The sequence below is a fragment of the Rhodococcus daqingensis genome (genome assembly GCF_042665615.1).
Classification (GTDB): domain Bacteria; phylum Actinomycetota; class Actinomycetes; order Mycobacteriales; family Mycobacteriaceae; genus Rhodococcus_G; species Rhodococcus_G daqingensis.
The window spans coordinates 1-55033 of sequence record NZ_JBHTCS010000030.1 but is presented as its reverse complement, the minus strand read 5'-3'; the positions used below and the strand labels follow the sequence as shown (position 1 = coordinate 55033).

Genomic DNA, 55033 nt, shown 5'->3' with positions numbered 1-55033 from the left:
CTTCGCCGCCGCCTTCGCGGACTTCTTAAACTCGCGGACCTCGCCGAGGGTGCGGTCGTCGACGACGTCCGCGATGGATCTGCGCGAACCGTCGTCGCCATATGCTCCCGCGGCCTCTCGCCAACCCGCCGGCTCGACGCCGATCTGCTTGCCCAGCAACGCGAGGAAGATCCGGGCCTTCTGATCGCCGTACCCGGGCAGCGCCTTGAGGCGCCTCAACACCTCGCGGCCGTCGGGGTCGCCCTCGGTCCAGATCGCCTCGGTCCGGCCGTCGTAGTGCTCGACGAGGTAGATACACAGGTCCTGGATTCGCTTGCCCATCGACCCGGGGAACCGGTGCACGGCGGGCGGCGTGGCGCAGAGCGCGAGAAACGCGTCCGGATCCATCTCCGCGATCTTGTGCACGTCCAGGCCGGCCAGCCGCTCGTCGAGCTTCTTCGGGCCGGCGAAGGCGACCTCCATGGGGATCTGCTGATCGAGCAGCATCCCGATCAGCAGGGCGAGGGGATCCGCGGCGAGCAGCGCGTCCGCGTCCGCGTCGCCGGCGAGGTGCAGCGTGAGTGCCATGGCCCGATCCTGCCATTTCCGGCGACGAACTTTCGACAGTCCGGGCGCCCGGGAACAATCGCGCGACGCCGCCCGTTGAGTTCGGTACACCGTACGGAAGCGAGGGATCCTTGACTGCCACCCCGACCGAGACCGAGTTCGACCGCCAGCTCGGCGCGCTCACCGAGGCCGGCTACCCCGGCCTGACCGGACTGTCCGATGCCGACTTCGCGGCCGCCATGGAACCGCTCCGCGCCGCGGTGCTCGCCCACCCGGAGAGCGCCGCCGACCACGGCGAGGACCACATCCCGTTCGTCCTGGTCGTGGCGCGCACCGAGCTGGGCGCCTCCATCGACGCACACGAGGCCATGGCGCACACCGCCCTCGGCACCCAACAGGGGTTCGCGGACTTCGAGCCCGCCGAGCTCGCCGGGTTCCGGCCGATCGAATCGATCGAGGTACCGGACGGGATCGGCTACGCGCTACTGAACGTCGACACCGGAAGCGAATACCTGAACGTGACCCCCGCGTCCGCGCTGGCGTCGCTGACCACGATCGGACGCACCGGTCTCACCGTGGAGGAGGGCATCGCCCTGCTCACGGTCCGACCGGACATGCTCCGCAAGAACAAGTGCTTCTCGCTGCTCTCGTCGCGATGCGGCGACAAGCGGGTGCCCGCGCTGTGGATCAGCCGGCGCCGACCGAAGCTGGGCTGGTGCTGGAACGGCAACCCGCACACCTGGCTGGGTTCGGCCTCCGCGCAGGAGCGCGTCGGGGGGTAGCGGGGCTCAGGCGTCGCCGAGCGCCTTCTCGGTGGCGGCCAGCAGCACGCAGGTCGCCACCCCGTCCATCGCCTTCGCCAGGTCGTCGGTGGACGGGAAGCTCGGCGCGAGCCGGATGTTCCTGTCCTCCGGGTCGGTGCCGTACGGGAAGGCCGAGCCGGCAGCGGTCAACGCGATGCCCGCCTCCTTCGCCAGGCCGATGACCCGCTTTGCGGTGCCCTCGACCACGTCGAGGCTGATGAAGTAGCCGCCCTTGGGCTCGGTCCAGGACGCCACCTTCGACGCGCCCAGCCGATCCTCGAGGATCTGCAGAACCAGCGCGAACTTCGGCGCGAGGATCTCGCGGTGCTTGGCCATGTGCGCGCGCACCCCGTCGGCGTCCTTGAAGAACTTCAGGTGCCGCAGCTGGTTGACCTTGTCCGGCCCGATGCTCTTCTTGCCCAGATGCTGTTGGTACCAGGCCAGGTTCTGGGTCGAGCCGCCGACGAAGCTGACACCCGCGCCGGCGAAGGTGATCTTCGAGGTCGACGCGAACACGAACGGACGGTTCGGGTGCCCGGCCTCGGCCGCCATGCCCAGCACGTCCAGCGGGGCCTCGAACTCCTCGACCAGGGGATGCACCGCGTAGGCGTTGTCCCAGAACAGCCGGAAGTCGGGGGCCGCGGTCGGCATCGAGGCCAGCGCCCGCACGACCTCCTCCGAGAAGACCGCACCGGTCGGGTTGGCGTAGGTGGGCACCGCCCACAGCCCCTTGATCTGCGGATCCTCGGCGACCAGCCGGGCGATCAGGTGCACGTCCGGGCCGTCGTGCCGCATCGGGACGGGGATCATCTCGATCCCGTACGACTCGGTGATCGCGAAGTGCCGGTCGTAGCCGGGGCTCGGGCACAGGAACTTGATCTTCGGCTCCTGCGACCACGGCCGGGGTGAATCGGGGGTGCCGTGCAGCAGCGAGAACACGATGACGTCGTGCATGATCTCGAGGCTCGCGTTGTTGCCCGCCAGCAGGTTCTCGGTCGGGATGCCCAGCAGTTCGCCGAAGACGGCGCGCAGCTCCGGCAGCCCGGTGAGACCGCCGTAGTTGCGGCAGTCGAGCCCGTTGCCGTCGCGATACTCGGAGCCGGGCAGCGACAGCAGCTCCTGCGACAGGTCCAGCTGCTCGGGCGACGGCTTCCCGCGGGTCAGGTCGAGGGTGAGCTTCTCGGTCTTGAGCTGCGCGTACTTCTCAGACTGACGCTCGTGCTCCGAACGGAGTTCCTCATGGCTCATCAACCCAATTTGGGTTTGGGTAGGCATGCCGAAAGACCTTTCACCGGCGCGGTTGCAGGAGGTGCGCGAAAATAAAGGGGACCCCGCGCACCCGGCAGAGCCCATTGACCCTTGCTGCCTTCCGGCCCTGGGGGAGTTCACAGGATGCGCGCCGCGCGGGATCCGTCCACGAGTGTAGCCATGCCCGGCCGGGCGACGGAAAGGCGGCCGGGATTTCGCCCGGTTCGGGGGCCGTTTTCATTCCTGGGCGGGTGTGCCGGTATGCTCGCCCACGGAGGATTCGCCTAGTGGCCTATGGCGCTCGCCTGGAACGCGGGTTGGGTTAACGCCCTCAGGGGTTCAAATCCCCTATCCTCCGCCACACGATGGCCCCCGATCTCCGGATCGGGGGCCATCGTTGTATCCGGGGGCTGTGGATGTCGCGAATCTTCAAGACGATGTCGGCGCCGGGACGCACGATGGAGCCATGACCACCACGACCAACAACGCGGACCTCTACCGTCGGCTCGCCGCCGAACTGACCCGCCGCGTCGAATCCGTGCCGGCCGACCGCTGGGACAACGCCTCCCCCTGCGACGGCTGGACCGCCCGCGACGTGCTCCGGCACGTCGTCGAGACCCAGTCCTTCCCGGTCAACGCCGCGGGCATGACGCTTCCGCCGGTCCCCGACCTCGACGTCGATCCCCTCGGCGCGTGGACGCAGACCCGCGACGCCGTGCAGGAGATCCTCGAAAACCCCGCCCGCGCCGACCTCGAGTACGACGGACAGATGGGCCGGGCCAAGGTCTCGGACACCTTCGGCTCCTTCTACACCTTCGACCTGGTGCTGCACGGCTGGGACATCGCGAAGGCGACCGGCGGCGACACCACCATCGCGCCGACGGACCTCGCCATGGTCGCCGGCTTCGCCGAGCGGATGGGCGAGGCCCTGCACAGCCCCGGCGTCTGCGGTCCCGTGGTCGACGTTCCCGCCGACACCGACGAGCAGACGCGGGTCCTCGGACTGGTCGGCCGCCGGGCCTGAACCCGGGCCACCCGCTGTGATGGTCGACACTCTGTGAAGGAGCCCGCTCGGTGGGACCCCGCCTGACCACGACGATCGACCCGGCCGTGAGCACTCGTCGGGCGGCGGCCCTTCACTCGCGCTGCGCGGCGGCGGACCCTTCATTACTGTCCGCCGTGCGTCGGCCGTCGACGCACAATCGACTCGGGAGGAACCACCATGGCAGACACCGGCAGCTCCGCACTCAACACCGGCGCCGCGACCGCCGTCGACATCGACGTCATCCTCGGCACCACGATCAAGGCCGTGGTCGACACGCTGAACAACGTGACCATCAGCTGAAACTCACCCACTCAAGATCGGCCCCGCCCAACAGTTTTCGGGCGGGGCTCTTTCATTCCCTCAGTACCGAAGCTTGAACTCTTTGCATCTCAAGAGTTTTCGACGTCCAGTGATGTTCCGCACATATCCCGTCGCGATCCGATTCGGCCGATATCGACCCACACTCCGGGCCTTCGGGCCGTCCCGGCACCCATTTCCACGTGATCTGTTCACCTTCCGGAAGGGTTGCCGCACAAGTTGTTTCCCGTCACGTCGGGCCGTGTTAACCGAACGGAAACCCTCTGATTCCAACGGGTGCGCGCACGCAGAACCTCCGATACAGTCCGCGATGCAGATCGAACGAAACAGACTTCCTGGAGGAATCTCATGGCCAACATCACCCCCATCGCAGCCGCAGGCGCCGACACCGGCAGCAGCGGAGTCGACGTCTTCTCCGAGGTCCTCACCGGCGCGGGCGGCATCTTCGGCAGCCTGGTCGGCGCCTTCAGCAGCTGAGCCCCCTCGGCTGCGCTGCGTCGGCCCCCGTCCCCCTCGGACGGGGGCCGATGTCGCACCTGACCACTCCAGGTCGAGCCGGCGTTCGCGACGTCCAGTTGAGACGACTTCCCCTGGACGCTGCCACGGGTACACACTCGACACGGAGCGGAGGAGCACGAGCAATGTATTCACCGGGCAGCGCGGGATTCGCGGTCAGTGTGCTGGCCGCGGCGGCTCTGTCGGCCGGATGCGCCACTGACGACGTCACCACAGAAGAGTTCACCTCCCCGTCGATACCCACGACGACGCCGGCAGAAGCCGCACCGATCGCGCAGCCGTGCGACCCCGAAGCGCTGACACAAGACCTGACAATGGACGCATTTCTCGCCGCCGCGACCGCCACCGTCGATCACTGCGCGGACGGTTGGGCGGTCATCAGGTGGGATTCACCCGGCGACAACCAACGCATCGTCCGCAACCTCGACGGCCAGTGGACGACCTACGTGCTCTTCCCCCACGAGGTCTGCTGGGCGCAGGCCGCCGCCGACGGTGTCCCCGCCGCCCTGACGAAATACTTCCAGAGCGAGTGCGCGCCGCCTCGATAAGCTGGCGCCATGCATCAGTCGGTCCAGCACGGTGCAGGTTCGAGCGACCTGCAAGCAGTCGCAAGCGGTGCAGGTTCGAGCGACCTGCAAGCAGTCGCAAGCGGTGCCGGACGGTTCGCCCCGAGCCCGTCCGGCGACCTGCACGTCGGCAATCTCCGAACCGCGATGCTGGCCTGGCTGTTCGCCCGCTCGACCGGCAGGCGATTCCTGCTGCGGGTCGAGGACCTCGACCGGGTGCGGGCCGGCGCCGAGACGCGACAGCTCGACGACCTCGCGGCCCTGGGGCTGGACTGGGACGGTCCGATCGCCCGGCAGTCGGACCGACTGGCGCTGTACGACGCCGCCATCGACGACCTCACGGCCGCCGGGCGCACCTACGAATGCTTCTGCACCAGAAGAGAAATCCAGCAGGCCGCCTCGGCACCGCACGGACCCGACGGACACTATCCCGGCACCTGCCGTGACCTGAGCGCCGCCGAGATCGCGGCCAAACACGATTCCGGACGGCCACCCGCAATCCGGCTGCGCGCGGAGATCGCCGAGTTCACCATCGAGGACGCGCTGCACGGCCGCTACACCGGAGCCATCGACGACGTGGTGCTGCGACGCGGCGACGGTATCGCGGCATACAACCTGGCCGTGGTGGTCGACGACGCGGAGCAGCGCATCGACCAGGTCGTCCGCGGGGACGACCTGCTCTCCTCCGCCCCGCGGCAGGCCTACCTCGCCTCGCTGCTGTCGCTGGCCGCGCCGAGCTACGCACACGTTCCGCTGGCACTGAATGCGGACGGAAAGCGACTGGCCAAACGCGACGGCGCCGTCACGCTGGCGGACCAACGAGCACTGGGGCGCACCGCCGACGAGGTGCGTGGAATTCTGGCCGCCTCGCTCGGGCTGGCGGAGATCGGCGACAAGCCCGGACTCGACGAGTTACTCCAGGGATTCGATCCAGTCGCACTGCCGCGAACCGCCTGGACATTCGCCGATCATTAGTCGATGTTTGCGCAATCGAAACGTATTGGGCGATCGGCAGGGTACCAAGCAACGGGGATCGCACGTAGGGTCACTAAGCACTGTTGAATGACCAGCACGCTGAATGGCCGCAATCAGACGTATCCGAGGGGAACACATGACCACCGGTGGATTTGATCCGAACCAGAACCAGCCCGGCGAACCGTCCTACCCGACTCCGCCACAATTCAACGACCAGAGCGCAGCGGGCGCCTTCCCTGGCGGCACCGAACCCGGAAGTCTCGGCATCCGTTTCGGGGCGCGGCTCATCGACTACATCCTCGTCGGAATCGTCACCTGGATTCTGCTGATCGCATTCGGCGCAACCGACAACATCACCGTGAGCGGCCTGATCTCAGGCATATTGACGTTCGCCTATTTCGTTGCCTTCGACATCAGGGGCTGGACCCCGGGCAAGAAGATGCTCGGCCTGAGCGTGCGTGGTCCGGGCGGCGGTAACCCGACGCCGCAGCAGGCCTCGATCCGCGAGGCGTTCAACCTGCTCAACATCATCCCGTTCATCGGCGGGCTCCTCAGCCTGATCGCCGTCATCGTGATCGCGGTGACCATCAATTCGAGCCCCACCAAGCAGGGCAAGCACGACGAACTGGCGGGCGGAACCCAGGTCGTCCGGGGCTGATCGATCACCGCGGTGCGATCGGGTCCGATTCCCGATCGCACCGCCGTTTCACCCGAACCGACACGGATTCGGACGCACAACAATTCGACCGCACAACAGAAGGACGACTGTGAGCGAAAACCCACCGCCCGGCCAGCCCGGCAACGAGGGCACCCCGGACAACCCGATTCCGCCGCAGAATCCACCGGCCGGCGGCTACCCGCCGCCGCCGCCCGGATACCCCCAGCAGGGTGCCCCGCAGCCCGGAGCCGTCCCGCCCGGCGGCACGCCACCGCCGCCCGGCGGCTACCCGCCCCCGCCCGGATACCCGCAGCAGGGGGCACCTCAGCCCGGCGGCTACCCGCCCCCGCCCGGATACCCGCAGCAGGGGGCACCTCAGCCCGGCGGCTACCCACCTCCGCCCGGATACCAGCAGGGCGGCACCCCGAACATGCCCGGCGGATACCCGCCGCCCCCGGGATACGGCGCGGGCGGGGGCTATCCCCCGCCGCCCGGATACGGCGCCGACGCGTTCTCCGCCCCCGGCTTCGGTGGCCCCGGCGGCACCCCGCAGCTCACGGTCGGCGACGCGCTCGGCTACGCCTGGAACAAGTTCAAGGGCAATGCCGGGATCTGGATCGGCATCGTGCTGATCGCCGCCGTCATCCAGGTGGGACTCAGCCTGATCTTCGGCACCGGCAACTCGACCGACTTCTCCGACGCCTTCTCGCCATGGAGCATCCTCGGCACCATCGTCACCACCGTCGTGGGTTACCTCATCCAGGCGGCCATGATCCGGGGGGCCCTGCACGAGGTGGACGGCAACAAGCCGGCGATCGGCTCGTTCTTCCAGTTCAACAACGTCGGCGCGATCATCCTCGCCAGCATCATCGTCGGTGTCCTCTCGGCGATCGGCTTCGTGCTGCTGATCATCCCGGGCCTGATCATCGTGTTCCTGACCTGGTGGACGCTGCAGTTCGTGATCGACCAGAACCAGGACGCGATCACCGCGATCAAGTCGAGCTTCGGCGCCATCTCGCAGAACGTCGGCCCGCTGCTGCTCCTCGCGTTGGCCCTCGTCGGCATCAACATCGTGGGCGCGCTGCTGTGCGGCCTCGGCCTGCTGGTGACCATCCCGCTGACCGTCATCGCCTCCACGTACGCCTACCGCGTGGTGGTCAGGGGACCGATCGCCCCCTGATCCGGACATCCGGACAAACCAGGCACCCGCCGCAGGGCGCGAACTCCTCCCACCAGGGTCGAGGTCGCGCCCTGCGGCGTTGTGGTGCTTGGATGGCGTCGTGACAGTGTCAGAACACGCCGAGAAGAACCCCGAGCACGCGACCTTCGCGCACGTCAGTCGCGGCTACTACCCCACCATCGTGGCGCTCTTCACCGCCGTGCTGCTGATCTCGAATATCTGCGCCACCAAGGGGGTGGCCTTCTTCGCCGGCACCGAACTCGCGATCGGGCCGCTGCAGATCCTGCCGATCATCACCGACGGCGGGTTCTTCCTCTTCCCGATGGCCTACATCCTCGGCGACGTGCTCAGCGAGGTGTACGGGTTCAAGGCCACCCGCCGGGCCATCTACCTGGGATTCGGCGCGATGATCCTGGCGTCCGCCTGCTTCTGGCTGCTGCTCCGGCTGCCGTCCGCGGAGTTCTACACAAACCAGGCCGCGCTGGAGGCCGTGGTCGGGGTGTACCCCCGACTGCTGCTGGCCGGCCTGGCCGGATATCTCGTCGGTCAGCTGCTGAACTCGCTGGTGATGGTGACCATCAAGGAGCGCACCAAGGAGAAGCACCTGTGGGCGCGGCTGATCGGGTCGACCGTGGTCGGTGAGTTCGCCGACACCCTGATCTTCTGCGCCATCGCCGCAGGCGCGATCGGGATCAGCACCTGGGACGACTTCTTCAACTACCTGATCGTCGGCTTCCTCTGGAAGACCCTGATCGAGGTGCTGGTCATGCCCATCACCTATCGCGGCATCGCCTACGTCAAGAAGCGGGAACCGACGTACGTGATCGCGAGCTGACGGCTATACGCGGCTGGTCGCGTAGAACCGTCCCAGCGTCTGCTCCTTCAGATCGTCGAAATAGCCGCCGTCGATGCTCTCCCGGATCCGGTCCACCAACCGGATGGTGAATCGTTCGTTGTGAATGGTCGCGAGGGTCGACGACAGCATTTCTTTCGATTTGAACAGGTGGTGCAGATACGCCCGCGAATAGTTCTTGCAGGTGTAACAGTCACACTCGTCGTCGATCGGGTTGTAGTCGCGCCGGAAACGGCTCGTGTTGATGTTGAACCGGCCGGTGGTCGTGTAAATCGCGGCATTTCGCGCCACCCGGGACGGATTCACGCAATCGAACGTGTCGGCCCCGTTCTCGATGGCAACGAACAGGTCGTCCGGCTCGCTGATGCCCAGCAGGTGCCGCGGCTTGTGCTCGGGCAGCTCCTCGTTGCACCACCGCACGATGGTCCCGAGGTTCTGCTTCTCCAGTGCTCCGCCGATCCCGTAACCGTCGAAGCCGCGGCCGGTCTCGCCGACGATCGACTCCAGCCCCCGGCAGGCCTGCCTGCGCAGGTCCTCGTACTGCGCGCCCTGCACCACCCCGAACAGGGCCTGGTAGGGCCGGTGCGTCCGCTCGGCGGTGAGCCGCTCGTGTTCCGCGATGCACCGCACCGCCCAGGCCTGGGTGCGCTCGACGGACTCCTCCTGGTAGGCGCGGGTGTTGAACAGCGTGGTCAGCTCGTCGAAGGCGAAGATGATGTCCGCCCCGAGCTGGTGCTGGATGCCCATCGAGATCTCCGGAGTGAACCGGTGCCGGGAGCCGTCACGGTGCGACTTGAAGGTCACCCCGTCGTCGTCCACGTGCGCGAGGCGCTCCTTGCCGACGGCGATCACGTCGTCGGACTGGACCCCGACGGAATCCATCGAGAGCACCTTCTTGAAGCCGACGCCCAGCGACATCACCTGGAATCCGCCGCTGTCGGTGAACGTCGGACCCGGCCAGTTCATGAACCGGCCCAGACCGCCCGCCTCGTCCACGATGTCCGGCCCCGGCTGCAGGTACAGGTGGTACGCGTTCGCCAGGACCGCCTGCGTGCCAAGGTCTTTCATCGTCTCCGGCAGCACCGCCTTGACGGTGGCGTTGGTGCCGACCGCGATGAACGCCGGCGTCTGGATCTCGCCGTGCGGGGTGTGGATGGTGCCCGTACGGCCCAAGCGGCCCGGCAGCCGGGTGCCGAGGGTAAAGAAGGGTTGGCTCACCGTGTCATCCAATCAGCCCGTTCACACGGCCGCCTCGGCCGGTCCGACGAACTGGCTGTTGTAGAGCTCGAAGTACGCCCCGCGCCGGGAGAGCAGCTCCTCGTGGGTGCCCTGCTCGACGATGCGACCCTCCTCCATCACCACGATCAGGTGGGCGTCGCGGATGGTCGAGAGCCGGTGCGCGATGACGAAGCTGGTCCGGTCGCTGCGCAGCGCCGCGGTGGCGTGCTGGACGAGCAGTTCGGTGCGGGTGTCCACCGAACTGGTGGCCTCGTCGAGGATCAGGATCGACGGCTGCGACAGGAAGGCCCGCGCGATCGTGATGAGCTGCTTCTCCCCCGCGCTGACGTTGCCGCCCTCCTCGTCGATGACGGTGTCGTACCCGTCCGGCAGCGAGTGCACGAACCGGTCCACGTAGCTCATCCGCGCCGCCTCGCGGATCTGCGCCTCGGTCGCCTCGGGGTGGCCGTAGGCGATGTTCTCGCGGATGGTGCCGCCGAACAACCAGGTGTCCTGCAGGACCATCCCGATCCGGGACCGCAGGTCGTCACGCGTCATGCTGGTGATGTCCATGCCGTCCAAGGTGATTCGGCCCGAGTCCACCTCGTAGAACCGCATGATCAGGTTCACCAGGGTGGTCTTGCCCGCCCCGGTCGGGCCGACGATCGCCACCATGTGCCCCGGCTCGGCGGTCAGCGACAGATCCTCGATGAGCGGCTGCTCCTCCTTGTACCGGAAGGACACCCGCTCGAACTCGACGTGACCGCGCCGGAACCACGGCGTATCCGGGCGCACCGGATCCGGCGACTGCTCCTCCTCGTCGAGCAGCGCGAACACCCGCTCGGCGGAGGCGACACCGGACTGCATCAGGTTGGTCATGGCGCCGATCTGGGTGAGCGGCTGGGTGAACTGACGCGAGTACTGGATGAAGGCCTGCACGTCGCCCAGGCTCATCGACCCGGACGCGACCTTCATGCCGCCGACCACCGCGACGGCCACGTAGTTGAGGTTGCCGAGGAAGTTGATCGCCGGCATCACCAGGCCCGAGATGAACTGGGCCTTGAAGCCGGACTGGTAGAGCTGCTCGTTCTTCTCGTCGAAGGCGGCCCCGACCTCGCGCTGGCGGCCGAAGGCGGTCACCAGCTCGTGCCCGGTGAAGGCCTCCTCGATCTGAGCGTTCAGCGCGCCCGTGGTGGTCCACTGCGCCACGAAGTGCTTCTGCGACCGCTTCGCGATCAGCGTGGTCGCCAGCACCGACAGCGGCACGGTGGCCACCGCGACCAGGGCCAGCAGCGGCGAGATCCACAGCATCATGGCCAGGATGCCGACCACCGAGAGCACGGACGTCAGCAGCTGACTGATCGTCTGCTGGACGGTCTGCGCGATGTTGTCGATGTCGTTGGTGACGCGGCTGAGCAGATCGCCACGGGCGTGGGTGTCGAAATAGCGCAACGGCAGCCGGTGGATCTTCTCCTCCACGTCCGCGCGCAGCCGCATGATCGTGCGCTGGACCACGATGTTGAGCACGTAGCCCTGCACCCAGCTGAACAGCGAGGCCGCCAGATAGATCAGCAGCACGACGGCGAGCACGCGGCCCAGGTCACCGAAGTCGATCCCGGTACCGGGCACCACATCCATCGAGGACACCATGTCCGCGAAGGTGTCCTGGCCCTGCGCGCGCAGCCCCTCGACGGCCTGGTCCTTGGTGAGGCCTTCGGGCAGCTGCCTGCCGACGACGCCGTCGAAGATGATGTTGGTGGCGTGGCCGAGGATCTTCGGGGCGACCACGCTGAGCACCACGCTCATCGCGGCGAGGGCGAGCACCAGTGCGACCGCCAACTTGTCCGGGGCCAGGCGCGCCAGCAGACGCCTCGCGGACGGCCAGAAGTCCATCGGCTTCTTCGACGGCGGGCCCGCGGCGGCGGCCATCGGGCCGCGCATCGCGCTCACGACGCCGCCTGCGCGGCGAGCTGGGAGGCGACGATCTCCGCGTACGTCTGGCAGCGGTCGACCAGTTCGCCGTGCGTGCCGATCCCGACGATGGCGCCGTCCTCGAGCACGATGATCTGGTCGGCGTCGACGATCGTCGAGACGCGCTGCGCGACGATGATCACGCAGGCGTCGCGGGTGACCGGGGCCAGCGCGGCCCGCAGCCGGGCGTCGGTGCTCAGGTCCAGGGCGGAGAACGAGTCGTCGAACAGATAGATCTCCGGCTCCCGGACCAGGGCCCGCGCGATCGCCAACCGCTGCCGCTGACCACCCGAGACGGTGGTGCCGCCCTGCGCGACGGGGGACTCGAGGCCCCCGGGCATGGCGCGGACGAAATCGGCGGCCTGCGCGATCTCCAGACATCGCCACAGTTCGGCGTCGGTCGCGTCCGGCCTGCCGTACCGGAGGTTGCTGGCCACCGTCCCCGAGAACAGGTACGGCTTCTGCGGCACGAGGCCGATCGAGGCGCGCAGCCGGTCGGGGTCGATGGCCCGCACGTCGGCCGCCCCGACGCGCACCTCGCCGCCGGTGACGTCGATCAGCCGGGGGATCAGGTTGAGCAGGGTGGACTTGCCGGATCCGGTGCCGCCGATGATGGCGGTGGTCATGCCGGGTTCGGCCAGGAAGCTGACGTTCCGCAGCACCGGCGCCTCGGCACCGGGGAAGGCGAACGTCGCCCCGCGCATCTCGACGATGCCGCGCTCGCGCCAGCTCGCGAGCGGCTTCGGCGAGGCCTGCACCGAGGGCTCGGTGTCGAGGACCTCGGTGAGCCGCTCGGCGCACACCGACGCGCGCGGCAGGATCACGGCGATGACGGTCACCATCATCACCGCCATCAGGATCTGCATGATGTAGGAGAGCACCGCGGTGAGCGAGCCGATCTGCATGGTGCCCTGGTCGATGAGGTGGCCGCCGAGCCAGAGCACCGCGACGCTGGTGACGTTCGCGATGAGCATCACCATCGGGAGCATCAGCGCCATCAGCTTGCCGACCCGCAGCGCGGTGCCCGCCAGGTCCTCGTTGGCCGCGCCGAATCGCCGCATCTCGTGGGATTCGCGGACGAAGGCCCGCACCACCCGGATGCCGGTGATCTGCTCGCGCAGGACCCGGTTGATGGCGTCGATCCGCGACTGCATCAGCCGGAACTGCGGCACCATCTTCGAGATCACCAGGTACATCGCCAGCCCCAGCAGCGGGACCGCGACCGCGAGCACCCAGGCCAGGCCCTGCGACTGGCGGATCGACATCACGATGCCGCCGATGCCCATGATCGGCGCCGCGACCAGGATGGTGCAGCTGATCACCACCACCATCTGGATCTGCTGGACGTCGTTCGTGCTGCGGGTGATCAGCGAGGGCGCCCCGAAGGACCCGACCTCGCGGGCGGAGAACCGACCGACCTGGTGCACCACCGCGCCGCGCAGGTCGCGGCCCAAACCCATCGCTGCGCGGGCGCCGAAGTACACCGCGCCGATGCTGCACGCGACCTGCAGGCAGGTGATGAGCAGCATGGTTCCGCCGGTGGAGAGCACCACGCCGGTATCGCCCTTGGCGACGCCGTCGTCGATGATCTCGGCGTTCAGGCTGGGCAGATACAGCGAGGTCAGGGTCGAGATCAACTGGAGCGCAACGACACCCGCCAGGTCACCCCCGTATGGGCGCAGGTAGGTGCGCAGCAGTGAGTACAACATAGGCTTCGAGGCTACCAATCGGTCGCCGCGCCCCGGCTGGTTACACCCGGCGAACCCGCAGCTCAGCGCCTCTGCCAGGCCTCTGGGTCGGCGGTGAGCCCGTCGATGAATCCGGGCAGCGTGCCACCGGCGATGTCGGCGATGCTGACGCCCTCGAGGACCGCCCGCAGGTTCACCCGCACCGCGATCCACACATCGAGCAACGGTGCGGCGGGCCCGGCGTAGCGCACCTCCTCGGGGCGCTGGCCGCGAACCGAGGCCAGCGGGCCCTCCACCGCGCGGATCACGTCGGCGACGGTGATCTCGGTGGCCGGCCGGGCCAGCCAATACCCTCCGTCCGGCCCGCGCCTGCTGTGCACCATTCCGGCCCGGCGCAGGTCGGCGAGGACCGCCTCGAGGAACTTGTGCGGGATCGACTGCGCGGTCGCGAGGTACTCCGCCTTGGCGGGCGCCTCGCCCGCCGCGGCCAGCTCGACCAGGGTGCGCACGGCATAGTCCACCTTCGCGGTGATGTGCACTGCTGCCCCCTCGCCTGACCGGTCCGTCCGGCGCTTGATTCCTACCATCGCGGTATGAAACCGGGCAAGCGCGGTTGACAGGGGGCGCCGGCCGGCTCTACAGGCGCAGCACGCCCATCGCCGCGTCGAGCAGCACCCGCCCGAGTTCCTCGTCGTCGGCGTCGGGCACCGCCGCGTTCGCCGACAACGCCGTGTTGAGCACCTCCAGCGCCGCGACCGCGCGGATCGTGGACTCCGCGGGGGCGTCCGGGCCCGCCAGCCAGATGTTGATCCGCCGGTTGATCTCGATCAGCTCGGGCAGGATCGGGCCGAGGGTGGCGCTCATCGCGGAGGCGTCCCGGACGAACAGCGACCCCTCCGCGCGGTGGTTGAGCAGCCCGATCAGGTAGCGGCGCAACACCTCCCGGATGCCGTCCGGGGTGTGCGGCGCCTGATCGAGCGCGTCCGCGACGTCACGCATGACGAACAGGATCGGGGTCACGATGGCCAGGAGCAGGTCGGCCTTGGACGCATAGTGGTAGTAGAGCGAGGCCTTGGTGATGCCGACCTCGTCGGCGATCTCCCGCAGGCTGGTCTGCTCGACGCCCTTGGCTATGAACTGCCGGAGTGCGGCCTCTCTGATGGCCGACCTGGTATCTCGCGCGCCCATCGTCGACCACCTCTCTTCCTTCGGTCCGGTCCGAACACACCGGCACCCTAAGGCTCCGCACGGCGCGGCGACGAATCATTCCAGTTGTCGGTCGCCCGCGTGGGTGCGTAGTCTACCTACCGCACGGTAGGCAAACTTGCAGAACGCGGTGTGGAGGGGCACATGTTCGGGAAACTTGCTCGATTCGTTGTACACAATCCATGGAAGATCATTGCGGCGTGGATCATCGCCGCCGTCGCGGTCGTGGCGCTCGCGCCCACGCTGACCGACGTGCTCAACAAGGAGCAGTCCGGATTCCTGCCGGACACCTACGAGTCCATCCAGGCACAGCACCTGGCGGAGGAGCAGTTCGGGAAATCCGAGGACGCCACGGCGACCATCGTGATCAAGCGCGAGGACGGGCAGCAGCTCTCCGCGGAGGACCAGGCCAAGGTCGAGAGCCTCGCGGGCGCCATCAACGCGACCGGCATCGATCGGGTCGTCGGCGCCGAGACGGGGCCGCAGGCACTCGCCGAGAACAAGGAAGTCCAGCTGGTCAGCGTCGGACTCCAGGGCCTGCCCGACGAGAAGCCGGTCGGTGAGGCGGTCAAGGAGATCCGCAAGATCGGCGGCGAGACCCTCGCGGACAGCGGCCTGCGGATGTCGGTCACCGGTGACGCGGCTCTGATGGTCGACAACGAGGAGGCCTTCAAGAACGCCGAGGCGATCATCGGCATCGTCACGGTCCTGCTGATCATCGGGCTGCTGCTGGTCATCTACCGCAGCCCTGTCGCGGCCCTGCTGCCGATCGTCTCGGTCGGCATCGTCTCGTCCATCGCGCCCGGCATCATCGCCCTGGTCGCGAAGGGCACCGGCCTGCAGGTCGACCAGTCGCTGCAGATCATCCTGACCGTCGTGCTGTTCGGCGTCGGCACCGACTACATCCTGTTCCTGCTGTTCCGCTTCCGTGAGCGGCTGCGAGCGGGCGAGGAGAAGACCACCGCGCTGATCCATGCGGTCGAGCGGGTCGGCGAGGTCATCGCCTCCGCGGCCGGCGCCATCATCGTGGCGTTCTGTGCACTGCTGCTCGCGATCTTCGGCGCGTTCCGCAGCCTCGGCCCCGGCCTGGCCATCGGCGTCGGCATCATGGCGCTGGCCTCGCTGACGCTGATCCCCGCGATCGTGGCGCTGATCGGCACCAAGGTGTTCTGGCCGTCGAAGTCGTGGCAGAAGGAGCCCAAGGGCACCGTCTTCGCCAAGCTCGGCGCGTTCACCGGCCGCCGCCCCGGCCTGGTCGCGCTCGTCTCCGGCGGGCTGCTGGTCGTGATGGCGCTGGGCATGTTCGGGTTCAAGACGGACTACGACCAGCTCGGTCAGCTGCCGTCCACGACGGAGTCGGCACGCGGCATCAAGGACCTGCAGTCCGGCTTCCCCGCGGGCGCACTCAACCCGACGCTGGTGTACCTGCACTCCACGAACGGCACCCCGCTGGACCCGGCCGAGGTGGAGCGGGTGGCGCAGGAACTGACCACCTCCACCGGCATCGGCGGCGCCATGCCGGCGAACGAACAGGGCGGCCTCGCACTCATCTCCAAGGACGGCAGCACCGCGCAGATCAACCTGCTGCTCGAGTACAGCCCGCAGTCCAACGAGGCGCTCGACGCGATCGACCCGTTGCGCGAGGCCGCGCACGCCGCCGCGCCGGAGGGCACGGAGGTGCTGGTCGGCGGGCCGACCGCCGCGTTCACGGACATCCGCGACGCGAACAACCGCGACCTGTCGGTGATCTTCCCGGTGGCGGGCGTGCTGATCGCGCTGATCCTGGGGCTGCTGCTGCGGTCGCTGGTGGCGCCGCTCTACCTGATGGCGTCGGTGGTGCTGGTGTTCTTCTCCACCATGGGCGCGACCGCGTTCCTGTTCACCGTGGTCGGCGATCGGCCCGGCATCTCGTTCTCGCTGCCGATCATGCTGTATCTGTTCGTGGTGGCGATCGGGACGGACTACAACATCCTGATGATCGCGCGACTCCGCGAGGAGGCACGCGAGGGCCGAAGCCCAAGGGAGGCAGCCCGATTGGCCATCGCACACGGCGGGCCGTCGGTGGGTGCCGCCGGCATCATCCTCGCAGGCACCTTCGGGTCGATGCTGCTGTCCGGTATCGCCTTCATGACCGAGATGGGCTTCGCGGTGGCGCTGGGCATCCTGCTCTCGTCGTTCGTGATGTCGATGTTCCTGGTGCCCTCGATCACCGCGCTGCTCGGCCACAAGGCCTGGTGGCCGGGGCACGGTGACGCCGTCACCGCAAGCCGCCCCGACGAGGATCTGGAGCCCGTCCGGGTCTGACCCCGCCGAGCCGGAAACGACACAGGGCCCGCCCTCTCCGTCACCACGGAAAGGGCGGGCCCTGCTCGTTGTCGAAGGGGCTAACTCGCCCAGGCGGCCCGGTGGCTGTCGGCCGGCTGCGCCGGATCCCAGTTCTCGGCCTGGAAGTCGGTCGTGCGGACGGTGTCTCCGCCGACCTCCGTGACGGTCAGCACCCCGATCATGGATCCGAGCAGCGACGGCTTCGCGATGACGGCGATCGCGCTGGCGGTGTCCTTGAGGGCATCGCTGTCGAGGCCGCTCCCGCAGACGCGGACCGTGAGATCCACGGTCGACGGGGTCTGTCCGCTGTTCAGCTTGGTGACGGCACCGTCGACGGTGACGCCCGCGGGCAGGGTCGCGGACTTCGCGATCACGGTCGCGGTGGGGTCGTCGGCGCTGGCGTCGCCGGGGCAGGTGGCGGTCGGAGCTGCGGAGGCCTCGGTCGACGACGAGCTGTCGTCGGAGCCACAGCCGGCAAGAAGGAGGGTGGCCCCGAGTGCAAGGGCGGTCACAGTGCGTTTCACCCGGTCATTGTGGATGCAAATGGCGGCGCTCGCATCACGGGGGGTGAACAACCGGTGACAGGGCCCCGGATGGCCGGTCACACTGCTCTACATGTGGGAATCCCTGCCGGAATCGTGGAACTCGCTTCCGACGCCGCTGCGCGACCCGGTCGCGTTCGCGATTCCGTTCTTCGTGCTGTTCCTGGCGCTGGAATGGGCGGCGGCCCGGTACCTCGCCGCCCCCGAGTCGGGCGCCGACGGGCGGGCGCATCCCCCGCGCGGCGGCTACGACGCCGTGGATGCGAGGACCAGCATCTCGATGGGCGCGGTGTCGATCCTGACCAGCGCGGCATGGAAGGCCCTCGCGCTGATCGGGTACTCGGCCATCTACGCGTACCTGGCACCGTGGCATCTGCCGGTGGACGCCTGGTACACCTGGGTGATCCTGATCGTGGGCGTCGACCTGTTGTTCTACTGGTACCACCGGATCGCCCACCGCACCCGGATCGTGTGGGCCACCCACCAGGCGCACCATTCCAGCGAGTACTTCAACTTCGCCACCGCGCTGCGACAGAAATGGAACAACAGCGGCGAGATCCTGATGTGGATCCCGTTGCCGCTCATCGGGATCCCGCCGTGGATGGTGTTCGTCGGGTTTTCGATCAATCTCGTATATCAGTTCTTCGTGCACACCGAGCGGGTGGACCGGCTGCCCCGGCCGATCGAGCTGGTGTTCAACACGCCGTCGCACCACCGGGTGCATCACGGCTGCGATCCCGAGTACCTCGACAAGAACTACGCGGGCATCCTGATCGTCTGGGATCGCCTCTTCGGCACCTTCACCCCCGAGACGCACCGCCCCACCTACGGGCTGACCACCCCGGTGCGCACCCACAACCTCCTCACGCTGCAGGGGCACGAGTACGCCGCGATCGGCCGCGACGTGCGGGCCGCGGGGTCGTGGCGGGAGCGGCTCGGGTACGTGTTCGGGCCGCCGGGGTGGACGCCGTGAGGGTCACGGTCCGTCGACCACGATCTCGACCCCGCCGCTGAGCAGGGCGGTCGCGGTCAGCCCGAACATCCGGCGGAACGCGTCGCTGAAATGTGACGGGGTCGCGAAACCCGCATCGACGGCGGCGCGGGTGAGGTCGGCCCCCTTCGCGACCGCCGTCGCGACGTGCAGCATTCGGGCCCACAGCCGGTACCGCCGGAAGCTGGTGCCCGTCTCGGACGCGAAGAGCCGGAGGAAGTACGGCGTGGACAGGTGTGTGTCCCTGGCGAACTCCGCCGCCGTGACCGCCGCCCCCGGCCTCGCGCGGATCGTCCGGATCACCCCGCCGATCCGCTCGTCGACCGGACCCCGGACCGGGCCGGACGCCGCGTCCAGGATGTTCCCGGCGTCGGGGACGGGGGCGCCGCAGAGCTCGGCCAACGCCGCTTCCGCTCGGTGCCCGATCCCGAAACCGGTCTCCTCCGCCGTCATCCGCTCGAGGCACCCGTCCGCCCGCGCCGAGCCGGGGTCGAAATAGCAGAACAACATTCGCTCCCCCATCGCGACGATCTGGTGCGTCGCCCGCGGCGGGACGAGCACCGATCGGACCATCGTGTCAGGGCCCCCGTCGACGCGCAGGATCAGCGGCGCGTCCACGCCGACCGCCAGGCAGTACACCGCCGTCGAGTGCGGATCCAGGCGCAGTGACGGCCCGAGATACACCGCGTGCCCGCACCAGACCCACAGGGTGGGCGCTGGGAATGCAACGCACGTTTCTGGAAGCGGCGGCCGGTCCACAACCGCCATGCTGACACAACAAACCACGACGGAAGGGGCAACCATGTGGGCCAATCGGATCGCGCGGGCACTGCTGGTCGGAGTCGGGCTGGTCAACCTGGCGCCCGGCGCCGCGGCACTGTCGGCGAAGCGGGTCGAATCCCTGTACGGCGTGCCGGTCGGCAGCGCCGACCTGGAGCTGCTGCTGCGCCACCGGGCGGTGCTGCTGGGCATCGTCGGCGGCGGACTCCTGGCGGGCACGTTCGTGCAGTCGATCCGCGTCCCCGGCGTCGCGGCCGCCGCGGCGAGCATGGGCAGCTATGTCGCGCTGACCGCGGCCGTGGGACCGACGAACCCGCAGTCGTCGCGGGTGCGGGCCGTGGACGTCGGCGCGCTCGCCGCGCTGGCGGTCGCCGTGGGCCTGGAGGCCCGCCCGCTCAGGCCCGCCGCAGGCTGACCAGGAAGTCGACGGTCCCGGACCCGTCGACCGTGACGAAACCCAGCGACGGGGGCTGCACGCCGAAGTCCGTCCAGGTCACCGGGATGCTGCTGGAGGCGACCAGCGAATCGCCCGACCGGAGCACCTCGACGTCGACGGTCACCGGCCGCGCCACCCCCTTGATCGTCAGCGTTCCGGTCGCGGTGACGGTTCCGGTGGTGCCGTCGACCGGCAGACCGGACAGGTCCACCGGGCCGCTGAGGGCAAAGGTGGCGGTGGGAAACTCGTTGGTCGACATCACGTTTCCGGCGAACTGCCGGTCGCGACGGGAGTCGTCGGTGGTGACCGATGCGACCTGCACGGTGATCTCGCCCGCCGTCAGCTTGTCGGCCTCGACGGTCGCCGAACCGCTCACCTCCCCCGTCGAACCGACCACGGTGACGCTGGCGCCGTTGAGGATCTCATGCACCGTGTAGCCGGCCGCGGTCTCATTCGGCGGGGTGCCCGCATGGACCACCCACCGCCCGTTCACGTCCCCGGTCGCTGGCTCCGCGCCGGAGGTGGAGACCGAGGGCGCGGGCGCGTCGTCCTCGGCGATCCAGGTGCCGTACACCCACGGCCCCGCGACGAGCGCGAGCACCGCGACGACCACGATCCCGCCGAGTACCCACCAGCGTCTGCCCATGCCGGGGACACTACTGACCTCGCGTGCGCTCCGCAGGGTGTCAGTTCACCGCACCGAAGTGTCTGCGGGTGTCGCGCACGAAGCTCGCGAACAGCGCCTTGTTCACCGGCAACCCGAGCCGGACCGCGGGACCGAACCCGGGACGCGGCGTGAACGCGAAGGTCCACACGAAGCGACTTCCCGTCGGGGTCGACTGGACCCGGTAGTCCTCGGCGAACGACCGGAACAGCGGGACGTTGGCCTGTTCGACGTAGAACGCGTGCCGCCGCTGCTCCTCGTCCCAGACGAAGAACTGCTCGCGCAGCTGCATGACGCCGCCGGCCACCTTCGCGACCCTGGTCGTCGCGGGGCCGTGCGGCGCGGGCGAGGTGTAGTGCACATCGGTGAGCAGCCGGCACCACGACAGCGGCCCGGCGCCCGTCAACCCCCGCCACACCTCGTCCGCCCCCGCGCGGAGATCCATCCCGTAGGTGTAGACGAAGTCCGCCGTCTCGAAGTAGGAGTCGTCGATCGGTGTCAGGTCGAACCAGTGCATGGTCATCCGCTTTCGCTCGAAGGGCGGCGGCCCGCCTCGACTATGCCGCGCGTCATATCCGACCGCAGACAGTACTTATGACCCTTCGTAACAGTCAATGCCGAAGTCGGGGCCCGCAGTGATCCCGGCCGACGTCGCCGTCGAACTATGCTGTCCGGCATAGACAGCAAGGAGACGAGCACGTGACACAACGCCCCACCGCCCGCGATCGGATGCTCACGAGCGCCATCGCGCTCTTCCGCGAGCGGGGCATCGACGCGACCTCCTTCGCCGACGTCATCGAGCGCGCCGAGGCGCCGCGCGGATCGATCTACCACCACTTCCCCGGCGGCAAGACACAGCTGGCCGAGGAGGCCACCCGCACGGCGGGCTCCGTGACGGAATCGCTGATCGAGACGAGCCTGGCGCAGGGTGATCCCTCCGACGCCCTGACGCGCATCATCGACGTGTTCCGCCGGCAGCTGCTGAAGTCGGACTTCCGGTCCGGCTGCCCCGTCGCGGCGGGCGCCCTGGAGGGCGGGGACTTCCCCGCCGCACGGGACATCGCGGGCGAGACCTTCACCGCCTGGGAGACGATCATCGCGGCGGCCCTCACGCATCGCGGCGTCCCGGTGTCGCGCGCCGAGTCCCTCGCCACCACGGCCGTCACCACCATCGAGGGAGCGCTGCTCGTGGCCAGGGCGCAGCGCAGCGTCCGCGCCCTCGACCGGGTCGCCGCCGAGCTGTGCGGGCTGTTCGACGCCGCGGTGGGCGAGCGCACGAGGTAACCGGTGGCGTCGCCCGCCGGCGTTCACCGGGTCGTCGCGCACACCCGTTGACGAGATCGCACAGGGTTTGGGCGCCCAACGCGTGTGCGTTCCTGCCAGAAGGTGTGCGCCGGAGACGATGGCCATCCGACGGGGCGCGGGCGGTCGCGAATGCGGAAGACCCCCGACCGGGATCCGGTCGGGGGTCTTCGTGGCGGTGGCGGAGGGATTTGAACCCTCGGACGGGGGTTACCCGTCACACGCTTTCGAGGCGTGCTCCTTAGGCCGCTCGGACACGCCACCGCCGGTGACTTTACCCGACTCCGGGCCTGACGCTAAATCGACCGCTGACCGGGGCCTCCGCGATCAGCGCTGCTCGCGGAAGAAACCCTCCAGCAGGGCCGCGCACTCGTCCTCCAACACGCCGCCGCGCACCTGCGGGCGGTGGGTGAGCCTGCGGTCGCGGACCACGTCCCACAGCGACCCGACCGCCCCGGTCTTGGGCTCCCACGCCCCGAACACGACCTTCTCGATCCGGGCCAGCACCAGCGCCCCCGCGCACATCGTGCACGGTTCCAGGGTCACGGCCAGGGTCGCGCCCTCGAGGCGCCAGCCGTCGCCGTGCACCAGCGCGGCCGCGCGCAGCGCGAGGATCTCGGCGTGCGCGGTGGGGTCGGCGTTGGCCTCGCGGGCGTTCGCGGCCCGGGCCAGCTCGACGCCGTCCGCGTCGAAGACCACCGCGCCGACCGGGACGTCCGCGTCGTCCGCGGCGGAGGCGGCGGCGATCGCGGCCCGGATCATCGCCTCGTCGCGGTCCCTCGCCCCGCTGGGCAGCGACATCTACCGGGGCAGGGTGTCGAGCACCGAGGAGAGCTCGGTGGCGAACCCGAGCCGCTGCGCGATCATGCCCAGCTGCTCGTCGGGGTACAGCTCGGTCTCGGCGAGGATCACTCCCAGCACCGGCTCCGGCAGGCCGAGGTCCGCCAGCAGGCTGAGGTCGCCCTCCTCCCAGGGCTCGACGTCGTCGAGCTCGTCGGGGTCGAGGTCCGGCGTCTCGACGTTGAGCGCGTCGAGCACGTCGGAGGCGATGTCGTAGTCGAGCGCCGCGGTGGCGTCCGAGAGCAGCAGCCGGGTCCCCGTCGGCGCGGGACGGAGGATGACGAAGAACTCGTCGTCGACGTCGAGCAGGCCGAACACGGCCCCGGAGCTCCGCATCTCGCGCAGCTCGGTCTCCGCGGCCTCCAGACTGTTCAGCGCGGCGGACGTGAGCGCCGTGCACTTCCACTTGCCGTCGTCGAGGACCACCGCGACGCCGAAACCATCGAGTTCCTCGAAGTCCGAGGGGGCGCTGTTGTCACCCGCGCGCTGAGCAGCCATGCCGTCACCGTAGTCCGCCGGGCGCCGGTAAATGAAGTCCGCCGGCAAATGTGCCAACCTATCCGGGTGTCTGCTGAAGCGACTGACCCGCCGGTGTGCGTCCTCGGACTCGGACTGATCGGTGGTTCGGTGTTGCGGGCCGCGGTCGCGGCGGGCCGGACGGCCTGGGGCTACAACCGCTCGGCCGGTGCGGTCGAGGACGCCCGCGCCGACGGATACGACGCCGACACCGACCTCGAGGCGGTGTTGCGGCGGGCCCAGCGGTCCGGCGCGCTGATCGTCGTGGCGGTCCCCGTCCCGGCCCTCGACGCCGTGCTCGACCAGGTCGCGGCGCACGCGCCCGGCTGCGCGCTGACCGATGTGGTGAGCGTGAAGCGGGCGGTTCTCGACACCGTGCGCGGGCACGGTCTCGGCGCGCGGTTCGTCGGCGGGCACCCGATGGCGGGGACCTCGCAGTCGGGCTGGGCGGCGGGCGACGTGGCGCTGTTCCGGGACGCGGTCTGGGTGGTCGGCACCGACGACGGCGTCGACCCCGGCGTGTGGAGCCAGGTGGCCGCGCTGGCCGTGGACTGCGGCTCCGTGGTGGTGCCCGCCGCCGCCGACGAGCACGACGCGGCGGCCGCCCGCATCTCGCACCTGCCACACCTGCTGGCGGAGGCGCTCGCGGTGACCGCGGCGGCAGGCGGCGACCTCGCGCTCGGCCTGGCAGCGGGCTCCTTCCGGGACGGCACCCGGGTGGCGGGCACCGCGCCGGAACTGGTGCGCGCGATGTGCGAGGCGAACTCGAGCGCGCTGACCGTCGCGTTGGACGAGACGCTGCGGCTGCTCACCGACGCCCGCGACGCACTCGCGGACACCGGAAGCACCGAGGCCCTGGTGACCGCCGGGCACGCCGCGCGGCTGCGCTACGAGATCCTGGACCGCTGGGAGATCACCGACGTCACGGTCGGCGAGGACGGCTGGGTCGAGCGGATGCGCGACGCCGGCCGGCGCGGAGGGGCGCTGCGCGCCCGTGCGCGCTCGACGAGTGCAGGGACTCGGTAACCGCGCACAGGCGCGAAGCGCCTCTATATCCGCTCGGCCAGGCCCTGGTAGTCGAGGATGAAGCCGTCGCGGTCGATGGTGACCGAGGAGCTCGACACCGGCGAGAGCACGTGGATGCCGTCCGAGCCGCTGCTGTAGGTCAGGCTCGCCTCCTGCACGCTCAGGTCCGGCAGGTACACGTACACGACCGGGACCTGGATGTCCTCGGAGTCGGTGTGCATGCCCAACCGCCGGATCGGCAGGGTGTTGAAGAACGGGCTGAGCACCACGTCGACGTCCAGCGCACCGCCGAAGGTGGAGCGCTTCGGGTTCGTGCCGTTCTCGACCATCCAATTGCCCTGCGAATCACGGCTGATCGAGACCTGCCGCTCGCCGGACGCCAGGCTGGTCCGCAGCGAGAGCCGGCGGGTCACCCCGTTCTCGTCGGTGACCAGGTCGTAGGACGCGCTGAAGGCCGGATGCTCGGCGCACTGGCCGCCGATGATCCTGCCTGCGGCCTTGATCCGGTTGCCGACGAGCTGGACACGAACCGACTCCATCCGGGGAGCGTCGTGAGCCCGCCAGGTGAGGACCGCTGGCCAGGCCGATTCGGTGGCCGCCGACGCGGCCGCGGCATCCTGAGCTGGATTGGTCACCTGACTACGGTAAGCGACGTGAGGCCATCGGGCAGCGGTGGTGGCAGAACCTCGCGGGTCGCGGTCGGGCCGACGGCTCACGCGGCCTCCGCCGCGCGCCGCTCCAGGACCGCGATCCTGGCCGACAGCACGGCGAGGGCGAACAGCCCGACGGCGACGTTGAGCAGCGCCCCGAACTCCTGCGCGACGAAGTCGAACACCTGCGTCAGCAGCACCGTGACCAGTGCCGCGGCGCGCAGGAACTGCAGCGGCCACACCTTGCCGGTGCGGAGCCGGGCGACGCCGACCCAGCTCAGCACACACGCGATGGCGGTCCCTGCGAGCTGCCCGAGGGTGGTGATGGTCCGGGCCTCGTTCTCGAGATCCGAGGCCAGGGTCGCGATGGCGTTGATCAACCCGGACGTCGAGAACAAGACCATCACGAACGCGGCCGCCGCGACGGCGGGTCGACTGCTCAGCGCGGCCGGGATCCGCCGCGAGCCCCACGCCCGCACTCCCCCGAACCGGGCCGGGTTCCGCGGATCGCAGCGCGCGAGCAGGTCACCGATGTCCGCGATCGCGGTCGGGTCGGCGCCCGCCGCCCCGGCCCGGTGCAGCTGCGCCTCGGCGAGCGCCCGGCGCTCCGGCGGCAGTCCCCGGATCAGACCGTCCACCGCGATGGCGGCCGCGTTGCTGACGTCCTCGGCCACGCTGGGCGGCCGGGCGTCGTGCAGCCAGCGGTTGAGCAGCAGCAGGACCACGACGACGACGTACATGATGGCGACGGCGGGCCGGTAGAAGTAGTCGTTGGTCTTGGTGACGAACTTGCCGACCTCGTCGAGGAAGAGCCCGAATCCGATGCCGCCCAACACGACCGCGAGCAGCCGCGGCCGCAGCCCGAGGAACGAGAACACCACGACGAGGGCGGCGACCATCAGCAGCCCGCCCCACAGCACGTGCGCGACGTGCAGGGTGGAACCGCCGACCTGTGGGTATCCGGTGAGGTGCAGGTAGGCGCGGGTGAGCAGGATGGTCAGGACCCCGATGATGACGAAGGCCTCCACCAGCGCGCTGGCCTGCGCGTCGCGCAGCATCACCGGCCGGCGCCGGGCGCGCCCGGTCTCGGTCCGGCCGATCAGAGCGGACGCCAGTGTCATGACTGCGTTCCTTCCGGGACCCTGGGTTCCTCAGTGTCCCCCAGCCGAGCGGTCGTCGTCCCCGAGACCGCTCTCGGGACTTGTCCACAGCTGTGGACAAAACCTGTTAACACCCGGCGCCGGACTGTGGACAGTGTGGACGAATCTGTGGATTACATCGATGTAATTAGCCTGGACCAGCGCATTCACCATCCACAGGCCTGTGGATGGTGAGATGCCTCAGTGGCGGCGGGCTGTTGATCCACAGCCCGGACGGATGCTCGTCCACAGTCGGCGCACAGGTTTCCGGTGGCTGCGGGGGCGCGGCGCTCCGCCGGACCGCCGAACGCGAAAGGCCCCGCCGACCACAGGGATCGACGGGGCCCGCATGCCGCCCCAGGTCGGGGAACCGGACGGCATGGTTTTGATGCGGGCCCAATCGAGCTGGCTGGCTCCGGTTGGCCCGCGGCGACCATGCTAGCGCTCATCGAACGTGCGTGCTAGTCGACGCGCCGATCGCGCGTCGGGGCGTGGCCCGATACGAGAAAACCCTCGCCGGCATCTCTGCCGCGAGGGTTTCTCACTGTGCGCCCGAAGGGATTCGAACCCCTAACCTCTTGATCCGTAGTCAAGTGCTCTATCCGTTGAGCTACGGGCGCGTGTTCTTCAGTTGTGCTGGCCTACGAGCACCAGCGTGGCGGAAGCGAGAGGATTTGAACCTCCGGTCCCCTTTGAGGAGGACAACTCATTAGCAGTGAGTCCCATTCGGCCGCTCTGGCACGCTTCCTAGGCTCAGGTCCTTTCGGAACCGCCGGATGGAAAGGTTACACAGGCACGGCGTCAAGGGCAAAACGGCTCGTCAAAGCCGATTTTTAGCGCAGATTGCCGTCGAACCAGTCGAAGATCCGGCGCTGCGCATCCATCATCGCCTGCGCGGCCGGGTCGTTGTCGTCGCCGTTCGCCGGGAAGGCCGGCGGCTCGTCCGCCCGATGCTCGAGACCGCTGTAACTGACCACGAGGGTCGCGACCTCGGCGCGCGCGATGGCGTCCCGCAGGCGCTCGACCTCCTCGGGCGGGGTGCCCGGATCGTCCTCCCCGTACAGACCCAGCCACGGCGCCTGCAGTTTCGGAGCCGCGTCCACCAAGGCCGGGGCGCCCTCCGCGAGCGGTTGCAGGATGCCGCGCGCCGACACGCTGACCGCAGCGCCCACCGGCCTGGAGGTCGCGACGAGCAGGGCGGCCGTACCCGCGTCGTCGAATCCGAGCACCCCGACGCAGTCCGCGTACACGCCGCGCCCGGTGAGCCAATCGAAGGCGGCATCGAAGTCCGCGAACAGGTTGTCCCCGAACACCTCGGCCGTGCTGTGCAGCGGCTCGCGGTGGAACAGGTGCGGCGCCACCGTCAGCCAGCCCTCTGCCGCGAGCGAACGCATGAGATCGAGTAGGGCGTCAGTGAACTCCCGCGACTCGTGCAAGACCACGATGCCGCCACGGGCGGGACCGTCCGGTTCGACCGCCGTGAGAGGGACGTGAACGGGGGGCTCGTCCGAGTGCTCCCCCGGAGAGCGCAGCACCGCGCGGTCCGTGAAGATTCCCGACATACGTATACCTTGGCACGCCCGCGGCCCACCCGTTCAAGATTCTTTTTGCCGGTCGCCCAATTCTTTCCGGCGCACCAGCCGCCCCGGATCGGCTGCGGCGGATAATGTCGACACATGACCGTGCGCACCCGCCCCGACCTCTCCGGAATCGCCCCCTACGTGCCGGGACGCAGCTTTCCCGGGGCCATCAAGCTGGCCAGCAACGAGACCACCGCCGGTCCGCTCCCCAGCGTGATGAACGCGATCGCCGAGGCCGCCGCCGGCACCAATCGCTACCCGGACAACGGCTCCGTCGCGGTGCGCGAGGCACTGGCCGCCAAGCTCGGCGTGAGCGTGGACCGGATCGCCACCGGCTGCGGATCGGTCGGCCTCTGCCTGGAGCTGGTGCAGGCGACCGCCGGCCCGGGCGACGAGGTGCTCTACGCGTGGCGCTCGTTCGAGGCCTACCCCGTGGTCACCAAGGTCGCGGGCGCGACGCCGGTCGAGGTTCCGCTGACGCCGGACCACGCGCACGACCTCGACGCCATGCTCGCGGCGATCACCGACCGCACCCGGCTGATCTTCGTCTGCAACCCGAACAATCCGACGGGAACCCTGGTCGCCACCGAGGCCCTCGAGCGCTTCCTCGACGCGGTCCCCGCGCACATTCTCGTGGTGCTGGACGAGGCCTACTTCGAGTACATGCGGCCCGGCGACGCGGGCGACACCGCGCCGGACGGCGTGGCCCTGGCCGAGGGCAGGCCGAACGTCGTTGTGCTGCGGACGTTTTCGAAGGCCTATGGGCTCGCCGGGCTGAGGATCGGGTACGCCATCGCCGACCCGGAGATCATCGCCGCCCTCTTCAAGGTGCACCTGCCGCTGTCGGTCAACTCGGTCGCCCAGGCCGCCGCGGTCGCCTCGCTGGCCGCGGAGGCGGAACTGCTCGCCCGCACCGACGCGGTGGTCGCCGAGCGGATCCGGGTCCGGGACGCGCTGATCGCGGCCGGCTACGAGGTGCCGCCGTCGGCGGCGAACTTCGTGTGGCTCCCGCTGGGCGCGCACGCGGCGGCGTTCGGCGAGGCGAGCGCGACCGCGGGGGTGCTGATCCGGCCCTACGGCGTGGACGGCGCCCGCGTCACCATCGGCGACCCCGACGAGAACGACGCGTTCCTGGCGTTCGCGACCGGGGCCGGACTGCCCATCTGGAAGGCGTCCCAGCAGGGCTGAGGATTCCGGCCCGCCACGCCGGCACCCGCACAACGCGAAACGGCTCCGACCGGGGTTGCAACCCTGGTCGGAGCCGTTCCTGCTGTGGCGGAAGCGGAGGGATTTGAACCCCCGGTCGCTCTCACGACGCTCGCTTTCAAGGCGAGTGCATTCGGCCGCTCTGCCACGCTTCCATCGCAGATCCTAACGGCATCGCAGGTTCCGGACGGAATCCGCCGCCTCGGGTCAGCTCGCCGAGCGCCCGCTGATGGCCGCGTCCACCTTGGTGAACACCCGCTCCAGGCTGGACAACTCGTCCGCATCCAGCAGGTCGATGAGATAGCGGCGAACCCCGCCGACGTGCGTCGGGGCCGCCTCCTCAAGCCGTCGGCGGCCCTCCTCGGTGAGGATCGCCAACACCCCGCGGCCGTCGTCGAGGCAGGTGTTCCTGGTGACCATCCCGTCGGCTTCCATCCGACGGATCTGATGGGTCAGCTTGCTGCGCGAGGAGACCACGCCGTCCGCGAGATCGCTCATCCGGACCGACCCGTCCGGCGACTCGGACAGCATCACGAGAATCCGATAGTCGGCGGTGGTGATCCCGTGCCGATCCTGTAACTCCCGGTTGAGTATTCCCATCAGCCGCTGGCTGCCATCGATGAAGGCACGCCACGCGCCCATCTCCGCGGCGTCGAGCCAGCGGGGGGTCTCGTACTCGGAACCGTCGATCTGTGTTGTCACACAACCACTCTAGTTGGCCGTCTCCGCAGTTTCATACCGTGCGGTCTGAAATGAGCGTGGACCCCGGCCGCGACGGCCGGGGTCCACGTCAGAACGAGCAGATCAGCTGCGACGCAGCGGCAGCGAGCGCACCCGGATCCGATCCATGCCGAGCGAGGCCAGGGCTCCCGAGCCGAGCGCGGGCGCGACCGTCGGGATGCTCGCCAGCAGGATGGAGGCCTGCTCCTCGATCGTGGCGCCGCCGCGGCGTAGCAACAGCACGCTCGGACCCGACTGCGATGCGATCAGGTCGTCGACGTAGCTGAGTTCCGCGGTGATCAGGGTCCGGCCGTCCGCGGTGGCACGCGCGAGCACCTGATCGTTGTCGCCGCCGCGCAGGTCCGCGTCGAAGACGTGGGTCGCGTCGTAGCCGGCGTCGCGCAACAGTCCGGCCACCTTCGGGCTGAGGTTCTCGTCGACCAGGAACCCGACCCCGTCGACCGCCGCGGCGGGAATGCCCGTGACGACCTCCTGGTAGCTGACGTCGATGTCGTCGGCACCGCCGAGGGCGGCGTAGACGGCCTCGAGGTTGGCGTCCGCCCCGCCCTTCTTCCTGGTGAGCCAGGTCAGTGCGCCCACGCCCAGGCCTGCGGCCGTGAGTCCACCCGCGGCCTTGGCCGCACCGGACAGCCCGGCGCTCGGCGCGTCCACATCGACGTCCACGTCCGCCCCGGCGCCCGACAGCTTGCCGCCCAACACCGCGGCGCCCGCCGCGGCCACACCGACGGCACCGGCCGCACCCGCGACCGCGCCACCGCTGATCGACGGCGGGTCCACATCCAGGTCGCCGCCCAGCTGCGGCGCATCGACGCCGACACCCGCCTTCGGCGGGTCCACATCGACGTCCACGTCCTTCTCGGCACCCGACAGCGTGCCGCCCAGCACAGCGGCGCCCGCCGCGGCCGCACCGACGGCACCGGCCGCCCCCGCGACCGCGCCGCCACTGAGCTTCGGCGCCTTCACATCCGGGAGATCGACATCAGGCAGGTTCAGGCTCGGAGCCTCGTGCTTGGGCGCCGTGAGGTCGGGAGTCTTCGCATCCGGCAGGTCGACATCCGGGGCCTTGAGCGTGGGAGCCTCGAGGTCCGGTCCGGCGACCTTCGGGCTCTTCACGCCCGCGGCGCCGACGTCGCCCTTGCGGCGCCGCCCGAGCAGGCCGAGCAGCCCACCCGCACCCGCGGCGATGGCCAGGCCGACCGGAACGCCCCACCACTTGTTGATGCCGCCGTCGTCGGACGAGTCCGCCGCCGCGTCGACGTCGACGTCGATCTCCCCGTCGACGGCAGGCGCATCGATGTCCACCGAGGGCGGGGAGGGCACGGGCGGCAAGGCCGGCGGCGCCGGGATGCCCGGGATCGACAGACCCTCGAGGTCCACCGCGAGTTCCGGTGGCACGGTGACGAATCCGTCGGCCTCGCTCCAGCGGATCTCCGCGGTGCCGCCGTTGCCGCTGAACTTCGCGATGCGAACGCCGTCGACCTCGGTCTCGGCGGCGATCGGGTATCCGAGCGGGCCGGTCGCGCCACCGAGCTTGTCCCACGCGGCCAGAATGGGTCCGCGGACCAGCCAGGCACCCGCCTCGGGAGTCCAGAAGATCTTCGCGCCGCCCGGCGTGAGGAACTCGCTGACACGGTTCGCGCCGCCGGTGGCGTCCACCTCATCGGTGTTCGGGAACCCGATATCACCGGCGGGACCGCCCAATTCGCGATACTTGTCGAGGATCACGCCATACATGACCTTGGCGCCGCTGTCGGGCGAATAGTAGATCGTGCCGCCCTCGTAGTCCTGACCGAATCCGTTTCCGACGACATATACCCCGCCGACCGGATTGCCGAGCGGAGAGCCCGCACCGCCCCATTCGATGTATTTCTTCTCGATCTCCACGTTCTGGGCCTGCTGGTGCACGACCGCGGGGCTGGCCAGCAGCGGCGAGGCCGCCACCGGCGACGCGACGAGCAGGGCGGTACCGACTGCCGTCGCACAACCGATTGCCACGCGATTGACCAACGGTGAATGCTTCGGCTGTTCCATTGACACAACGGACTCCTCACTGTGCGCGCGCTTCAACGCGGCAACTGATCACACCAGGGAATAACGAGTTTGATCTTGAAGGAGTAAAACATGCCGACCGGTTTGTCGACCGCACATTCCGCGCCCGCGAGTTTCTCGGGAGTCGGAATCGGATACGACCGGCAAATCACCCGGAAACGGCGCGCAATGTGGACGTGTCGATCTCGGCAATGTTCGCGAATCCGGCCAATCCGAGCGTCAGATCGAAATCCGCCAGCAGAATCCGCAGCGCGTGCCGCGCACCGGCCTTGCCCGCGAGGCCGAGCCCGTACACCCACGGCCGGCCGTAGAGCACCGCGTCCGCGCCGAGCGCCAGCGCCGTGAGCACGTCCGCCCCGCACCGAATTCCCGAGTCCAGCAAGACATCCGCGCGCTCCCCGACGGCCGCGGCCACCGGGGCGAGGGCGTCGAGCGCGGCGATCGCGCCGTCCACCTGTCTGCCGCCGTGGTTGCTCACCACCACACCGGACGCACCAGCATCGACCACGGCCCTCGCGTCGTCCGGGTGCACGATGCCCTTGACCGCGATCGGCAGGTCCGTCCACTCCCGCAGGCGGGTCAGGTCGGAGGGACGCAGGGTGTGGTTGCCGAACATCGACACCCAGGTCAGCACGGCCATCTGCATGGCCTCGGCGCTCTCCTCGGGAGCGGTGGAGAGCCGGGAACGGAAGACGGGATCGGTGAGGTAATTCGCGATTCCCTTGCCCTGCAGGAACGGAAGGTGCCCCATCTCGAGATCCCTTGGGCGCCATCCCATTCCCGGGGTGTCCGCGGTGACCACGATCGCCTTCGCGCCCGCGGCCTCCGCCCGGCGCACGAGCGACTGCGCCACCTCGTCGTCCGCCGGCCAGTACAGCTGATACCACCAGTTCTCACCGGAGACCGCCCCGACCTCCTCGATCGGGGTGGACGACGCCGTCGACAGCACCGAACCGATCCCGAGCTCGTCGGCGGCCTCGCCGACCGCGAGCTCCGCATTGGGGTGCACCAGTTCGAGAACCCCGACGGGCGCGGTCAGCACCGGTGCGGCCAGCCTGGTGCCGAGCACCTCCACGCTCAGGTCCCGCGCATCCGGCGCGGCCGTCCCGCGCAGCATCCGGGGCACGATCGAGTGCCGCTCGAACGCGGCGAGGTTCGCCGCGGCGGTCCGCTCGCTCGACGCGCTGCCCGCGATGTAGGCGAACGCCTCCGGTGACAGGGTGGTCGCGGCCAGCTTCTCGAGGCCGGCCGCCGTCATCGGCAACTCCGGCCTGGCGCCGCCGACCCCGGACAGGTAGATCTCGTTCTGCATGTTGCCGAAGTAGGTCACCCGCGTGACGGTAGCGGTTCCAAGCCCTCGGCGGGAGGGTGTGACGCACCGTTTCGGCCGGTCCCGCGACAGCCGGTGGGCCACGGGGCTAGCGTTTTCTCATGCGCGCCATCACCGTCACCGAGCCCGGCGGACCCGAGGTGCTCGAGTGGACCGAGGTCCCCGACCCGCGGCCCCGGCCCGGCGAGGTCCTCGTCGACGTCGCGGCCACCGCTGTCAACCGTGCGGACCTGCTGCAGCGCCAGGGCCTGTATCCACCGCCGCCCGGCGCCAGCGAGATCCTCGGACTCGAATGTTCGGGCACCATCGCCGAACTCGGCGAGGGCGTCCGCGGCTGGGCGGTCGGTGACCGGGTCTGCGCGCTGCTCTCGGGCGGGGGCTACGCGCAGCGAGTGGCGGCCCCGGCGACCCAGCTGCTGCCGGTTCCCGAGGGCCTGGACCTGATCGCGGCGGCGGCGCTGCCCGAGGTCGCCTGCACGGTGTGGTCCAACCTCGTGATGATCGGGGGCCTCCAGGCGGGACAGGTCGTGCTGATCCACGGCGGCGGGGGCGGCATCGGCACGCATGCGATCCAGGTGGCGGCCGCCCTCGGAGCCACCGTCGCCGCGACCGCCGGATCCGAGGGCAAGCTGGCGGTGTGCCGCCAGCTGGGCGCGTCGATCGCCGTCAACTATCGCGAGGACGACTTCGTGACGGCGCTGGCCGGGACCCCGCGCGGTGGTGCCGACCTGATCCTCGACAACATGGGCGGCTCCTATCTCGGCCGCAACATCGACGCCCTGGCCAAGGACGGCCAGCTCTGCGTCATCGGTATGCAGGGCGGCCGGGTCGGCGAGCTGGACCTGGGCAAGCTGCTCGCCAAGCGCGGCCGGGTGTTCGCCACCGGACTGCGCGGCAGGCCCGAGACCGGGCGCTCGAGCAAGGCCGAGATCGTCGCGGCCGTCACCGAGCGCCTGTGGCCGATGATCGCGGACGCCGTCGTGCGTCCCGTCGTGCACGCCGAGCTGCCGATCACCGAGGCCGCGCGGGCCCACGAAATGCTGGACGAGCCCGACACCGTCGGCAAGGTCGTGCTGACGCTCGGGTGAAAACCGATCAGCCGAGGGCGGCGACGGCGCGGACGAGCTGATCGATCTCGTATCGGGTGGTGTAGGGCGCCAGGCCGATCGTCACGGCGCCGCCCTCGTCACTGACGCCGAGCGAATCCAGCAGCCTGCTGCCCCCGCGCTCGCCGACGACCGTGCCGATCCGGCGCTCGGCGAAGTGCAGCGACACCTTCTCCGCGGGCACCCCGGCGACGGTGAAGCTGATGGTCGGCACGCGGCTGTGCGAGGTGCCGATCAGCATCACCTGGGGCAGCCGGCGCAGCGAGGCCATCAGGTACTCGAAGATCCGGTCGTGGTAGTCCTGCAGCGAGCTGATCGAGGTCTCCAGGCGCTCCCTGCGGCTCCCCCGGGCCGTCTCGTCCAGCCCCGCCAGGTAATCGATCGAGGCGGTCAGCCCGGCGAGCAGCGCGTACTGATGTCCGCCCATCTCCAACCGCTCCGGCCCGGTGGCGTACGGGTTCAACGAGATCGCGGGGATCTTGTCGAGCAACGCGGGCTCACGGAAGATCAGGGCACCGATCTGCGGACCGCCCCAGCTCGGCGCGTTCACCGCGAGCACGTCGGCACCGATCTCGTGGATGTCGACGTGCGCGTAGGGCGCGGCCGCGATGGCGTCGGCGACCAGCAGGCCGCCGACCTCGTGGATCCGGTCCGCGGCCACCCGCACGTCCGGTGCCGACCCGACGATCGGGGAAGCCGCGGTCAGCGCGACCAGGCGCGTGGTGGGTCCGATCAGCTCGGCGAACTGCCAGCTGGGCAGGTCGCAGGTGTCGATCTCGACCTCGGCCCAGCGAACCTGCGCACCATAGCGATTGGCGACCCGCAACCACGGCGCGACGTTGGCCTCCTCATCGAGCCGGGAGAGCACCACCCCGGTGCCGAGCCCGAGCCTCGAACTGAGCGCCTCGGCCAGCCACGCCAGCAGCACCGCCCGGTCCTGGCCGAGCACGACGCCCGCCGGGTCGCCGCCCACGAGATCGGCGACGGCCTCGCGGGCCGCGTCCAGGGTCGCCGCGCTGCGCCGCGAGGAGACGTGCCGACCACTGTGCGAGGCCGCGGAGCCGCGGAAGGCCGTCGACACCGCGGTCGACACCGAATCCGGATGCTGCATGCCTGCCTGCGGATCGAGATGGATCCAACCGTCTCCGAGCGAAGGGATAAGTCCCCGCACCCGGGCGACGTCGTATGCCATGCCCGACAGCCTAGGACCTAATTTCGAAACGGTGCGATGCGGATGGCCGGATTGTGAGGCATCACAGTATGTGTGACGGTATACAACACCAACTTTCGCGGGTTCCGCGGGACGGGCCCGGTTCCCGACGACATCGGGCGCGTCGGATCCCCGGGGCCGATGCGCTGGCTCCGCTCCTGATACAAGATGGAGCCATGACGCAACCGGACAATCAGCAGGTGGTCGTGATCGGACCCGACGGTCAGCCGATGGTGGTCGCCGCGGCCGGCCTCGCCGGCGCCGGATCGGGACCCGGCGAGGGCGGCTTCCCGGGTGCGGGCCGCGCGAACGGGGAGAACGGCGAGAACGGCGAGTCGATCGCGGACATGGTGGAACAGCCGGCCAAGGTCATGCGGATCGGCACCATGATCAAGCAGCTCCTCGAGGAGGTCCGCGCCGCACCGCTCGACGACGCCAGCCGGACCCGGCTCAAGGAGATCCACAAGTCCTCGATCCGCGAGCTCGAGCAGGGCCTCGCCCCCGAGCTCCGGGAGGAACTCGAGCGACTGACGCTGCCGTTCACCGATGACCAGGTGCCCACCGACGCGGAACTGCGGATCGCGCAGGCGCAGCTCGTCGGCTGGCTCGAGGGCCTGTTCCACGGCATCCAGACCGCGCTGTTCGCCCAGCAGATGGCGGCCCGGTCGCAGCTCGAGCAGATGCGCCAGAGCGCGCTGCCGCCCGGCACGGGCGCGGGCCACGGGCACCAGAATCCGCAGCAGGGCTCGGGTACCGGCCAGTACCTGTAGGCGCTACCGGTCGGCCCCACGGGGCCGACCAGTAGGCTCGGTCCCCGTGTCAGCATCCGCCCCAGAATCCGAGGCATTGGCCATCGATGTCCCCCCGGTCTCCGACTCGCAGACCTTCCGTCGCGGGTTCAAGGACCTGCGGGACGGATTCGCCCAGCGCGAGCTGTGGCTGAACCTGGGCTGGCAGGACATCAAGCAGCGGTACCGCCGGTCGGTGATCGGCCCGTTCTGGATCACCATCGCCACCGGTGTCCAGGCGACCGCGATCGGCATCCTCTACGCGGCGCTGCTCGACATTCCCCTCGCCGAGTTCCTGCCCTACGTGACGGTCGGTCTGATCGTGTGGAACCTCATCAACGCCTCGATCATCGAGGGGTCCGAGGTGTTCATCGCCAACGAGGGGCTGATCAAACAGCTGCCATCGGCGCTGAGCGTGCACATCTATCGACTGGTGTGGCGGCAACTGCTGTTCTTCGCGCACAACCTGCTGATCTACGTGGTCATGGTGGTGGCGTTCGGGGTGTGGCGGGACCTGAGCTGGGCGTCACTCGCAGCGATCCCGGCGGTGGCGTTGCTCGTGCTCAACGCGGTGTGGGTGTCGATCGTCTTCGGCATCTTCGCCACCCGCTATCGCGACATCGCCCCGATCCTGTCGTCGATGACGCTGCTGCTGTTCGTGCTGACACCGATCATGTGGACCACCCAGAGCCTCGTCGCGCAGGGCGGCGCGGTCGCCGACCGCGCGAGGATCGCCGAGCTCAACCCGCTCTACCACTACCTCGAGATCGTCCGTGCGCCGATGATCGGGCAGCCGCAGGCGCTGTACCACTGGTACATCGTGCTGGGGATCACCGTGGTCGGCTGGGCGCTGGCGCTCATGGCACTGCGCAAGTACCGGGCCCGCGTGCCCTACTGGGTTTAGGGAGAGCGGTCACAGATGACTAAGCACGTCAGCATCGAGACGCACAACGCGTGCGTCGACTTCCCGATCTTCGACGCCAAGTCGCGGTCGCTGAAGAAGGCGTTCCTCGGCAAGGCGGGCGGCGCGATCGGCCGCAACGACTCCGATGTCGTGGTGGTCGAGGCGCTGCGCGACATCACCCTCTCGCTCAAGGAGGGCGACCGGATCGGGCTGGTCGGCCACAACGGCGCGGGCAAGTCGACGCTGCTGCGGCTGCTGTCCGGCATCTACGAGCCGTCCCGCGGCAGCGCCAGGATCCGGGGGCGAGTGGCACCGGTGTTCGATCTCGGCGTCGGCATGGACCCGGAGATCTCCGGCTACGAGAACATCATCATCCGCGGCCTCTTCCTCGGCCAGACCCGCAAGCAGATGCTGGCGAAGATGGACGAGATCGCCGAGTTCACCGAGCTGGGCGAGTACCTGTCCATGCCGCTGCGCACGTACTCGACGGGCATGCGGGTGCGGGTCGCCATGGGCGTGGTGACCAGCATCGACCCGGAGATCCTCCTGCTCGACGAGGGCATCGGCGCGGTCGACGCGGAGTTCATGAAGAAGGCGCGGGTCCGGCTGCAGGCGCTGGTCGAGCGCTCCGGCATCCTGGTGTTCGCGAGCCACTCCAACGAGTTCCTCGCCCAGCTGTGCGACACGGCGATGTGGATCGATCACGGCCAGGTGCGCATGCACGGCGAGATCGAGGACGTCGTGCGCGCCTACGAGGGCGACGACGCCGCCGACCACGTGCGGCACGTCATCGCCGAGATGGAGCGCGAACAGGCCGAGCCGGGGCACGCCCGGTGACCGAACGGATCATCGGCGTGGTGGTCACCCACAAGCGCCGCGAACTGCTCGCCGAGTCGCTGAAGGTGCTCTCCACCCAGTCCCGGCCGCTGGATCACCTCGTGGTGGTCGACAACGCCGACGAGGCAGAGGTGCGCGCACTCGTCGAGGGTTCGGACGTGCCGACCACCTACCTCGGCTCCAAGCACAACCTCGGCGGGGCAGGCGGGTTCGCGCTCGGCATGCTGTATGCGCTCTCGCTCGGCGCCGACTGGCTCTGGCTGGCCGATGACGACGGCCGACCGGAGGGCCCCGAGGTGCTGGCCACCCTGCTCGACTGCGCCACCCGGCACGGGCTGTCCGAGGTGTCCCCCGTCGTGTGCGACATCGACGACCCCGACCGACTGGCCTTCCCGCTGCGTCGCGGGGTCGAGTGGCGGCGGCTGCGCTCGGAACTCGGCGGCAGCGACGAGGACGGCGGGGACCTGCTGCCGGGAATCGCATCCCTGTTCAACGGGGCACTGTTCTCCGCCGCCGCGGTCGACGCGGTCGGCGTCCCGGACCTGCGCCTGTTCGTCCGCGGCGACGAGGTGGAGGTGCATCGCCGGCTGGTCCGCTCCGGATTGGCTTTCGGCACCTGCCTGCAGACCGCCTACGTGCACCCCAACGGGGCCGAGGAGTTCAAGCCGATCCTGGGCGGCCGGATGCACACCCAGTACCCGGACAACGAGACGAAGCGGTTCTACACCTACCGCAACCGCGGCTATCTGCTCTCGCAGCCGGGCATGCGGCGGCTGCTGCCGCAGGAGTGGCTTCGCTTCGGCTGGTTCTTCCTCGTCGACCGCCGGGACCCGGCCGGCCTACGCGACTGGGTGCGGCTGCGCAGGATGGGCAGGCGGGAACGGTTCGAGCGGCACTAGAGACGTGCCCTAAGTGCCCTTCACGTTGACGATCTGGCGGAGCTCGTGCAGCACCGTCACCAGGTCGCGGGCGTCCGCCATCACGGTGGAGATCTCCTTGTAGGCGTCGGGGATCTCGTCGACGAACTCGGCGCTGTCCCGGTATTCGATGCCCCGCATCCGTGCGCGCAGATCGGCCTGGGTGAACCGCCGCTTCGCCTCGGTCCGGGAGAACCGCCTGCCCGCGCCGTGCGGGGCCGAGCACAGACCCTCCGCGTTGCCCTTGCCCTCGACCACGTAGGAGTGCGTCCCCATCGACCCGGGGATCATCGCCCGGACGCCCGCGTGCGCGTCCACCGCACCCTTACGGGTGAGCCAGACGTCCTTGCCGCCGTGGCGTTCCCGCTGGGTGTAATTGTGGTGACAGTTCACTCGTTCGGTCTCTCGGTGATCCTCTGCCCCCATCCACCGCGCGAACACCGCCCCGAACCGGTCCATCATCTCGGCCCGGTTCAGGTAGGCGAAGCGCTGCGCCCAGTTCAGCTCCCGGATGTACTGGTCGAACTCGGGGGTGCCCTCGGTCAGGTAGGCCAGGTCCCGGTTCGGCAGCTTGATGTGCCGCTGTCCGCACAGCCGCTGCGCGACCTGGATGTGGTGCTGGGCGATCTTGTTGCCGACGCCGCGGCTGCCGCTGTGCAGGAACAGCCACACCCGGTCCGTCTCGTCCAGGCACAGCTCGATGAAATGGTTTCCGCCGCCGAGGGATCCGAGCTGCTGGCGCCACTTCGGGGAGTGCGCCAGGTCGACGTGCTCGCGCCTGGCCCGCTTCTCCAGTTCGGCGATCTTCGCGGCGGTGAACGGCCAGCTGTCGAGGTCGGCGTTGTAGTGGCCGGGCGAGAGCGGGATGGCCCGCTCGATCTCGAGACGCAGCGCACCCAGGCCCACCCCGGTGGCGGCGATCCGGGCGTCGACGTCGTCCTCGGTGAACTCGGTCCGCACGCCGATCATGCCGCAACCGATGTCCACCCCGACCGCCGCCGGTATCACCACCCCGAGGGTGGGGATGACGGTGCCGACCGCGCTGCCCTTGCCGAGATGGGCGTCCGGCATCAGCGCCACGTGCGGGTGGATGAACGGCATCGAGGCCGTCTGCCGCGCCTGCGCGAGGGCGCCGCCCTCGATCTGGGAGGCGAAGTTGAGCAGCCTGCGGTCCTCCGTGACGGGAGGCATGATCTCCTGCTTTCCCCGGCGGCGCCCGGCGCCCCCGGCCTCACCTCGAGCATGGCACCTTCCCGCCCGGGCGGGCTGGTGAATTTCCGGCGACCCTGAGCGCGGGTAGCGTGGGAACGAGTTCGCCCGACACGGTTCGATTCCGCCGACCGACGAGAGGCAGACTCCGGATGCTCAAGCGTGTTCGTCGCACCGCCCGACTCAAGTTGCAGAGCGCCGTGGGCGAGGTGATCCACGAGTCCGACCGGCAGGCGCGGTCCGAGCAGGAGGTCCGGCACGACCAGCTGTTGGCCGAATTGTCCGCCACCAACGGCGAACTGACCAGGGTGCTGAACGAGTTGTCGCTCGCCCGCATCGAGGTCGCGACCGTGCGCGAACGCCTCACCGAACTCGAGGAACGCACGCGCCGCGACATCTCGCACGCACTGGATGTCCGCGCCACCGCCGAGGCCGCCGAGTTCGTGCTCGAGCACATGCCCACGGTGCCGGCGCGCTGGCACCCGCACGAGACGCTGCGCTACGCGCTGGACCAGGTGACCGCGGACGGCCTGGCGCTCGAGTTCGGCGTGGCGGGCGGGAGCACCCTGCGCATCATCGCCGACACGCTGCGCCCCACGGGGCACCCGGTGTACGGGTTCGACGTGTTCTCGGGGCTGCCGGAGGCGTGGCGCACCGGGTTCCCGGCCGGCGAGTTCGCGCAGGCGACGCCGCCCGACGTGCCCGGCGCCGAGCTGGTGCCCGGGCTGTTCGAGGACACCCTGCCCGGCTTCCTGGCCGAGCACCCCGGACCGGTCGCGTTCGCGCACCTCGACGCCGACCTGTACTCGTCGACGAGAACGGTGCTGGCCCTGCTGCGCGACCGGCTCGTCGCCGGGACGGTCCTGGTGTTCGACGAGTACTTCAACTACCCCGGCTGGCAGGGCCACGAGCACCGGGCGTGGACCGAGTTCGTGGCCGACACCGGCGTGGCGTTCGACTACCTGGCCTACACGGCGAACAACGAACAGGTGGTGATCCGGCTGCGGGGGTGAGTGGTCGGATTCACTCCCCGTACAGGCGCGCCCAGTTTTCCCGGCTGGTCAGCTGGGGTGCCGCGTCGCGGTACTGGCGGGCGACGGTGGCGCCGTCCTCGCGCAGGCGCCGCAGCACCCTGATCGTGCGCCGCAGCAGCGCCACCGCCTTGCCCTTGTCTCGCTGACGGATTCGCACGCCGGACTGCGAGGCGTCGGTGACCACCACATGATCGAACAGCGAGATGTGCCACCAGTGCGCGTCCTCGCGCGGAACGTTGACCAGGCCGTGCTGGGTACGCCCGAACCACTGGTCGACGGCCCGCTTGATCAGGATCAGACGCATGGCGCTGGGTTCGCCGCCCGAGCGCCGAGTGGTGAGGTCCGCGGACCGCACGGGCGCGGTGGCCGCGTCGTGCTTGACCGTCTCCGGGTACTCGGCCCGCTCCGCGCGGATCGCGGCCATCGCCTCGATGCCGCCGTCCTGCAACACCTTCGGGCCCTCGAGAAAGTCCTCGATACCCCGCAACGTGGTCGCCGCGAGGCCGTACTGCATGCCGACGAGGAACTCGCTGATCTGCCGGAAGAACATCCGGCCCAGCGCCTTGGTGTCCAGTTCGCTGTGCAGGGCGCCCACGATCAGGGAGTTGCGGGTGCTGAAGTAGCGCGCCCAGTCGTCGAAGTCCTTCCAGTAGAAGTCCGCGTGCCAGACCGCCGCGTTCGGCAGCGTGACCGTGACGAAGCCGGCCTCGCGGGCACGGACGCCGTACTCCACGTCGTCCCACTGGAAGAAGATCGGGATGGGCAGACCGACCTTCGCGACGACCTCCGCCGGGATCAGGCAGGTCCACCAGGCGTTGTATCCGGCGTCGACCCGGCGCTCCTGGTTCTTCTTCAGCATGCTCGTGTTGCGCAGCGCCTTGGGCACCTTCTGCCCGTGCTGGAGGGTGGCCAGGTTGACGTCCTCCGCACCCACGTTGAGGAAGTCGGGGTTCAGCAGGAACATCATCTGGGCGCCGACCAGCGTGGGCTCGACCGTGACGTTCGCGAAGGCGTTGAGCCGCAGGACGGTCTCCGGCTCACACAGGATGTCGTCGTCCATCAGGATCACGTCGACGTGCCCGTCGGTCGCGGTGACCTCGTAGAGACCGCGGGTGAAGCCGCCCGCGCCGCCGAGGTTGGGCTGCCGCACGTAGTGCAGCTTGTCCCCGAACCTCGGCGCGACCTCGCCGTACAGTGCGCGGTCCCGGACCAGGTCGGTTCCCTGATCGACCACGTAGACGGCGTCGATGACCTCGAGCACGCGGTCGTCGGAGGCCAGCGCCGCGACCGTCTGCGCGCAGTCGTCGGCGCGGTTGAACGTGCAGATCGCGATCGCGACCGGGCGGACGGTCTGCGGCGCGGCCACGGTCCACTCGAGCTGGTCCACGGTCAGCGGGGCATCCTGCGCGTCGATCTCGACCCAGAGGGCGCCGCCGTCGAGGAACTTGTCCAGCGGTGAGGACAGTTCGACCGTCTGGTCGCCCGATCCGGAGACGGCGCCGACGATCCGGCGGTGCCCGGCGATGTCGGAGGCGACGAGGCGGACCCGGAAGCGGCCGGAACCGGCGGCCCTCAGGCTGACCCGCACCTCGGTGACCGTGGTCCAGCGCTGCCAGTAGCTGGCCGCGAACCGCCCGAAGTAGGTGTTGGTGTGGACGCGCGCGCCCTTGTCCAGGTACAGCGTGTGGCGTTCCCGGTCGCCGGCGCCCTTGCTGAACGCGACGTAGAGATCGTCGTTGACAATCGGTGACATACCGACGAAGACGCCGCGCTGCACGAGCAGTCGCGTCGCGACCTCGGTCGCCAACGCCCCGGACTCAAGGAATTCGGGCTTGTTCATCCAACCGCCAACTCTCGATCGTGTCGCCAATGTCCACCCGCAGGGTATCCCGACGTGCAGTTGACCGACGAAACCACCGAGCTCGACCTCCGTTAATGTCACTGGGCACCCGACCGCGCTACCTGGAGCTCCCGTGACACTCGAACCGCCCGTTTCCACCCGGAGCACCCGATGGGCATGGGGGGCCGTGGTCGCGGGTGTCATCTGCCTCGGATTCGCCCTCGTGCTGAGCGTGGATCCCCGCTACTTCTACGTCGACGACACCGAGTCGGGCGCGGTCGGCAACTGGATCCAGCTCGGTCACCTGATGCGGGAGGGACAGTGGTTCCCGACCCTGGTCCTCGATCAGTGGATGGCGGGCAACTACCCGGTCGAGGGCCAGGGCGGCCTGTGGAACCCGGTGCAGATGGCGATCAACTACGCCGCCCCGTCGGTGGACGACCTCGCGCTCCTGGCGACGGCGGTCAAGCTCGGGTTCTCGATCGTTCTCGGCTGGGGCGTCTACCGGGTGGCGATGGAATACGGTGCCCGCCCGGCCTGGGCCGCGGTCGCCGGCGCCGCCGTCCCGTTCGGCGGCTTCACCCTGTATTTCGAGGACCCGTCCTGGGTCACCTCGCTGATCGGCATGGCATGGGTGGTGCAGGCCTGGGCCAGCGGCGTCCGGTACGCGCGCGGCCGATCCGGCCCCCTGCCGGTGTTCGCGTTCCTCTACCTCGCGATCAGCGTCGGCTACGCGCACACCGCGCTGATGGCGGGCGTGTTGATCGGCTGCCTGATGATCGGTGAATACCTGTATCAGCGGCGTTGGCGGCCGTCCCTGCTGCTCGGCGGGGTCGGCATCGCGGCGGCGGCCTGCGGCGCCGTCACGTTCCTCCCGGGCATGCTCTCGTCGTCGGTGACCTGGCGCACCGGGGAGGAGGGCGCGCTCAACGACAACTTCCTCACCGCACCCTGGTCGGAGACGTTCACCGCGAGCATCCCGTCGTCGGTGTCGAGCATCGAGTCGTGGACCGGGGAGACGACCACCGCGCCGATCACCTACATCGCCTGGTTCGCGATTCCGGCGCTCGCGTTCATCGCATGGCGCAAGGCGCAGCCCGCGCTGCGCGAGTTCTCCGCCCCGCTGCTGCTGCTCGGCTTCATCCTGCTGTTCACCTCCGGTCCCAGCGACATCGGTCAGATCCGGTGGCCGGCGCGCCTGCTGCCGTTCGTCGCGGTGATCGTCCTGGTGCTGCTGGCGGCGCTGCTGAGCCGGTTCGGCACCACGCGACCGCTGCGACCCCGACTCGTCGCGGCGGGACTGCTGGTCCTGGTCCTGGTGCTGCGCGCCAGCTCGTCGGGGCCCCAGTACTTCGGCAGGCACGTCATGTGGGGCGCCCTGATCCTCGTCTTCGGTGCCCTCGCGCTGTACCTGGCCCGCCGATTCGGCGACCGTGCGGTGGCCGCGCTGCTGATCATCACGGTGCTGCCGATCCTCGCCTACCAGGTCTCCACCTACGCGCCGGTGCTCAGCAAGTGGTACCTGCCCACCAGCCAGTCGGAGGCCAAGGCCGAGTTCCCCCGCTGGGAGGGCCCCACCCTGCAGCTGGGCACACGAAGCCTGACCGACGACTCGCCCGACAGCCCCGGCCTGCCCTGGAACTCGCAGGTGTACGGCAACTACGCGAAGGTGCTCGACCTCGACTACGTCAACGCGTACACGCCGATCGGCCATCAGGGCTTCGGCGACTGGCTGTGCATCAAGTACGAGGGCTCGACCTGCGAGGACGCGTTCCGCAACGTCTTCCGCGTCGACGAGTACACCGGGAAGACCACTGCCGACCTGATGCTCCTCGACCGGGTCGTCGTGCAGAAGAAGCAGTATCCGGGCGCCGACCGGCGTCCGGCACCCGAGGGCTGGCAGTGGGTGACGCCGCCCGAGACCGCCGCGCCTCGGCCCGCCTCCGACCAGATCTATGTCCTCGAACGCGTCGGGGGACCGATCTCGGATCGCACCGGTCGGGTCTCGGCGACGGTCGGTGCCGACGCGGTCCCGGAATCGGCGAGCGTCAACTCCGAACGGGTCCGGGTCAGCTCGCCCGACGGCGGCAGTGTGATCTTCGCCCGCCTCGCCTGGCCCGGATACACCGCCACCCTCGACGGTGAACCCTTGCCGACCAAGGGCCTCGGCGACACGTTCCTCTACGTCGACCTGCCGCCCGGCACCGACGATGCCGAGCTGGTCATCACGTTCCGCCCGCCGGGTCAGCGGCTCGGCTTCGCGGCCGCCGGGTTCGGACTGGTGCTGATCGTCGCGCTCACCGGGCTCTACTACCGCGACCGTCGTGTCGCCCGGCGCGGGGTGGACGGGCCGGGCGCGGGCGGGGCGGTGACCGCTTCCGGGGACGGCGACCCCGCGCAGGGTGTATAAACTCCCAGCCTGTGACCTCCGATGACGCCCGACCCACGGCGGTACCGCACCGAATCTCCGTCGTGGTGCCGGTGTACCAGGGCGCCCAGACGCTTCGCGCACTGATCGACGAGATCCTGCCGTGGACGACGACCCGCTTCACCCCGGCGGGCCGGCCCATGCTCGTCGAGGAGGTCCTGCTCGTCTTCGACCACGGCCCGGACGACTCGGCCCAGGTCATCCGGCAGCTCGCCGCCGAACACGATTTCGTCCGGCCGATCTGGCTGAGCCGGAACTTCGGGCAGCATCCGGCGACCCTGGCCGGCATGGCCTCGAGCGGCGGCGAGTGGATCGTCACCATGGACGAGGACGGGCAGCACGACCCCGCCGCGGTCGGCGGGCTGCTCGACACCGCACTCGACGAGCAGGCCACCGTCGTCTACGCGAACCCGACGAACCCCGCCCCGCACGGGATGCTGCGCAACGCCGCCTCCCGCGGCTCGAAGTGGCTCATCGCGCACGCGCTCTCCGGCGACAACACCCGCAGCTTCCAGAGCTTCCGGCTCGTCCTCGGCGAGGTCGGCCGCTCGGTGGCGGCCTACGCGGGCTCGGAGGCCTACCTCGACGTCGCGCTCGGCTGGATCGCGGGCGAGGTGACCACCAGCCCGGTGGCGCTGCGCGCCGAGCACGGCCGCCGCTCCGGCTATCACCTGCGCAGCCTGCTCTCCCACTTCTGGCGAATGGTCCTCTCCAGCGGCACCAAGGGCCTGCGCATGGTCAGCTTCATCGGGGTGCTCTTCGCCGCGCTCGGCCTGGCGCTGGTGCTGTACGTGCTGGTGTCCTACCTCTTCTTCGACGTCGGCAGCGAGGTTCGGGGCTGGGCCTCGACGATGGTGATCCTGCTGTTCGGCATGGGCGCGATCCTGTTCTCCCTCGGGGTGATCGCCGAGTACGTCGGGGTCAACGTCAAGACCGCGATGGGCAAACCGCCGTACCTGATCGTCGGCGATCCGGCGGCAGGCCCGCTCGGACGCGCCGAGTCGGTCCCGCACGAACACCGAGCCGACTCAGCGAGCGACTGACATGACCACCCCGACCTGGATCGTGGGCGGCGGCGGACTGCTCGGCGGCGCCGTCACCCGCGAGCTCGGGCGGCGGGGTCTGCGGGTCGAGACGAGCCGCGTCCCGTGGCGCGACGGCGACCTCGCCAAGCGGGTGCTGTTCGCGGACGCCCGCCGGGTGATCGACTCGGCGAACGGCGGGCCGTGGCGACTCGTCTGGTGCGCGGGCGTCGGCGTGAACGGCACCACGTCCGACGAGTTCGCCGCGGAGAACGCGGTCATGTCCGATGTGCTCGACGAGATCGCCAGGATCACGCGCGGCGCCGCAGAACCCGGCGTGGTCGTGCACGCCTCGTCGGCGGGCGGCGTGTACGCCGGCTCCACCGGGGCACCGTTCACCGAGGACACCGACCCGGTACCGCTCGGCGACTACGGCCGGGCGAAGCTCGCGGCCGAGCAGCTGATGCACCGTTTCGGCGCCGCAACGGGGGCGTCCGTGGTGGTCGGCAGGTTCGCGAACCTGTACGGACCCGGCCAGAACCTGGCCAAACCGCAGGGGCTCATCTCGCACCTGTGCCGCGGCTACCTGATGTCGGCGCCGATCTCGATCTACGTGCCGATGGACACGATGCGCGACTACCTCTACGTGACCGACGCCGCCGCGATGGTCGCCGACGCCCTCGACCTCGCGCAGTCACGCCCCGGTGAGCGGGTCACCAAGATCTTCGCCTCGGGCCAGAGCACCACCATCGGCGCGCTGCTCGGCGCCTGCCGAACCGTGTTCCGCCGCAAGCCGACCGTCGTGCTCGCGTCGTCGCCGCTCGCGAGCGTCCAGTCCGGGGACCTGCGGTTGCGCTCGATCGTCTGGCCGGAACTCGATCGCCGGGCATACCGGACGCTGCCGGCCGGTATCGCCGCCACCCTGGAGGCGACCCGGCGCTCACTCGGCCGGTAGTCCGGTCATTCCGCAGGGTCTGCGGCCCCCAGCACCGTCTCGCCCGCCGCCGCGTAGGCCTGTTCGGTCGCGCTCTTCTGCGGACGCCACCACTGCTCGTTGGCGCGGTACCAGTCGACGGTCGCGGCCAGCCCGGAGCGGAAGTCCCGGTATCGCGGTTCCCATCCGAGTTCGGTCCGCAGCCGGGTGGCGTCGATGGCGTACCGCATGTCGTGGCCCGGCCGGTCGGTGACCGCATCGAAGTCGTCCGGGTCCTTGCCGAGCAACTCCAGGATGGTCCGCACGACGGTGCGATTGTCGACCTCGCCGTCCGCGCCGATCAGGTACGTCTCCCCCGGCGTGCCGCGCTCGATGATCGTCCAGACGGCGCGGTTGTGGTCGTCGACGTGGATCCAGTCCCGGACGTTGAGGCCCTGACCGTAGAGCTTGGGCCGGACACCGTCGAGAACGTTCGTGATCTGCCGCGGGATGAACTTCTCCACGTGCTGGTACGGCCCGTAGTTGTTCGAGCAGTTCGAGATGGTCGCGGAGATGCCGAACGAGCGGGCCCAGGCGCGCACCAGCAGGTCACTCGACGCCTTCGTCGAGGAATACGGGCTCGACGGGTTGTACGGGGTGGCCTCGGTGAACCGGGCCGGGTCGTCGAGTTCCAGGTCGCCGTACACCTCGTCGGTGGAGATGTGGTGGTAGCGCACGCCGTGCTTGCGGATGGCCTCCAGCAGCGTGAACGTGCCGATCACGTTGGTCCGCACGAACGGGGACGGATCATTGAGTGAGTTGTCGTTGTGCGACTCCGCCGCGAAGTGGACGACGAGGTCGGTCCCGGCGATCAGCCGGTCGACCAGGTCGGCGTCGGCGATGTCGCCCTGGACGAACTCGATCCGATCCCGGACCGGCGCCAGCGATTCGACGTTGCCCGCGTACGTCAACGCGTCGAGGACCGTCACCTCGACATCCGGGCGCTCGTCGACGGTCTGCTGGACGAAGTTGGCGCCGATGAATCCTGCGCCGCCGGTCACGAGTAGCTTCACGGTCCGCACGATACCGGTGGCCGGAGTTTGCCCGGGAACCGAACACTGGAACACTGCCCGCTATGCGCGGAATCATTCTGGCCGGTGGAACCGGGTCCCGGCTCCATCCGATCACGCTCGGGGTCAGCAAGCAGTTGGTGCCGGTATTCGACAAGCCGATGATCTACTACCCGCTCTCGACGCTGATGCTGGCCGGCATCCGGGACATCCTGGTGATCACCACCCCCGCGGACGCCGAGCAGTTCCAGCGGCTGCTCGGCGACGGATCCCGGTTCGGTGTCTCCCTCAGCTACCAGGTGCAGGCCGAACCCAACGGCCTCGCGCAGGCGTTCGTGCTCGGCGCCGAGCACATCGGGTCGGACTCCGCCGCACTGGTGCTCGGCGACAACATCTTCTACGGACCCGGCCTGGGTACCCGGCTGAAGCGGTTCGAGCAGATCGAGGGCGGCGCGGTGTTCGCGTACTGGGTCGCCGACCCGACCGCATACGGCGTGATCGAGTTCGACGCGGACGGCCGCGCGATCTCCCTGGAGGAGAAGCCGCAGCTGCCGCGCTCCAACTACGCGGTGCCCGGGCTGTACTTCTACGACAACGACGTGGTGTCGATCGCCCGCGACCTGAAGCCGTCGGCGCGCGGCGAGTACGAGATCACCGACGTCAACCGCGCCTACCTCGAGGCGGGTCGGCTGCAGGTCGAGGTGCTGCCGCGCGGTACCGCCTGGCTCGACACCGGCACCTTCGACTCGCTGCTCGACGCCTCGAACTACGTCCGCACCATCGAGGAGCGGCAGGGCCTGAAGATCGGCGCACCCGAGGAGGTGGCGTGGCGGCGGGGCTTCATCACCGACGACGAGCTGCGGGTGCGCGCCGAGGCACTGGTCAAGTCCGGTTACGGCAACTATCTGCTCGGTCTGCTCGACCGCGGCAAGGAATGGTGAGGAATGCAGTTTCGCGAACTGAAAGTGCCCGGCGCCTGGGAGTTCACCCCCAAGCAGTTCGGTGACGACCGCGGCGTGTTCCTGGAGTGGTTCCGGGACCCGACCTTCACCGAGGCCACCGGCCGGTCCCTGGATCTGCAGCAGGCCAACTGCTCGGTCTCCGCGGCCGGGGTACTGCGGGGCGTCCACTTCGCGGACGTGCCGCCCGGTCAGGCCAAGTACGTGACCTGCGTGCGCGGCGCGGTCCTCGACGTCGCGGTGGACCTGCGGGTCGGGTCGCCGACGTTCGGGGTCTGGGACGCGGTCCTCCTCGACGATGTGGACCGTCGCGCGGTGTTCCTCAGCGAGGGGCTCGGACACGCCTTCCTCTCGCTCGAGGACGACTCCACCGTCGTCTACCTGTGCTCGACCGGGTACGCGCCGGGCCGCGAGCACGGCATCGACCCGCTCGACCCCGAGGTCGGCATCGACTGGCCGACCACGGGCCGGGACGGCACCGAGTTCGAGTTCCGGCTCTCCGACAAGGACGCGGCCGCCCCGTCGCTCGCCGATGCGCTCGAGTCCGGGCTGCTGCCGCGGTTCGGTGCCGACGCGAACCCCCTCGGGTAGGGTGCACCGGGCAAGCGGGCACCACCAGCGATGAAGGACCACCAGTTGACCGACCGAGGTCCCCACACCCCGGGTTCGGGCAGCGCCCCGGCGACCCCGCCCGCAGGCATGACGGGCGGCGCCGGCCCCCTGATGCGGCTGGTCAAGAACCAGGCCCTGGCGTTCCTGCTGGTCGGCGGGTTCAACACAGCGCTCGGCACGGCCTGGTTCATCGCCTGGCAGCTCGCCGTCGGCGACCGGCTCGGCTACCACTTCGCGATCGTCGCGGGCTACCTGTGCAACGTGCTGTGCGCGTTCGCGATGTACCGCTATCTGGTGTTCCGCGTCCGCGGGCACCTGCTGCGGGACCTGTGGCGGTTCGTCGCGGTCAACTTCGGCGCCTTCGCGATCAACATGGCCCTGATGACGCTCGCGGTGTCGGTCTTCGGATTCCCGCCGATCCCGGCGCAGATCGCGATCACCGCGGTCACCGCGACCGCCAGCTTCTTCGGGTATCGAGATTTCTCCTTCAGTAGAAAGAAAAGGTCGAATTCCGCATGACGCCTCGGGTCTCTGTCGTCGTTCCGGCGTACAACAACGCCGATTACATCGCCGAAACGATCGACTCGATCCTCGGACAGACGTTCGAGGACTTCGAGCTGATCATCGCCGATCACGCGTCGACCGATGGCACCCTCGCCGCCCTGGCCCCCTATGCCGACGACCCCCGCGTGACGATCCTGGAGACCCCCGCGGGCGGCGGTGCCAAGGCCAACTGGGACCGTGTCAGTCAGGCCGCGAGCGGCGATCTGCTCAAGCTCGTGTGCGGCGACGACACCATCTTCCCGACCTGCCTCGCCGAGCAGGTGGCCGCGTTCGACGAGCATCCGGAGGCGGTGCTGGTCGCCTCGCAGCGCACCCTGGTCGATGCGGCGGGTAAGACCGTGCTCGCCGCACGCGGACTGGCGGGCCTGTCCGGACCGGTCAGCGGCCGGGTCGCCGCACGGCGGACGGTGACCGCGGGCGCGAACATCTTCGGCGAGCCTGGCTGCGTGCTGATGCGGCGGGCCGTGCTCGAGAAGATCGGCTGGTGGGACGACGCGAACCCGTACCTGATCGACGAGGCCACCTATGTCGGGGTCGCCCTGCACGGCGACGTCGTCGCGATTCCCCGTCCCCTGGCGTCGTTCCGCATCAACGCCGGTCAGTGGAGCGTGCGGCTGGCGCGCCAGCAGGCCTCCCAGGCGGCGGCGTTCCACGAGTCGTTGCGCGCGGCCGAGCCGGGACTGCTGTCCGCGATGGATGTGCGGATCGGCAACGCCAAGGCGCTGGGCACCTCGTTCATGCGCCGCGCGGTCTACATGGTGCTGAAGCGGCGCATGGGCTGAGCGCCTAGGGCCCTCAGTTCCAGTTGATGCCCAGCGACCCGAAGCCGACCGATCCCAGCCCGGTGATGAGGATTCCCTCGGTGAGGATGCCGGTGTTCCCCGAGCCGGTGTTGAGCGAGCCGGTGTTCAGGGATCCCTCGTTGCCCCAACCGGTGTTCCCGAACCCGACGTTGTCGGAGCCGGTGTTGCCGATGCCGGTGTTGCCGGAACCGGTGTTTGCGACGCCGGTGTTGTGCGAGCCGGTGTTCCCGAAGCCGGTGTTGTGCGAACCGGTGTTCTGGGAGCCCGTGTTCTCGGAGCCGGCGCTACCGGAGTCGAAGGTGAACCCGACGCTGCCGAGCCCGGCGAAGCCGGTGTTCAGGCTGCCGACCGCGGGGTGGGTCCACGCCTGCGCGAGCTCGGCCGCTCCCGGCGGCGAGGCCGCGGGTGCGCTCGGGGCCGTGGACGCGGCCGCGACGCCCGCCGATCCGGCCGTCGCGAGCGCCGACGCGAGGGCGATCGCCGTCGCCCGCGCGAACCGGCGCGGCCGCCGATGCGACCTCCCCTTCGATGTGACCTCCATGGAAGTGCCCCTTCCCGGCTCGCACAGTGTGGATCCCGACGCGCGAGCGACGCTACCGCCGACACGGCACGTTCGCGCCGGAATCCGCAGTCCTCGGCGCGTCCGATACCCCGTGGCCTGACGGTGTCCCGCCCGCGATCCGTGCCAGGATTTCGCGCATGGTGATACAGCTGATCGGGTTGGCGCTGACGCTGCTCGGGGCCGGCATGCTGGTGGCGCTGCGGCGCTCTCGAGTGGACGAACCCGAACCGGGCTGGCGCCCTGACCCGACGGTCGACGAGCGCCGCGGCCGATTCTGGGACGACCAGGCCTGGACGCACCGAGTCCGCGCCGGGGACGAGCAGGCGGTCCGGGGCCGACGGTTCCGCGGTCTGTTCTGGGGTCCATGGGTGTGGGCGATCGTCGTCGCGCTGGTGACGCTGGGAGTCGGTGCGGCGGTGTACAACTCGACCGAGTCGGTGGCCGTACTGATGGCGCTGAGCCTGGTCGTGATGTCGTCGCTGGCGCTCGCGTTCTACCTGTTCGTCGCCCGGCAACTCGACCTGCACCAGGCGATCGGGCTGCGGGAGGTGGTGGCGGCGACGGTCACCGCGGCCGGGGTCACCCTGGTCGTCGCGATGACCCTCAACGACCTGGTCATCGAGTCCGTCGGCCTGACCGGCGCCCTGATCACGGTGGGACCGGTCGAGGAATCCACGAAGCTGATCGTGCCGCTGGCCCTGTTCGCGCTCGGCTGGTACCGGAACCCCCGCGCCGGCATCGCGCTCGGGCTGGCCGGCGGCGCCGGGTTCGCGATCGCGGAGACGGTGCTGTACGGGTACACCGTGCCCAAGGGCGGCGCCCCCGACCCCTGTACCGGCGAGACCATCGACGCGCCCGGCGTGGGCGGATCCCTCCTCGCGCAGGCCTTCCGGTTCGTCATGATCTCGCCGCTGCACTGGCTCTGGACCGGCATCGCGGTCGCGGTCATCTGGCGCCTGTGGCACCTCTACGGCAGGGCACGGCTGACTGTTCCGGTCGTCGCGACGCTCGCGGCGGTGATGGCGACGCACTCGCTCAACGACACCAGCGCGCTGATCACCTGCGGCGGCTCAGCCGGCTCGTCCGCGCACTTCGGCATCAACCTTCTGCTGCCGATCGCGCTGTATCTGGCGTTCCGGTTCTTCGCGCGGCAGTCGACGCCGCCGCAGCACATCGGCGTCGTCAGCCGGGGCTGGCACCCGACGCACATCGCCGCCGAACCCGAGACCCTGGCGGAGCCCGCCACCCCCGCGGGACGGCACGAGGAGGTCGACGGCGGACTGGCACCCTGACGTCGCACCCCGACTAGAGGACCACTTCGGGGTGACGCCTACGGGGCGAGAACCACATCTGTGGGCGCAGACGCACCGCAAACGCGCGACCGCGCCCAGGCCGTCCGCGTAATCTGGAACGGCCGCACCACGCCGACCAGAGCCACCTCCGGATGCCGGGTGTACATGAACAGGACCGAGCACGAGAGGACCACCCCGCCGCGTCGCCGTGCCCGCCGCACGCTCGCCCTCCTGACGGTCGCGGCGGCCGTCACGGCCAGCCTGCTCGCCGGACAACGCCTGACCTCGGGGCCGCCGACCCCACTGCTCGGACCGCCCCCGTCGGGGGTCGTCGCCCCGGAAGTCGCCACCCCGCAGTCCGTTACGCCGCTACCACCGCCGCCGATCCCACTCACCCCCGAACAGATCCACGAGCGGATCGCGCCGACGACCGTGCACCTGATCTCGAGCGTGGGCTGGCGGGACACCGCCGGGACCGGCATCGTCCTCACCCCGGACGGCCTCGTCCTGACCAATCACCACGTCATCGACGGCGCCACCGACATCCGCGCGGTGAACCAGAGCAACGGCGCGAGCTACGAGGTCGAGGTGGCCGGGTACGACCGCTCGCGCGACCTCGCGGTGCTGCGGCTGGCGGGCGCGTCCGGCCTGCCGACGCCCGCGCTGGGCCGTTCCGCCGACGTGCACACCGGCGACCCGGTGACCGCCATCGGCAACGCGGAGGGCGGCGGCATACCCCAGGCCGCGGGGGGCATCGTCACCGCGGTGAACCGGACCGTCACCGCGCGCGACTCGGCCGACGGCTCGACCAACAGGTTGTCCGGGCTGATTGAGGTGAACGCCGACATCCGGCCCGGCGACTCCGGCGGACCGCTCGTCGACGACACCGGGGCGGTCATCGGAGTCAGCACGGCGGGCACCGCGGTCTCCCACGACGAGGGGCCGACACCGGCGCCGCGGCAGGAGATCAGGTCGTACGCGGTCCCGATCGACGAGGCGATCACGGTCGTGGAACAGGTCCGCGAGGGCCGCGGCTCGGAGACCGTGCACATCGGGCCGACGCCGCTGCTCGGCATCAGCGTCAGCGACTCCGTCACGATCCCCGGCGCCCGGGTGATCGCGGTCACCTATGGGACACCCGCCGAGGAGGCGGGACTGGTGCGCGGCGACGTGATCACCACCTTCGACGGCAAACCGATCCGGGCCGCGGCGGACCTCACCGCACTGATGGTCGCCCGGCACCCCGGCGACCGCATCGAACTCGGGTGGACCGACAAGGACGGCACGCCCCGAACCGCCGCGATCGTGCTGACCACCGGCCCGCCGCGCTGACCGATGTCGGCTCGACCCGACGGATCCGCGTCAGTGGATCTTGAAGATGACCGCGCGCTGGACGACGAAGTTGATCACCGTCGCGGTGCCCTGGGCGATGACGAAGGCCACCGGCACCTTCCACCACTGATCGGGGAGCGCGTGGACCATCACCTGATTGAGCCCGACCTGCACCGCGAAGGTCACCGCGTAGAGCACGATCACCGCGATGAAGCGGGCGCGGCTGGGCTCGGCCTTGAAGGTCCAGCGCCGGTTGATCAGATAGGCGGTACTCGTGCCGGCGACGAAGCCGATCGACTTCGCCACCGCATAGGGCAGCCCGAGGACCAGGCCGAGGACGTACAGCCCGAAATCCACGACCGCGGACAGCGCACCGGTCGCGATGAACCGCACCATCTGCGTCTTGAGGTCGACGTCCGTGCCGCCCGGCTCGTCGACGAGCGGCAGCTCGACGGGCAGCGGGAGGTGCGGCTCGGGGGCACTGGTGGTTCCGGACACGGGTCGAGGGTAGGCGACCGCGTCCCCCGTGCGCGCTTCTCACCCCGGTCGGGGTCCGAATCGCGCACGGTCCGGGTGCGCGTGACCTGCCGCACAATCCCTGGACCTCCACTGCGGTTGAGGTTGCAGGATCGGGTTCACGTCAACCGCTAAGGAGCATCCCGTGTCTGTCTACTCGCTGCCTGAACTGCCCTACGACTACGCCGCCCTCGAGCCGCACATCTC

The 55033-nt window shown here is 69.6% G+C and carries 55 protein-coding genes, 5 tRNA genes and 1 other RNA gene (1 of these 61 cut by a window edge); 31 read left to right on the top strand and 30 right to left on the bottom strand.

The features are described from left to right. Positions 1–567, bottom strand: partial view of an HhH-GPD-type base excision DNA repair protein gene (locus ACFQS9_RS24625; RefSeq protein WP_378409178.1) — the 5' portion only. Its footprint begins 18 nt before the window's first position; 567 of the gene's 585 nt are visible here — the first part of the coding sequence; the start codon lies at positions 565–567; its stop codon lies beyond the left edge, outside the window. A 110-nt stretch (positions 568–677) separates the two neighbouring features. Between ACFQS9_RS24625 and ACFQS9_RS24620 the strand changes: the two genes are divergently transcribed. Next, the gene (locus ACFQS9_RS24620) at positions 678–1328 is read left to right on the top strand and encodes a DUF5701 family protein (RefSeq protein WP_378409177.1); all 651 of its coding nucleotides are present in this window, start codon (positions 678–680) and stop codon (positions 1326–1328) included. Between the two features lie 6 nt (positions 1329–1334). Here ACFQS9_RS24620 and ACFQS9_RS24615 read toward each other — a convergent pair whose 3' ends face one another. Further along, entirely contained in the window at positions 1335–2624 is a 1290-nt protein-coding gene (locus ACFQS9_RS24615) for an aspartate aminotransferase type Ic (protein ID WP_378409176.1), read from the bottom strand. Between the two features lie 45 nt (positions 2625–2669). Continuing rightward, an RNA gene (ffs, locus tag ACFQS9_RS24610) (signal recognition particle sRNA small type) lies at positions 2670–2764 on the bottom strand. A gap of 106 nt (positions 2765–2870) precedes the next feature. Here ffs and ACFQS9_RS24605 point away from each other — a divergent pair. The 9 genes from ACFQS9_RS24605 to ACFQS9_RS24565 all read left to right on the top strand — a co-directional run bounded on the left by ACFQS9_RS24605 (position 2871) and on the right by ACFQS9_RS24565 (position 8690). Next, positions 2871–2958: transfer RNA gene (locus ACFQS9_RS24605), tRNA-Ser, on the top strand. 105 nt (positions 2959–3063) lie between these two features. Further along, entirely contained in the window at positions 3064–3621 is a 558-nt protein-coding gene (locus tag ACFQS9_RS24600; protein WP_378409175.1) for a TIGR03086 family metal-binding protein, read from the top strand. A 198-nt stretch (positions 3622–3819) separates the two neighbouring features. Next, on the top strand, positions 3820–3942 hold the full coding sequence (locus ACFQS9_RS24595; RefSeq protein WP_378409174.1) for a hypothetical protein: 123 nt from the start codon (positions 3820–3822) through the stop codon (positions 3940–3942). Positions 3943–4308: 366 nt separating this feature from the next. After that, complete coding sequence (locus tag ACFQS9_RS24590; protein WP_378409173.1) at positions 4309–4437, top strand: hypothetical protein; 129 nt, start codon at positions 4309–4311, stop codon at positions 4435–4437. Positions 4438–4601: 164 nt separating this feature from the next. Then, positions 4602–5024, top strand: a complete 423-nt coding sequence (locus tag ACFQS9_RS24585; RefSeq protein ID WP_378409172.1) for a hypothetical protein — start codon at positions 4602–4604, stop codon at positions 5022–5024. A 9-nt stretch (positions 5025–5033) separates the two neighbouring features. Further along, a complete protein-coding gene (gene gluQRS, locus ACFQS9_RS24580; RefSeq protein ID WP_378409171.1) occupies positions 5034–6017 on the top strand; it encodes a tRNA glutamyl-Q(34) synthetase GluQRS in 984 nt (327 codons plus the stop codon). A 136-nt stretch (positions 6018–6153) separates the two neighbouring features. Then, on the top strand, positions 6154–6675 hold the full coding sequence (locus tag ACFQS9_RS24575; RefSeq protein ID WP_378409170.1) for an RDD family protein: 522 nt from the start codon (positions 6154–6156) through the stop codon (positions 6673–6675). Positions 6676–6784: 109 nt separating this feature from the next. Beyond that, positions 6785–7855 (top strand): hypothetical protein, encoded by a 1071-nt coding sequence (locus ACFQS9_RS24570; RefSeq protein WP_378409169.1) that lies wholly within the window; start codon positions 6785–6787, stop codon positions 7853–7855. A gap of 100 nt (positions 7856–7955) precedes the next feature. Next, positions 7956–8690, top strand: coding sequence for a queuosine precursor transporter (locus ACFQS9_RS24565; RefSeq protein ID WP_378409168.1), 735 nt, complete (start codon positions 7956–7958; stop codon positions 8688–8690). Positions 8691–8693: 3 nt separating this feature from the next. Here the strand turns inward: ACFQS9_RS24565 and tgt are convergent, their stop codons facing one another. From tgt to ACFQS9_RS24540, 5 genes are all read right to left on the bottom strand, one after another. Then, positions 8694–9938 carry a tRNA guanosine(34) transglycosylase Tgt gene (tgt, locus tag ACFQS9_RS24560; protein WP_378409167.1) on the bottom strand — a complete coding sequence of 415 codons (1245 nt, stop codon included), beginning with the start codon at positions 9936–9938 and terminating at the stop codon, positions 8694–8696. Positions 9939–9947: 9 nt separating this feature from the next. Beyond that, positions 9948–11867, bottom strand: a complete 1920-nt coding sequence (locus ACFQS9_RS24555) for an ABC transporter ATP-binding protein (RefSeq protein ID WP_378409487.1) — start codon at positions 11865–11867, stop codon at positions 9948–9950. 5 nt (positions 11868–11872) lie between these two features. Further along, positions 11873–13606, bottom strand: coding sequence for an ABC transporter ATP-binding protein (locus ACFQS9_RS24550; RefSeq protein WP_378409166.1), 1734 nt, complete (start codon positions 13604–13606; stop codon positions 11873–11875). Positions 13607–13668: 62 nt separating this feature from the next. After that, complete coding sequence (locus ACFQS9_RS24545) at positions 13669–14124, bottom strand: RrF2 family transcriptional regulator (protein WP_378409486.1); 456 nt, start codon at positions 14122–14124, stop codon at positions 13669–13671. A gap of 97 nt (positions 14125–14221) precedes the next feature. After that, complete coding sequence (locus tag ACFQS9_RS24540; RefSeq protein WP_378409165.1) at positions 14222–14773, bottom strand: TetR/AcrR family transcriptional regulator; 552 nt, start codon at positions 14771–14773, stop codon at positions 14222–14224. 162 nt (positions 14774–14935) lie between these two features. Between ACFQS9_RS24540 and ACFQS9_RS24535 the strand changes: the two genes are divergently transcribed. Further along, the gene (locus tag ACFQS9_RS24535; protein ID WP_378409164.1) at positions 14936–17095 is read left to right on the top strand and encodes an MMPL family transporter; all 2160 of its coding nucleotides are present in this window, start codon (positions 14936–14938) and stop codon (positions 17093–17095) included. Positions 17096–17175: 80 nt separating this feature from the next. On the opposite strand, the gene ACFQS9_RS24530 is transcribed toward ACFQS9_RS24535, so the two are convergent. Next, positions 17176–17640, bottom strand: coding sequence for a hypothetical protein (locus ACFQS9_RS24530; protein ID WP_378409163.1), 465 nt, complete (start codon positions 17638–17640; stop codon positions 17176–17178). Positions 17641–17731: 91 nt separating this feature from the next. Between ACFQS9_RS24530 and ACFQS9_RS24525 the strand changes: the two genes are divergently transcribed. Continuing rightward, positions 17732–18631 carry a sterol desaturase family protein gene (locus tag ACFQS9_RS24525; protein ID WP_378409162.1) on the top strand — a complete coding sequence of 300 codons (900 nt, stop codon included), beginning with the start codon at positions 17732–17734 and terminating at the stop codon, positions 18629–18631. A 3-nt stretch (positions 18632–18634) separates the two neighbouring features. Here the strand turns inward: ACFQS9_RS24525 and ACFQS9_RS24520 are convergent, their stop codons facing one another. After that, entirely contained in the window at positions 18635–19333 is a 699-nt protein-coding gene (locus ACFQS9_RS24520; RefSeq protein WP_378409161.1) for a helix-turn-helix domain-containing protein, read from the bottom strand. Positions 19334–19451: 118 nt separating this feature from the next. On the opposite strand from ACFQS9_RS24520, the gene ACFQS9_RS24515 reads away from it, so the two are divergent. Beyond that, positions 19452–19844: a hypothetical protein gene (locus tag ACFQS9_RS24515; protein WP_378409160.1), complete on the top strand. Its 393-nt coding sequence runs from the start codon at positions 19452–19454 to the stop codon at positions 19842–19844. Here ACFQS9_RS24515 and ACFQS9_RS24510 read toward each other — a convergent pair. Next, positions 19825–20511 (bottom strand): YceI family protein, encoded by a 687-nt coding sequence (locus tag ACFQS9_RS24510; protein WP_378409159.1) that lies wholly within the window; start codon positions 20509–20511, stop codon positions 19825–19827. The two genes, ACFQS9_RS24515 and ACFQS9_RS24510, sit on opposite strands and share 20 nt — an antisense overlap. A 40-nt stretch (positions 20512–20551) precedes the next feature. Further along, complete coding sequence (locus ACFQS9_RS24505) at positions 20552–21052, bottom strand: SRPBCC family protein (RefSeq protein WP_378409158.1); 501 nt, start codon at positions 21050–21052, stop codon at positions 20552–20554. Between the two features lie 176 nt (positions 21053–21228). Here ACFQS9_RS24505 and ACFQS9_RS24500 point away from each other — a divergent pair, with 176 nt between their 5' ends. After that, a complete protein-coding gene (locus ACFQS9_RS24500) occupies positions 21229–21813 on the top strand; it encodes a TetR/AcrR family transcriptional regulator (RefSeq protein WP_378409157.1) in 585 nt (194 codons plus the stop codon). Positions 21814–22004: 191 nt separating this feature from the next. On the opposite strand, the gene ACFQS9_RS24495 is transcribed toward ACFQS9_RS24500, so the two are convergent. The 3 genes from ACFQS9_RS24495 to ACFQS9_RS24485 all read right to left on the bottom strand — a co-directional run bounded on the left by ACFQS9_RS24495 (position 22005) and on the right by ACFQS9_RS24485 (position 23169). Then, a tRNA-Ser gene (locus tag ACFQS9_RS24495) sits at positions 22005–22095 on the bottom strand. Between the two features lie 63 nt (positions 22096–22158). Further along, positions 22159–22632 (bottom strand): nucleoside deaminase, encoded by a 474-nt coding sequence (locus ACFQS9_RS24490; protein WP_378409156.1) that lies wholly within the window; start codon positions 22630–22632, stop codon positions 22159–22161. Beyond that, positions 22633–23169: a tRNA adenosine deaminase-associated protein gene (locus ACFQS9_RS24485; protein ID WP_378409155.1), complete on the bottom strand. Its 537-nt coding sequence runs from the start codon at positions 23167–23169 to the stop codon at positions 22633–22635. A gap of 48 nt (positions 23170–23217) precedes the next feature. Between ACFQS9_RS24485 and ACFQS9_RS24480 the strand changes: the two genes are divergently transcribed. Beyond that, positions 23218–24213 (top strand): prephenate dehydrogenase, encoded by a 996-nt coding sequence (locus tag ACFQS9_RS24480; RefSeq protein WP_378409154.1) that lies wholly within the window; start codon positions 23218–23220, stop codon positions 24211–24213. 23 nt (positions 24214–24236) lie between these two features. Here the strand turns inward: ACFQS9_RS24480 and ACFQS9_RS24475 are convergent, their stop codons facing one another. From ACFQS9_RS24475 to ACFQS9_RS24455, 5 genes are all read right to left on the bottom strand, one after another. Next, positions 24237–24848: a putative glycolipid-binding domain-containing protein gene (locus ACFQS9_RS24475; RefSeq protein ID WP_378409153.1), complete on the bottom strand. Its 612-nt coding sequence runs from the start codon at positions 24846–24848 to the stop codon at positions 24237–24239. A 77-nt stretch (positions 24849–24925) separates the two neighbouring features. Continuing rightward, entirely contained in the window at positions 24926–25984 is a 1059-nt protein-coding gene (locus ACFQS9_RS24470) for a hypothetical protein (protein WP_378409152.1), read from the bottom strand. A 565-nt stretch (positions 25985–26549) separates the two neighbouring features. Next, positions 26550–26622 (bottom strand) — tRNA-Arg (locus tag ACFQS9_RS24465). 36 nt (positions 26623–26658) lie between these two features. After that, a tRNA-Ser gene (locus tag ACFQS9_RS24460) sits at positions 26659–26750 on the bottom strand. An 85-nt stretch (positions 26751–26835) separates the two neighbouring features. Next, positions 26836–27564, bottom strand: a complete 729-nt coding sequence (locus ACFQS9_RS24455) for a dienelactone hydrolase family protein (protein WP_378409151.1) — start codon at positions 27562–27564, stop codon at positions 26836–26838. Positions 27565–27678: 114 nt separating this feature from the next. Here ACFQS9_RS24455 and hisC point away from each other — a divergent pair, with 114 nt between their 5' ends. Beyond that, positions 27679–28770: a histidinol-phosphate transaminase gene (gene hisC / locus ACFQS9_RS24450; RefSeq protein ID WP_378409150.1), complete on the top strand. Its 1092-nt coding sequence runs from the start codon at positions 27679–27681 to the stop codon at positions 28768–28770. An 85-nt stretch (positions 28771–28855) separates the two neighbouring features. On the opposite strand, the gene ACFQS9_RS24445 is transcribed toward hisC, so the two are convergent. The 4 genes from ACFQS9_RS24445 to ACFQS9_RS24430 form a co-directional block, all read right to left on the bottom strand. After that, positions 28856–28943 (bottom strand) — tRNA-Ser (locus tag ACFQS9_RS24445). Positions 28944–28995: 52 nt separating this feature from the next. Continuing rightward, a complete protein-coding gene (locus ACFQS9_RS24440; RefSeq protein ID WP_378409485.1) occupies positions 28996–29430 on the bottom strand; it encodes a MarR family winged helix-turn-helix transcriptional regulator in 435 nt (144 codons plus the stop codon). A 162-nt stretch (positions 29431–29592) separates the two neighbouring features. Then, positions 29593–31524, bottom strand: coding sequence for a DUF5615 family PIN-like protein (locus tag ACFQS9_RS24435; RefSeq protein WP_378409149.1), 1932 nt, complete (start codon positions 31522–31524; stop codon positions 29593–29595). A 202-nt stretch (positions 31525–31726) separates the two neighbouring features. After that, the gene (locus ACFQS9_RS24430; protein ID WP_378409484.1) at positions 31727–32890 is read right to left on the bottom strand and encodes an alpha-hydroxy-acid oxidizing protein; all 1164 of its coding nucleotides are present in this window, start codon (positions 32888–32890) and stop codon (positions 31727–31729) included. A gap of 119 nt (positions 32891–33009) precedes the next feature. Here ACFQS9_RS24430 and ACFQS9_RS24425 point away from each other — a divergent pair, with 119 nt between their 5' ends. After that, on the top strand, positions 33010–33996 hold the full coding sequence (locus ACFQS9_RS24425; protein WP_378409148.1) for an NAD(P)H-quinone oxidoreductase: 987 nt from the start codon (positions 33010–33012) through the stop codon (positions 33994–33996). A 7-nt stretch (positions 33997–34003) separates the two neighbouring features. On the opposite strand, the gene ACFQS9_RS24420 is transcribed toward ACFQS9_RS24425, so the two are convergent. Next, entirely contained in the window at positions 34004–35206 is a 1203-nt protein-coding gene (locus ACFQS9_RS24420; RefSeq protein WP_378409147.1) for a cysteine desulfurase-like protein, read from the bottom strand. A gap of 194 nt (positions 35207–35400) precedes the next feature. On the opposite strand from ACFQS9_RS24420, the gene ACFQS9_RS24415 reads away from it, so the two are divergent. From ACFQS9_RS24415 to glfT1, 4 genes are read left to right on the top strand one after another with little or no spacing between them, the layout of a single operon-like run. Beyond that, positions 35401–35994, top strand: coding sequence for a bacterial proteasome activator family protein (locus ACFQS9_RS24415; RefSeq protein WP_378409146.1), 594 nt, complete (start codon positions 35401–35403; stop codon positions 35992–35994). 46 nt (positions 35995–36040) lie between these two features. Further along, complete coding sequence (wzm, locus tag ACFQS9_RS24410) at positions 36041–36916, top strand: galactan export ABC transporter permease subunit Wzm/RfbD (protein ID WP_378409145.1); 876 nt, start codon at positions 36041–36043, stop codon at positions 36914–36916. A gap of 15 nt (positions 36917–36931) precedes the next feature. Next, positions 36932–37753: a galactan export ABC transporter ATP-binding subunit Wzt/RfbE gene (wzt, locus tag ACFQS9_RS24405; RefSeq protein WP_378409144.1), complete on the top strand. Its 822-nt coding sequence runs from the start codon at positions 36932–36934 to the stop codon at positions 37751–37753. After that, a complete protein-coding gene (gene glfT1 / locus ACFQS9_RS24400; RefSeq protein WP_378409143.1) occupies positions 37750–38652 on the top strand; it encodes a galactofuranosyltransferase GlfT1 in 903 nt (300 codons plus the stop codon). Before wzt ends, glfT1 begins: the two co-directional genes overlap by 4 nt. Before the next feature lie 9 nt (positions 38653–38661). Here glfT1 and ACFQS9_RS24395 read toward each other — a convergent pair whose 3' ends face one another. Next, positions 38662–39861 carry an RtcB family protein gene (locus ACFQS9_RS24395; protein ID WP_378409142.1) on the bottom strand — a complete coding sequence of 400 codons (1200 nt, stop codon included), beginning with the start codon at positions 39859–39861 and terminating at the stop codon, positions 38662–38664. A gap of 170 nt (positions 39862–40031) precedes the next feature. Here ACFQS9_RS24395 and ACFQS9_RS24390 point away from each other — a divergent pair, with 170 nt between their 5' ends. After that, the gene (locus tag ACFQS9_RS24390; RefSeq protein ID WP_378409141.1) at positions 40032–40892 is read left to right on the top strand and encodes a class I SAM-dependent methyltransferase; all 861 of its coding nucleotides are present in this window, start codon (positions 40032–40034) and stop codon (positions 40890–40892) included. Between the two features lie 10 nt (positions 40893–40902). On the opposite strand, the gene ACFQS9_RS24385 is transcribed toward ACFQS9_RS24390, so the two are convergent. Beyond that, a complete protein-coding gene (locus ACFQS9_RS24385; RefSeq protein ID WP_378409140.1) occupies positions 40903–42753 on the bottom strand; it encodes a glycosyltransferase in 1851 nt (616 codons plus the stop codon). 133 nt (positions 42754–42886) lie between these two features. Between ACFQS9_RS24385 and ACFQS9_RS24380 the strand changes: the two genes are divergently transcribed. The 3 genes from ACFQS9_RS24380 to ACFQS9_RS24370 are packed head-to-tail and all read left to right on the top strand — an operon-like array spanning position 42887 to position 47158. Beyond that, complete coding sequence (locus ACFQS9_RS24380) at positions 42887–45163, top strand: hypothetical protein (RefSeq protein WP_378409139.1); 2277 nt, start codon at positions 42887–42889, stop codon at positions 45161–45163. Between the two features lie 53 nt (positions 45164–45216). Then, on the top strand, positions 45217–46224 hold the full coding sequence (locus ACFQS9_RS24375; RefSeq protein WP_378409483.1) for a glycosyltransferase: 1008 nt from the start codon (positions 45217–45219) through the stop codon (positions 46222–46224). A 1-nt stretch (position 46225) separates the two neighbouring features. Continuing rightward, the gene (locus ACFQS9_RS24370) at positions 46226–47158 is read left to right on the top strand and encodes an NAD-dependent epimerase/dehydratase family protein (RefSeq protein WP_378409138.1); all 933 of its coding nucleotides are present in this window, start codon (positions 46226–46228) and stop codon (positions 47156–47158) included. Between the two features lie 5 nt (positions 47159–47163). On the opposite strand, the gene rfbB is transcribed toward ACFQS9_RS24370, so the two are convergent. After that, positions 47164–48189: a dTDP-glucose 4,6-dehydratase gene (rfbB, locus tag ACFQS9_RS24365; RefSeq protein WP_378409137.1), complete on the bottom strand. Its 1026-nt coding sequence runs from the start codon at positions 48187–48189 to the stop codon at positions 47164–47166. A 62-nt stretch (positions 48190–48251) separates the two neighbouring features. Between rfbB and rfbA the strand changes: the two genes are divergently transcribed. From rfbA to ACFQS9_RS24345, 4 genes are read left to right on the top strand one after another with little or no spacing between them, the layout of a single operon-like run. Then, positions 48252–49127 (top strand): glucose-1-phosphate thymidylyltransferase RfbA, encoded by an 876-nt coding sequence (gene rfbA, locus ACFQS9_RS24360; protein ID WP_378409136.1) that lies wholly within the window; start codon positions 48252–48254, stop codon positions 49125–49127. A gap of 3 nt (positions 49128–49130) precedes the next feature. Then, positions 49131–49736 (top strand): dTDP-4-dehydrorhamnose 3,5-epimerase family protein, encoded by a 606-nt coding sequence (locus tag ACFQS9_RS24355; RefSeq protein WP_378409135.1) that lies wholly within the window; start codon positions 49131–49133, stop codon positions 49734–49736. A gap of 45 nt (positions 49737–49781) precedes the next feature. Continuing rightward, positions 49782–50276 (top strand): GtrA family protein, encoded by a 495-nt coding sequence (locus ACFQS9_RS24350; RefSeq protein ID WP_378409134.1) that lies wholly within the window; start codon positions 49782–49784, stop codon positions 50274–50276. Continuing rightward, positions 50273–51103 (top strand): glycosyltransferase family 2 protein, encoded by an 831-nt coding sequence (locus ACFQS9_RS24345; protein ID WP_378409133.1) that lies wholly within the window; start codon positions 50273–50275, stop codon positions 51101–51103. The genes ACFQS9_RS24350 and ACFQS9_RS24345 overlap by 4 nt, the downstream gene beginning before the upstream one ends. A 13-nt stretch (positions 51104–51116) precedes the next feature. Here ACFQS9_RS24345 and ACFQS9_RS24340 read toward each other — a convergent pair whose 3' ends face one another. Beyond that, entirely contained in the window at positions 51117–51665 is a 549-nt protein-coding gene (locus ACFQS9_RS24340; protein ID WP_378409132.1) for a hypothetical protein, read from the bottom strand. Between the two features lie 158 nt (positions 51666–51823). Here ACFQS9_RS24340 and ACFQS9_RS24335 point away from each other — a divergent pair, with 158 nt between their 5' ends. Then, positions 51824–52978: a PrsW family glutamic-type intramembrane protease gene (locus tag ACFQS9_RS24335; RefSeq protein WP_378409131.1), complete on the top strand. Its 1155-nt coding sequence runs from the start codon at positions 51824–51826 to the stop codon at positions 52976–52978. A 165-nt stretch (positions 52979–53143) separates the two neighbouring features. After that, positions 53144–54310, top strand: a complete 1167-nt coding sequence (locus ACFQS9_RS24330; RefSeq protein ID WP_378409130.1) for a S1C family serine protease — start codon at positions 53144–53146, stop codon at positions 54308–54310. 30 nt (positions 54311–54340) lie between these two features. Here ACFQS9_RS24330 and ACFQS9_RS24325 read toward each other — a convergent pair whose 3' ends face one another. Continuing rightward, positions 54341–54808 carry a GtrA family protein gene (locus ACFQS9_RS24325; protein ID WP_378409129.1) on the bottom strand — a complete coding sequence of 156 codons (468 nt, stop codon included), beginning with the start codon at positions 54806–54808 and terminating at the stop codon, positions 54341–54343. Positions 54809–55033: the final 225 nt, after the last annotated feature.

Excerpts from the sequence above, each read along its gene's own strand:
- ACFQS9_RS24335 (WP_378409131.1), top strand. The coding sequence starts at position 51,824 with ATGGTGATACAGCTGATCGGGTTGGCGCTGACGCTGCTCGGGGCCGGC.
- ACFQS9_RS24490 (WP_378409156.1), bottom strand. The coding sequence starts at position 22,632 with ATGTCGCTGCCCAGCGGGGCGAGGGACCGCGACGAGGCGATGATCCGG.
- ACFQS9_RS24420 (WP_378409147.1), bottom strand. The coding sequence starts at position 35,206 with ATGGCATACGACGTCGCCCGGGTGCGGGGACTTATCCCTTCGCTCGGA.
- ACFQS9_RS24590 (WP_378409173.1), top strand. The coding sequence starts at position 4,309 with ATGGCCAACATCACCCCCATCGCAGCCGCAGGCGCCGACACCGGCAGC.
- ACFQS9_RS24550 (WP_378409166.1), bottom strand. The coding sequence starts at position 13,606 with ATGTTGTACTCACTGCTGCGCACCTACCTGCGCCCATACGGGGGTGAC.
- rfbA (WP_378409136.1), top strand. The coding sequence starts at position 48,252 with ATGCGCGGAATCATTCTGGCCGGTGGAACCGGGTCCCGGCTCCATCCG.
- ACFQS9_RS24600 (WP_378409175.1), top strand. The coding sequence starts at position 3,064 with ATGACCACCACGACCAACAACGCGGACCTCTACCGTCGGCTCGCCGCC.
- ACFQS9_RS24535 (WP_378409164.1), top strand. The coding sequence starts at position 14,936 with ATGTTCGGGAAACTTGCTCGATTCGTTGTACACAATCCATGGAAGATC.
- wzt (WP_378409144.1), top strand. The coding sequence starts at position 36,932 with ATGACTAAGCACGTCAGCATCGAGACGCACAACGCGTGCGTCGACTTC.
- ACFQS9_RS24510 (WP_378409159.1), bottom strand. The coding sequence starts at position 20,511 with ATGGGCAGACGCTGGTGGGTACTCGGCGGGATCGTGGTCGTCGCGGTG.
- ACFQS9_RS24595 (WP_378409174.1), top strand. The coding sequence starts at position 3,820 with ATGGCAGACACCGGCAGCTCCGCACTCAACACCGGCGCCGCGACCGCC.
- ACFQS9_RS24355 (WP_378409135.1), top strand. The coding sequence starts at position 49,131 with ATGCAGTTTCGCGAACTGAAAGTGCCCGGCGCCTGGGAGTTCACCCCC.
- ACFQS9_RS24505 (WP_378409158.1), bottom strand. The coding sequence starts at position 21,052 with ATGACCATGCACTGGTTCGACCTGACACCGATCGACGACTCCTACTTC.
- ACFQS9_RS24515 (WP_378409160.1), top strand. The coding sequence starts at position 19,452 with ATGTGGGCCAATCGGATCGCGCGGGCACTGCTGGTCGGAGTCGGGCTG.
- ACFQS9_RS24525 (WP_378409162.1), top strand. The coding sequence starts at position 17,732 with ATGTGGGAATCCCTGCCGGAATCGTGGAACTCGCTTCCGACGCCGCTG.
- ACFQS9_RS24340 (WP_378409132.1), bottom strand. The coding sequence starts at position 51,665 with ATGGAGGTCACATCGAAGGGGAGGTCGCATCGGCGGCCGCGCCGGTTC.
- ACFQS9_RS24555 (WP_378409487.1), bottom strand. The coding sequence starts at position 11,867 with ATGCGCGGCCCGATGGCCGCCGCCGCGGGCCCGCCGTCGAAGAAGCCG.
- ACFQS9_RS24385 (WP_378409140.1), bottom strand. The coding sequence starts at position 42,753 with ATGAACAAGCCCGAATTCCTTGAGTCCGGGGCGTTGGCGACCGAGGTC.
- ACFQS9_RS24585 (WP_378409172.1), top strand. The coding sequence starts at position 4,602 with ATGTATTCACCGGGCAGCGCGGGATTCGCGGTCAGTGTGCTGGCCGCG.
- ACFQS9_RS24370 (WP_378409138.1), top strand. The coding sequence starts at position 46,226 with ATGACCACCCCGACCTGGATCGTGGGCGGCGGCGGACTGCTCGGCGGC.
- ACFQS9_RS24575 (WP_378409170.1), top strand. The coding sequence starts at position 6,154 with ATGACCACCGGTGGATTTGATCCGAACCAGAACCAGCCCGGCGAACCG.
- ACFQS9_RS24345 (WP_378409133.1), top strand. The coding sequence starts at position 50,273 with ATGACGCCTCGGGTCTCTGTCGTCGTTCCGGCGTACAACAACGCCGAT.
- ACFQS9_RS24425 (WP_378409148.1), top strand. The coding sequence starts at position 33,010 with ATGCGCGCCATCACCGTCACCGAGCCCGGCGGACCCGAGGTGCTCGAG.
- ACFQS9_RS24615 (WP_378409176.1), bottom strand. The coding sequence starts at position 2,624 with ATGCCTACCCAAACCCAAATTGGGTTGATGAGCCATGAGGAACTCCGT.
- hisC (WP_378409150.1), top strand. The coding sequence starts at position 27,679 with ATGACCGTGCGCACCCGCCCCGACCTCTCCGGAATCGCCCCCTACGTG.
- ACFQS9_RS24470 (WP_378409152.1), bottom strand. The coding sequence starts at position 25,984 with ATGACACTGGCGTCCGCTCTGATCGGCCGGACCGAGACCGGGCGCGCC.
- ACFQS9_RS24390 (WP_378409141.1), top strand. The coding sequence starts at position 40,032 with ATGCTCAAGCGTGTTCGTCGCACCGCCCGACTCAAGTTGCAGAGCGCC.
- ACFQS9_RS24455 (WP_378409151.1), bottom strand. The coding sequence starts at position 27,564 with ATGTCGGGAATCTTCACGGACCGCGCGGTGCTGCGCTCTCCGGGGGAG.
- ACFQS9_RS24330 (WP_378409130.1), top strand. The coding sequence starts at position 53,144 with ATGAACAGGACCGAGCACGAGAGGACCACCCCGCCGCGTCGCCGTGCC.
- ACFQS9_RS24485 (WP_378409155.1), bottom strand. The coding sequence starts at position 23,169 with ATGGCTGCTCAGCGCGCGGGTGACAACAGCGCCCCCTCGGACTTCGAG.
- ACFQS9_RS24415 (WP_378409146.1), top strand. The coding sequence starts at position 35,401 with ATGACGCAACCGGACAATCAGCAGGTGGTCGTGATCGGACCCGACGGT.
- ACFQS9_RS24430 (WP_378409484.1), bottom strand. The coding sequence starts at position 32,890 with ATGCAGAACGAGATCTACCTGTCCGGGGTCGGCGGCGCCAGGCCGGAG.
- ACFQS9_RS24440 (WP_378409485.1), bottom strand. The coding sequence starts at position 29,430 with ATGGGCGCGTGGCGTGCCTTCATCGATGGCAGCCAGCGGCTGATGGGA.
- ACFQS9_RS24540 (WP_378409165.1), bottom strand. The coding sequence starts at position 14,773 with ATGGGCGCGCGAGATACCAGGTCGGCCATCAGAGAGGCCGCACTCCGG.
- ACFQS9_RS24480 (WP_378409154.1), top strand. The coding sequence starts at position 23,218 with ATGTGCCAACCTATCCGGGTGTCTGCTGAAGCGACTGACCCGCCGGTG.
- ACFQS9_RS24395 (WP_378409142.1), bottom strand. The coding sequence starts at position 39,861 with ATGCCTCCCGTCACGGAGGACCGCAGGCTGCTCAACTTCGCCTCCCAG.
- gluQRS (WP_378409171.1), top strand. The coding sequence starts at position 5,034 with ATGCATCAGTCGGTCCAGCACGGTGCAGGTTCGAGCGACCTGCAAGCA.